The sequence below is a fragment of the Anaerolineae bacterium genome, assembly GCA_013178165.1.
Classification (GTDB): Bacteria; Chloroflexota; Anaerolineae; order Aggregatilineales; family Ch27; genus Ch27.
Genome location: JABLXG010000024.1, coordinates 1 through 57,418 on the forward strand (window position 1 = coordinate 1; position 57,418 = coordinate 57,418).

A 57,418-nucleotide genomic window follows, 5' to 3' on the forward strand; every position below is an offset into this window, starting at 1 on the left:
AACCTGCTCAAACAGGATAAATCCGTCAAAGTGGGTATCGCGGCCAAACGCAAGATGGCCGGCTGGGACAATGACTATCTATTCCGCGTGCTATGCCCAGATTAGAGAAGCACATGCGATTGCCCTACCGCAAATCGGCTTTGATTGACAGGGGAGCTATCGCCGTGCTATGCTTGCCCCGATGAAGTGTGCCCTGAGCCTGGGCCGAATGTTGCGCCGGGACGGTTGAAATCATGTTCCTGCTGCGTGAGCGGCGTCTGCTGCACACGGTCCTGCTTGTGATAATTCTGGCTACGCTCCCGTGTTACTGCGCGGGAGCGATGTTGCTTGGCCTAGCGCCTGATCGCAGCCGGACGCGCCTGACGCCAACGCAACCGCTGGCCACTGCGCCCGCCGTACTGACCGTGATCGGGCCGACAGCGACCGCCAGCCTCTTCCCGACGATCACCCCGCTGCCGCCTATCTGGGCCACCCCGACGCCGCTGATTGGGGGAACTCTGGCCACGCCCGGCCAGTATGTACCTCCCCGGCCAACCTTCACTCCATGGCCGACGGCCACGCCGTGGCCGACCTGGACGCTGCCGCCGACTGCGACGATCAGCATTCCAACAAGCACACCGGCGCCCACGGTGACCTTCACCTTCACGTGGACGCCGCCGCCTTCACCAACCGACACCCCTGTGGTGGTACCGCCGAGTGAGACGCCGGTTCTTCCACCAACGAATACAGAACCGCCGCCGCCTACTCCCACGCCGGAAGTCCTGGACAGCACCGGCTGACCTGCCAGCTGGCAGGTTCGGGTGGGCAAGCGTGGCGGCAGGGAGTGTCTGGTCTACCTGCAACCGGTAGTTTACATATGAGGAGGGGGCATTTGGATCTGAAACAACACCTTACCCGTTTGTGTCAGGCGCATGGCCCTTCAGGGTATGAAGGGCCGGTGCGCGAGATCGTCAGGTCGGAATGGGCCGGCCTGGTGGACGATCTGACAATCGATGCGCTCGGTAACCTGATCGGGGCGAAGTGGGGACGCTCCCATATGGAGCCGCGCCGCAAAATCATGCTGGCCGCCCATATGGACGAGATCGGGATGCTGGTGCGGCAGATCGATGGGCCTTTTGTACGTGTGCACGATGTGGGCGGGATGGATAGCCGGGTGATGCTGGCCCAGCCCGTGCTGGTGCATGGCAAGGAACCACTGCCGGGGGTAGTGGCTGCTGCGCCGCCGCATATGTTGCCGCCCAATAAACGCAGTCAGTACCCGGCGATGGACGAACTGATCATCGACCTGGGCCTCAGCGCGGAGGAAGTGGCCGCACTGGTGCGCGTTGGCGATCCGGTCACACTGGATGTGCCGGTTGTGGAACTGATGTCGGAGCGGCTGGCCGGGAAGGCGATGGATGATCGGGCCTGTGTGGCAGCGTTGACGGTGTGCCTGGATGAATTACGGCAGCGCACCCATAGCTGGGATGTGTATGCCGTTGCCACGGTGCAGGAGGAGGTCGGGCTGCGCGGGGCCAGAGTAGCTGCCCATCACCTGAATCCGGATGTGGCCATCGCTCTCGATGTGACCTTTGCCCAGCAGCACGGCGTAAGCGAAAACGATGGCCCGTACAAACTGGGCGGTGGGCCGGTGCTCAGTGTAGGGCCGAACTTCCATCCCAAGCTCTATGACCGGTTGCAGGAAGCGGCCAAGCGGCTGGAGATGACGGTCAATGTGGACGCAATTCCGGGCCGCAGCGGCACCGATGCCTGGGCGATCCAGGTGGCCCGTAGTGGCGTCCCGACAGCGTTGATCAGCGTGCCGTTGCGCAACATGCACTCGCCGGTCGAGATGGTCGATCTGAACGACATCAGACGCGCCGGGCGTCTGCTGGCGGAATTCATCGCCGGTTTGCAGGAAGACTTTCTGACCACGATCGCCTGGGATGATCCCCTGGCGAAGGATCGGGAACAGCAGGGGGATGCACAGGCATGATGATCAAAGAGCTTTCCGAGGCGATCGGTGTGTCGGGCCAGGAGGATGCGGTGCGGGAAGTGATCCTGAAAGCGATTAAGGATCACGTGAAGGACATCCGCATCGATCCGCTGGGTAATGTCCTGGCGGTCAAGCCGGGCGATGGTACCCGGCCAGAAGCCCCCCGCGTGATGGTAGCGGCGCATATGGATGAAGTGGGCTTTATGGTGCTGGGCATCGACGCGAACGGGGCCATCCGGGTCGGGGCGGTCGGCGGCTTTGACCCACGCATCCTGCCCGGCCTGCGGGTGGTGATTGGACAGGACAGGGTGCCTGCCGTGTTCAACTGGAAGCCGATCCACATGGGCTATGACCGCACTACGGTGACGCTGGATAACCTGCGGTTAGACATCGGCGCGACATCCAAGGAGCAGGCCAACGGCAAGGTCAATGTCGGCGACCGGGCAGCGTTTGTCACCGCCTATCGCGAGCACGGACGGATCGCCGTGGGCAAGGCGTTTGACGACCGGGTCGGTTGTGCTGTGCTGATCGAATTGATCCAGGGGGAACCGCTGCCGTTTGACGTGCATGTCGCGTTTACGGTACAGGAGGAAGTCGGCCTGCGCGGGGCGCAGGTAGCAGCGCAGGCCATCAAGCCGGATGTCGCCTTTGTTCTGGAAGGCACGACGGCGCATGACCTGCCGCCAGTGGAGGAGGACCCGGAGGCGCCGCGCACCAGTCCGGTCACCGAACTGGGTAAAGGGCCAGCGCTGACGCTGGCCGATAATTCGGTCATCGTGGATCGTCGTTTGCTTAACCACCTGCGGGAGACCGCTGAAGTAGAGGGCATCCCGTATCAGTACAAGCAGGCCGCCATCGGCGGCACGGATGCGGGCGCGATCATGGTCGCTAATGCCGGGGTGCCCAGCGCCGTGATCTCCGTTCCCTGCCGCTACATTCACAGCCCGGCGGCGATATGCAACCTGGACGACGTAGCAAACGCGGCTCGCCTGCTGCGGGCTGCCCTGGCGCGGTTCACGCCTGCGGTGTTGGCGCGGGCGGGTGAAATGGAGTGAGGGACGCGATGAAAGAGACGATCAAGAAACTGGTCGAAGCCTGGGGGCCAAGCGGATTTGAGCATCAGGTGCGCGCCCTGATTCAGGCGGAAGTCGCTGATCTGGCTGATGAGATTCGTACCGATTCCCTGGGCAATCTGATCTGCCGGATGGGCAGCGGCGGGGCGCGGGTGATGGTGGCCGCTCATATGGATGAGATCGGGCTGATCCTGACTTATCGCGATGACAAAGGCTTTTTCCGCTTCAGCCCGCTGGGCGGCCTTATCCCGGATAGCCTGACCGGTCACCGCGTCCGCTTTGAGAACGGTGCAATTGGCGTGATCCACCGCGAAGGGGCTTTCCGCCGTTCGGAGACGCCCACGCTGGATGAGTTCTTCATCGATCTGGACGATGGAAACGGCGGTTCAGCAGGGGTGCAGGTTGGCGATCCGGGGGCGCTCTTCCGCCCCTACGAGGAACGAGGCAGCCGGATCATGGCCAAGAGCATGGATGATCGCATTGGCTGCGCGGTAGCCATTGAGGCGATGCGCCGCCTGAAGGCAGGCGGGGACATCCCCAACGAGGTGTACTTCGTTTTCACCGTGCAGGAAGAAGTGGGTGTGCGCGGGGCGCGTCCGGCGGCCTTCGGCCTGGAGCCTACGCTGGGCATCGCGCTGGATGTGACGGCTACCGCTGACACCCCCCGTTCGCCGAACCGGATGGTGGTCGGGCTGGGCAAGGGCGCAGCGATCAAGGTGCATGATCTTGGTCTGGTTGTGCCGCCAGCGGTCAAGGAGATGATGATCCGGGCGGCAGAGTCGGCGGGTATTCCCTACCAGCTTGAACTGCTGGCCCTGGGGTCGACTGATGCTTCCGGGATCAGCCTGTCAGGTTCTGGCGTGCCCAGCGGCTGCATCAGCATCCCCTGCCGTTACGTGCATACGACGAGCGAGACCGTAGATCTGAAGGATGTGGAAGCCTGTGTCGGGCTTCTGACCACGATTCTACAGAAGCCGATTGAGCTGTAAACCCGGCGGTATCCCTGTAGCAGCCCTGGCGCACCCGGCCAGGGCTGTTTTCATGCCCGGCTGGGCGGCATGTTCCTGCGTTTTCCGCAGCTCGACCCTCATTATGTCTGCCCCCGGCCGGGAAATCCCACAGTGCCGTCTGCCTGGCAGGGGTGTGGTATCATTAGAAGTGGCTGGCGCTGCTCATGGCGGAGTGCGGCCAACGCTGCAAGCAGGCCTGAGGCCAGGGTGGGAGGGATGTCATGGCGGAAGTAAACGATCTGATCCGGGAAGGGGTAGCCGCTTTAAAGGCTGGTCGCCGGGCTGAGGCGCGGGAGCTGCTGACGCGTGCCACCGAGCTTGACCAAATGAACGAACAAGCCTGGCTATTTCTCAGCGGGGTGGTGGACTCAGAAGAAGACCAGGAGATCTGCCTGGAGAATGTGCTGGTGATCAACCCGAACAACGCGCGGGCACAGGAAGGGCTGCGGATACTCCATAGCCGCCGAAAGGAAAAGGCGGTTCCCCCTGCTGCGCCACTGCCGACAGCCGATGATCCTTTTGTGGTACCCGATGCTGATCTGGCTCCAGGGGTCGCTACTGAATCGGGTATCAACCAGCCGGTCGACCTGCCTTCCGCCGGGAGCTATGGCCCCGCACTGGACGAGACCGCAGCTCTTGAGCCGGACATGGCGACTGAGGTTGATCTGATCGAAGAGCCATTCGGGACCTGGGATGACGGGGAAACCGAAACTGGCCCACGGCCTCCCCAGATTGATCCGTATGCTATTCCGCAGAGCAATGTCTTTGACCTGGATGACGGCGTCACTGACGAGACTCTGGAGGAAGAACCAGTCGGGGACTATGAGGCCTACGCTGAGTTTCCCCTCTACGAAGAAGATGCTGCGCAGTATGGAGCGGCTCTGGCGGCGGACGCTGCCAGCCTCAGGGCTAACAACCGCTTGCTGGGCCATCTTGAGTTCTTGCCGCCGGAGATCAAGCCGAGTCATTTGCCGGGAAAGGGGCCGCTTTATCCGCCAGTTCTGCTGGCCGGTCTGGCCCTGACTGGCGTGGGGATTGTGGCGGCGCTGGTCGTGATGATCATCCTGCTGATCGGTTAGTCAGCGTTCCGGTGGAGGTCTGCATTCGTGCAAACGGCTCGTACATCCCCGCTGCGCCTGTTGCTCGATTCGCGCTGGATCGGGCCAAGCGTAGCGGGCTTCCTGTTGCTAACGGCGGTGATCGCCGTGACCGCGCCGGCTGAACGGACGCTTGGCGGTTCCAATGCCCGCCTGGTGTACTTTCATGGTGCACTGGTGTGGGCTTCGATTCTGACCTGGTTTCTGGCTGCTGCTTTTGGGGCGCTGGGGCTGGTGTTGCGCCTTGACGCATTGCACCGGGTCAGTCGCTCTCTGGGCAGGGTAGCGCTGTTGTGGTGGGCGCTGTACATCCCGGTGAGTATCCTGGCGGCCAACGCTACCTGGGCGAACAATTCCTGGAACCTGACCTTTCTGCTGGAACCGCGCTTTCAGATGGCCTTTCAGGCGGCTGCAATCATGCTGCTGGCTCAGGCTGTGACTTTCTTCACCGATCGATTACCGGTTGCCAGCGCCGTGAATGTCATGGTGGTTGCCGTGCTGGTGTTCCTGATGGGCGTTACAGAACGGATTCTGCATCCCCCTGCGCCGATCCGGGATACTGAGAGCCTGCGTATTCAACTGGCGTTTGCCGCGATGACCGGTCTGTTGCTGGTGACCGGCTTCCAGTTAGCCCGCCTCCGCTGGCGGCGCAGGTGAACTGTGGCTGGCGAGCAGCTTTCCCCGGCGGAAACCTTTCTGACCCGGCGGAACCTTCTGCTGGCGCTTTGCTTGGTGGTTCTGCTGACCGGCGTCTACTGGTTTACGTATAGCGGTCGCTTCCTGAGCAATGATGAGACCGCGATGTTTGACGCCGCTGAGAGCCTGGCGCGGCGGGGGAACACCCGGCAGACGTACACGTTCAACCTGCGAGTCATCCGCGACTACACGATTGCGGAGCAACCCAACACGCCGCTGGCTGATTCGGAGCCATTGCAGCTTATTCTGGCGGGGACGCTCTTTGCCCTGGCGGAACGGCTACCGGGGATCGGGATGGTGCATACCGTCTGGCTGCTCAATATCCTGGTCTGTGCGGCTGCTGGCGGGGTGTTGTTCCTCTATGCCAGGCTGCTGGGGTACAGCGAGCGGACAGCGGCGGCAGGTGCGCTGTTATTTGGACTGGGCACCGTTGCCTGGCCCTACAGCAAGGTGTTCTTCCGGGAGCCGCTGATGCTATTGCTCCTGCTCAGCGCGGCACTGTGCCTGACGGTGTGGCGCAGTTGCTGGCACACCCGGCGCGGCGGGCTGTGGCTGGCCGGTTTTGCGTGCTTCTTCCTGCTGGCGTTGCTGACTAAAGAGGCTGCCCTGTTGAGCGTCCCGATCTATCTGGTCATCGCTCTGCCGCGGGTATCGCTGCGGCGTGGCTGGGGACGGCTGGCAGCGCTGGCGGCTCTGACAGCCATCCTGGTGTTGGTGGTCGCGGCGGCCCTGAACGCTGTGCTGGGGGTGATCGAGGTGCCGCGCAGCTATGATCCTCTGGCCCGGCTGCAGGCAGTCGCTGGCAAAGAAGAATTCATCGCTTACGCCCTGCTGAGTTACCTGTTTAGCCCTGGTAGAGGGCTGTTCACTTTTTCGCCAGTATTGCTACTGGGTATTCCTGGCATAGTTATCCTGATCAGGGAACGCCGCTGGCGGGAAGCGCTGGTGCCTCTGACAACGTTGCTGGTGTTTGTGGTGGGCTATGCCGTGCTACGCCACGAACACTGGTACGGCGGGCTGGCCTGGGGGCCGCGCTACCTGGTACCGGCGACGCCGCTGCTGATGCTGGCGGTCCTGCCGGCGCTGGAGAAGGCGAAGGTAGCGCAGCTGGGCCGCATCGTGGTTGCTATCCTGGCGCTACTCAGCGTCTGGGTGCAGCTTAACGGCGTGCTGATCAGCCAGGCGGCTTATTATGAGGCCCTGAAACAATATGCCGGGGCAGTCGCCTGGCGGGAAGGGACCTGGCAACTGGCGCTGACGCCGCTGGGCGTGATTCCGGGACTGCTGTGGACGCAGCCGCTGGATTTTGCCTGGCTTCGTGTGGCGCCGGAGGGGTATGTTCTGGCGGCGCTGGCGACATTGCTGGCCGTCGGCAGTGGCGCTGCCCTGCGGTACTGGCTGCGCCGGGAGGCAGTACCGCGCCGCGGCGGATGGCTTACGGTTGTAGCTCTGCTGCTGGGGATGGCAGCCGCGCTATATGGGGGACTGCGCAGCATCTACCGCGACCCGGCTTATATGGGCGATTTCCAGCCGCTCAATGACCTGGCAGAGCAACTGCCGGATTACGTCCGGGAGGAAGACATCCTCGTGCTGGCCAGCCCGGAATACCAGTATTACATCATGAACTACTACCGGGGCAGGGCACTGGTCTACACCCTGCCCATGGCTCCTGGCGAGCGCCCCAGTCCTGAACAGCCGCCCGTAATCACCAGCAACAATCCGGATGTGTTACTGGAGCCGCGCTATACGATCTTCCTGGATACGTTGCCGGAATACACGGGGCGTGTCTGGTTGCTGGCCAACAACGGGCCGTTCACCACCTTTGCCGTGCGGCCGGTGGAATGGTATATGACCCGCCACTACTTCCCGCTGCAGACGGTACAGACCGCCGATCTGGCGCGGCTGGTAGCCTTTGATGTCAATGCCGATGCGCCGCCAGACCAGGCCATGCGCTGGCCCGATCACGCTGTCGAAGCACGTTTTGGCGGTGTGATCGCGCTGGTGGGTTATGATCTGCCCGCCCCGCGCCAGCGCATCGGGCCGTATGCCGGACCCGATCCAGAGCAGATGGGTTACCGACCCGGTGAGGTGATTCCGCTGTCGTTGTTATGGCGGGCGGCGCAGACGCCGGAGCGCGATTTCAACATTGGCGTGTTTGTCATTGGCCCGGCGGGAACGGTTGTCGAACAGCACGGGACACCGCAGGGCACCTTCCGCCCGATGACGACATGGCGTCCTGGTGAATACATCCGGGATAACCACGGCCTCGTATTGCCGGGTGACCTGCCGCCGGGACAGTACGATATCTGGGTCAAGGTCTATGACTGGCAAACAGGCATACCCCTGCCGGTCACAGGCAGCAACAGTACTCAGGACGGGCAGGCGGCGTACCTGACTACTATCGTTGTTGAGGGATAGGCATTGCGGGAGCGCTATTCTGCCCGCAGCGACAGATTCGCGGGTGGCTCCGGGCTTTCCTGACGGGGGGCGGTCGGCAACTCATCAGGGCTGGCCGGCACCGAAGGCGGCGGCTGATCAGCGGCGCGGCCCATCATTGCCCGGATGGCCTGCAGCTCTTCCGGGGTGATGGCAACACGGTTGGGGCCAAAGGCCTGGTCAAAGGCCATCTGGTGAAACAGGGTCAGGCCGGCCATGGTGGGCAGCGGTGTCGCTCCCGCTGACACGCCCTGCGGGTTTTCCTCGCGGCGCATCAGCAGGATACTGCCAGCCAGGAAGGCTACGCCGATCCACTGGGTGGCGGTCAGACGTTCCCCCAGCAGGGTAAACGCCAGCAGGAGCGCTACGCCAATTTCCATGATAGCCAGCATGGCCGTCTGCAAACTGCCGAGAGTCTTGACGCCATGGAACATGGTCAGACGCCCCAGGGCGGTGGTCAGCCCCAGCAGAACGATCGCCTCCAGAGCTTCCGGCGGTACGGACCAGCGCGTGTCATAGAAGCCATAGGCCAGGCGAGCCATGGTCACGATCACGGCCATGGTCGTCAGTGTGTACAGGGTGACTGTCCGGGCGGGCATTTCGTAAAGCACGCGCTGGCTGAGCAGCATGGTGCCGGCGAACATGATCGCGTTGCCCAGCATGAGGCCGATACCCAACCAGTTGATCTCCCTGGCCGAAAGGCTGGTGAGCAGCAACAGGGCGATCAGAGCCAGGCCAACACGCAGGCCGGTGCGGTAAGTGATCCGCTGGCCGCCCAGCCGGGCCAGCAGCACCACGAAGACGATATACATGCCGTTCAGCAACTGGCTCAGGCTGGCATCCAGCAGATCAAGGCCGGTGTAAAACATCAGCGAACCAATGCCGTTGACCGTCCCGACAACCACGCAACCCAGTAAGCCCGCTGGATAGATATAAAGATAACGCCTCCAGAAAACCGCGTAGACAGCCCATAGAATAGCCGCGGCGATGATCGTACGGACGGCAGCAACTGTGAACGGATCGGAGCCAGCCTGGTAAGCCAGCTTGCCAAACAGGGGCGCCATCCCCAGGAAGATAGGCGACGAAATCGAGATGAGGAGCGCGGTGGCTCTTGGCGGTTTCATACCGGCCATCCCCCCTGCGTCTTGTTGCTGGTCCGATCTCTGCAAGCTCAGGCCGAGCGGTTGGAACGGTTCTTCTCGCGCTGCCGGGTGCACGCCGGGCAGTAGCCGGTGTAGCAGGCATGGGCCGTTAGCAGGGTGATCCCGTGTTCCCTGGCCCAACTCAAAGCCACTTCCTGAATGATTTCCGGATCGACCGGCACCATTTTGCCACAGCCACGGCAGGTGAGGTAATGGTACTCGAGGCCGCCGGTGATGCGGTAATACTCCCGTTTGTGCTCAGGGTCCAGGTAGCGCGCCTCGACCAGCCCCAGTTCCACAAATAGTTGCAGGCTGCGGTACACCGTAGCCAGGCTGGTGTCGCCTTCGTGTTTGAGGGCCAGTTCATAAATCTGTTCGGCGTCCAGGAAGGTTTTGTGCGTGCGCAGCAGATCGAGCAACAGCAGTCGCTGAGGAGTCAGGCGATGGCCGGCATTGCGCAGCAACGCTTCCGCCTCTTCAGGCGTAGGAACTCTGGGGATACGATCGCTCATGGTTACCTCGCAGCATGCTTGTGGGGCTTCTGGAAACAGAAATCGGTATCCGCTTTTCCGGCTGTTGCTCCGGATTTGCCTGGCCATTCACTCTGCTCCTGCCTGAATTATTGACCGGGCCTGGCCGGGCAGCAATGGTTCTGATGGAGCATAGTGTACCGGGCAACTCCGCAAATGCCACGCCGCTGCGGCCATCCCCCTGAGCAAGCGGTGTCAGGTGTGGTATGCTTGCTGGCAGCTTGCGGCGCTGGCTGGAGAGCGAATCGCTATGACGGAACTGCTGTATCAGACTGATAGCTACCTGAAGACATTCGAAGCGGTGGTCACGGCTGTTGACAGCCAGGAAAATGGGGTAGTGCTCAACCGCACCGCTTTCTATCCGGGTGGCGGGGGGCAGCCCGCTGACGTGGGGACGCTGATCGTTGCTGGCGTGGGCTATCCGGTTGTCCGGGTCAGAAAAGCTGGGGACGATGTAGTTCATGTTGTGGAAGGGCCGCTGCCGCCGATCGGGACCACGGTCACCGGCCAGCTGGACTGGGAACGTCGTTACCAGTTGATGCGTACCCATACAGCTATGCACATTCTGTGCGGGGTGGTGTGGCGGGATTACGGGGCGAGCGTCACCGGCGGCAACATGGAGCCGCTCAAGGGGCGGATGGACTTTGAGTTTGAGCGCCTGCAGAAGGAACTGGTGCAGGAGATCGAACGGAAGATCAACGCTGAGGTGGCGGCTGCCCGACCGGTCAGGACGGCTATTTTGCCGCGTGAGGAAGCCTTTCAGATTCCCGATCTGATTCGCACCCGGATCAATCTGCTCCCGGAAGGGATCACGCGGGTGCGGGTGGTGGAGATTGTAGGCCTCGATTTGCAGGCGGATGGCGGTACGCACGTCGCCTCGACCGCCGAAGTCGGCCCGATCCGGATCACCGATTACACCAGTAAGGGCGGGATCAACAAGCGACTGTACGTGGCCTTGGAGCCGGAGGGCTGAGCCGCTGCACTGGAGGGCCGCTATGTTGCCGCCTGTGGAGTCGGACGAACGTCTGGCCGCGCGGGGTCTTTACCAGCAAATCCGGCGGGGAGAGCCGACTAGGTTGCAAGAAGTGTGGAGCATACATCGGCTGCCGGATGAAGCCACGATCTGGCGCACCCAGCTGCTCTATGACCAGGCGATTCCCATGTCGGCCTGTTACCTGCTGCGGGACCCGGACTTTCGGCCGGTACAGATGGTATTCTACTGGCGCTGGCAGGATGGGCGCGAGGACCTGATCGAGTATCGCTTTATGCCGGGGTACGCGACCATCTTGTACCACGATCAGGCGCAGGATATGATCTTACCCGCCGATTGCGACGTTTTTGGCTGGCATACGATCATGAGTCATCTGCTGTGGCGACGCTACGACTACCGCAAACAGGGCCGCCAAGCGCTGACGCTGGTCGGGCCGGGCCTGACTGGCGGTACATTGTGGCCCGCCTTGCTGGAGATGGAAGCGGTCCTTGATCGGCGCGAGATCATCCCTGGCCCGGCAGGGCCGCACAAGGGAAGCGCGTTTACCCTTCGGATGGTGGAGCTTGGGCCGCAGACGCTGGTGCTGGATTCCTTCGGCGTGCCATTACGCTGGGTGTTGCCGGCGGTGCAGTTGACCTTCGAACTGACAGAGTATGAGCGCATCGGGTCGCGGGCATGAAACGATTTATTGACTGGCTGGGACGGGAACGGGCCTTTGCCCTGCTGGTGATCATTGGCGGGACGGGCACGTTGAGCCTGATGCTGCAGGCGGTTGGGACGGATGTGTCCTGGGTTATCCCGGCCCAGAATGCGCTGTTGCTGATCGCGCTCATCGGTACTGTGATCGTCATGCTCAGCCGTCTGGATCCGCTGGATCGCCGTCCGATGATCGTGGCGCTCCTGCCATTGATACTGGCGGTGGGGCTGGGGCTATTCCTGCCGGCGTTCTCACTCTGGTTTCTGGGGGCGGGGATCGGCTGGCTGATCGTCTCTCTGATCATCTTGCGGCGCAACGTGCGCCGGGAATATCAGCAGGCCATCCGCTACCTGCGCAATGGTGAGTATGATGCAGCCATCCAGATCATCGACCGTCTGATTAAGGCGGAACCACAGGATACCCGTCATTTTCGTTTTCGGGCCGATCTGTACCGCCTGAAGGGCGATCCCCGGCGCGCCCTGAAGGATTACCGCCGCATCGTTGAACTGGAACCCCAGTCCAGTGTGGGTTATAACGGTCTCGCTGAAATCTGCCTGCAACAGGGGCAATATGAAGAGGCATTGCGCCACGCCCGCGAGGCGTATGAGCGCGATCCGCGCCAGTGGGCGATGCCCTACAACCTGGGCATGATCGAGGATCGACTGGGTATGGCCGCAGAGACAATCACGCATCTCCAGGAGGCGCTGAGCTGTGGTATGCCGGATAGCCGGCACCGCCTGCTGGCGCATCTGTGGCTGGGCCGGGCCTATGCGCGTCTGGGTCGTATGGCGGAGACTGCAACTGAACTGAAGGCCATACGCCGGGAAAAACGTGGTCTGGACGAATGGCGGGTTATTTTCGCCAGTGAGCAATCCCGCGCCCTGCAGGACGTGCTGGCGGGCGATCTTGCCCTGGCACAGGCCATATTTAATGGGGCTGGTGGGGAAGTGTTCGCTGCCGGAGCGGCGGGACTGGCTGCTTCTGCGGCGGCCAAGGAGGCGTAATGAGACGCCGTTTGATCATTGCCCTGGCGCAAATCCCGCTGGTGCTGGCCATTCTGGGCCTGTTGACGTTCATCGGCGGGATTGTGGGCGAGTATGTTGTCAACCGGCAGGACCCCTTTGGGGAAAGCGTGCCTTCCAATCTAACCTGGCTGGCGCTGATCGGGCTGGCGGTGGCGACCGCCATGTTCCTTGTCTGGTTTGTCAGCGTGGCGCTGTTGCTGGGCGTGCAGGCGCGGCGGCAGGGGCCGGGCTATGGCGAAGCCTACCGCCTGATCGAAGCCTTCAAGTTCGAAGACGCCATCCCACTGCTGGAGCAGTCGATTGAGGAGGGCAAGGAGACCGTTGATGTGCTGATGTTGCTGGCCAGCGCCTATGCCTATGCCGGACGGCTGGCTGAAGCCCAGAAGGTCGCCGACCGGGCGGTGGCGCTTTACCCGGAGACTTCGGCGGCTTATGTCACGCTCAGCAACGTCTACCGGATGCAGGCCATGTATGACGCGGCGGCAGAGGTGCTGCGCCACGCTACCCTGCTGGAGCCAGAATCAGCCAGTAACTGGGCTGAGCTGGGCTTTATGGAGCTGTATGCCGGGAAGGAGTCAGCGTCTCTGGCGGCCTTCGAGCGGGCTGCCCAGCAGCGGATGCCGGCGATGTATGCCGTCCGCGTGTACTACCACCTGGCCGAAGCCTATACCCGCAGCGGCGACGCCCGGCGGGCGGCGGCTGCCGCGGCCAAAATGGTCAGTTCGCGCGACGGCCTGGCCAGCTGGAAATCCGGTCTGGAGGCGCTGCGGGGCACGTCATATGGCCAGCGACTGGCCCGCGAGATCGAGGCGATCGAGCAGGCCCTGGGCGACGCTGATGCTTCCCATCTGGATTAAGGCCAGCGGAACGATGACCTGGCGGACTTACCTGGTTGAGGGATGGCGGCGGTTGCCCGGCGATCTGCGGCGGGTGATCCTGGTCGCCGGCGTTGTGGGCGTGGTGTTGACTGTTCTGGCGTTTGTGCTGCCGCCGGGGCAACAGGTCTGGGCAGTGCTGGCGCTCGTTGGGATGTTCGTCCTTGTCCAGGCGGCGGTGCTCTGGCATTTCTGGCGCTTGCGTCCGACGCTACGCCGGGCACGGCGGCTGTTCATGGACGGCCAGTTCGAGGAAGTTGTGACCCTGCTGGAGGCGGAGCGCGCCGCCGGGCAGGGGGATGCGGCAGGCTTTGCGCTGCTTGGCAATGCCTATCGCCAGCTAGGTCAGCTTGAGCGCAGCGAGGCGGTATTGCGCGAAGCATATACCACCGAGCCAGAGGCGCCGCATGTCGCCTATGGCCTGGGACGCACGTTGTTGGCCCTTGGCCACTATGACGAAGCGGCGGATCTGATCGCTCTGGCGCTGGAACATGGCGGTCAGCCAGTCATTGAGGCCGATCTGGGACATGCCCTGTATCGCGCCGGACAGCTGGAGGCCGCGGCCAGGTTACTGATACATGCGGGCAAACTGGCGCTGGAGCCGCACCGCGCCCTGATGACCCGCTATCTGCTATGGCGAATCCGTGGCGCGGGGGAAGACGCATTGCGGGCAGAGCTAGCTCCACTGGTGGAAGGGTTAGCGCTGTGGCGGGCAGAAGCCTCCCGCTGTGCGATGACGCCGTATGGGGCTGCCCTGGCGGAGGATGTAGAGCAGATGGAGCGCCTGCTGGCTGTGGAGTCGTAGAGGAGGGCTTACCGGCGGGTTCAAGCTGACGATACAGTGGAAATTGCGCCCTTTTCCCCGATATAATAGGGCATGTAACCGCTGGCATCCTCTGCACAGCGGTTCGTCATTGTGGTAGGATGGTATGAGTCATCTGCTATTGCGGCGGTCCGTAGTCTTCATTATAAGGAGGTGCTTCCCCATGGCGACGTGGCACCTGCCCGCGCAGGGTCCGATTGGTGAACCGGCAGACGCCTGAGTCGTTCCTTGCTGCTTCACCCTGTCCGGGAAACACCAACGGAGTAACGAGCATGTTCAAGCCTGTATCAGCAAAAGTCAATATCCCAGCGGTAGAGAACGAGCAGCTCGAATTCTGGCGCAAGCGGCGCATCTTTGAGCGCACTCAGATCGAGCGCAAGGGTGGGCCACGCTTTGTCTTTTACGAAGGCCCGCCTACCGCTAACGGCAAGCCGGGGACACATCATGTGCTGGCCCGCGCCTATAAGGATATGTTCCCCCGCTACAAAACCATGAACGGCTACTACGTTCTGCGCAAAGGCGGCTGGGATACGCATGGCCTGCCGGTTGAGATCGAAGTCGAAAAAGAGCTTGGCCTTCACGACAAACGCGAGATCGAGGCCTATGGCGTGGCCGCTTTCAACGAAAAGTGCCGTCAGAGCGTCTTCCGTTACATCAACGAATGGGAGAAGCTCACAGAACGGATGGCCTTCTGGGTCAGCCTGGATGATGCCTATGTCACCTTCACCAACGACTACATCCAGTCGGTCTGGTGGATTCTGCGCCAGCTCTGGGACAAAGGCCTGCTCTACCGGGGCAAGAAAGTTGTCCCCTATTGCGCGCGTTGTGGCACGCCGCTGAGCAGCCATGAGGTGGCTCAGGGCTACGAGGATGTGTCTGACCCCAGCATCTTCGTGCGTTTCCCACTGCGTGATGAGCCGGGGACGTACTTTCTGGTCTGGACGACAACGCCCTGGACGCTGCCCGGCAACGTGGCGCTGGCCGTTGGCGCAGATGTCGATTATGTGCGGGTGGAAGGCCCGGCGGATGATGGCGGAACAGAGCGCCTGATCCTGGCAGAATCGCTGCTGAACGCCGCGCTCAAAGAGCCGGGCGCTTACCGTGTTCTTGATCGGTTCAAAGGGCGCGATCTGGCCGGGAAGCATTATCAACCACTGTATACCTTCCTGCCGGTGGAGCAGGATTATGCCTACGTCGTGACCGGCGATTTTGTCAGCACGGAAGAGGGCACCGGGATTGTCCACATTGCCCCGGCGTTCGGCCAGGATGACATGGAAGCCGGCCAGGCGTATGGCCTGCCGGTGCTGGTGACGGTACGACCCGACGGCACGTTCATCGACGCGGTAACGCCCTGGCGCGGGATGTGGGTCAAAGACGCTGATGAGCACATCATCCGGGAACTGAAGAGCCGCGGCTTGATGTACCGCGTTCAGAAGTACCTGCACAGCTACCCGTTCTGCTGGCGCTGCAAGTCACCGCTGCTTTACTACGCCCGTGATACCTGGTTCATCAAGACGACCGCCTACCGGGACAAGATGATCGCGCTCAACAACACGATCAACTGGGTGCCGGATCACATCAAGAGCGGGCGCTTTGGCAACTGGCTGGAAGACCTCAAGGACTGGGCGCTGGGTCGTGAGCGCTACTGGGGCACGCCGCTGCCTGTCTGGCAGTGCGACAACCCTGATTGCGGACACATGGTCTGCGTCGGTGGGGTGGATGAACTGAGCAAACTCAGCGGGGTGGATCAGAGTAATCTGGACCTGCATCGCCCGTACGTTGACGAAGTCCACTGGGCCTGCCGCCAGTGCAATGGACGGGGCACCATGTACCGCGTGCCGGAACTGATCGACGTGTGGTTTGATTCTGGTTCGATGCCCGTGGCGCAGTGGGGATATCCCTACTACAACCAGGAGATGTTCCGCGAGCAGTACCCGGCGGACTACATCTGCGAGGCGGTTGATCAGACGCGGGGCTGGTTCTACAGCCTCCATGCGATTGCCAGCATGCTCTTTGAGCAGGTGGCCTTCAAGAATGTGATCTGCCTGGGGCATATCCTGGATGCGACCGGCCAAAAGATGTCCAAGAGCCGCCCGGAGACGTTTGTCGAGCCGTGGCAGGTCTTTGACAAATATGGGGCGGACGCCTTTCGCTGGTACATGTACACATCCAGCCCGCCCGGCGAACCGCGCCGCTTCAGCATGGACCTGGTCGGCGAAGTGGTGACCAAGTTCCTGCTGACGCTGTGGAACACCTACAGCTTCTTTGTCACCTACGCGAACCTGGATGGCTGGTCGCCGGATCAGGCTGCGCCGCCGGTAGCCGAACGCGATCCGCTGGATCGCTGGGTACTGGCGGAGTTGCACGCGCTGGTGCAGCGGGTGACCGAAGCGTACGAGAACTATGACGTGCCGGGCGCTACCAGGCCGATCCAGACATTTGTGGAGGAACTGAGCAACTGGTATGTGCGCCTATCGCGCCGGCGCTTCTGGAAGAGTGAAGACGACACTGATAAGCTCAGTGCCTACGCCACACTGTATGAGTGTCTGACGACCCTGGCTTACCTGCTTGCTCCGGCCATGCCGTTCATGGCGGAGACTATCTACCGTAACTTGGTGGCCTCGGTGCAGCCGGATGCGCCGGAAAGCGTGCATCTGGCCCGCTGGCCGGTCGCCAACGAGCAACTGATCGACCGCGATCTGATGGGGGCGATGGCGCTGGCGCAGCGATTGGTCAGCCTGGGGCGCGCTGCACGCGAGAGCGCTAACCTGCGCGTGCGCCAGCCGCTGCAGGAAGCGGCCTTTGCGGTGCGCTTCCCGGCGGAGCGTGAGATCGTTCAGACGCTGAGCGACCTGATCGCCAGCGAGTTGAACGTCAAGCAGGTGAATGTGCTGGACAGCGCCGATGAGGTAGTCACCTATACGCTTAACCCGTTGCCGGCCAAGCTCGGTCGTAAGTTTGGCAAGGATTTCCCCAGGGTGCAAAAGGCCCTGCGCGAAGGCGATCCGGCTGAGGTGGCGGCCTGGGCCAGGGCGCTGCTGAGCGGTCAGGCGATCCAGGTGACGCTAGACGGCCAGACGTATGAAGTTGCGCCGGACGAATGTGAGGTGCGCCAAGGTGCCGCTGAAGGATATGCTGTTGCCGAGGAAGCCGGATACCTGGCCGCCCTGCGCACGGCGCTGACGGAAGACCTGATCCTGGAAGGGCTGGCCCGCGAGATCGTGCGGCGGGTGCAGATGATGCGCCGCGATGCCGACTTTGAGATCAGCGATCGTATCGCGGTGACCTTCAGCGGCTCGGAGCGGGTCGCCAGGGCGCTGGCTGCGCACCATGATTACGTGGCTGGCGAAACGCTGGCCGAGTCTGTACTGGCAGCCGAGCCTCCGGCAGGCGCGTTCAGCCAGGCGTTCACGATCGATGACGAAGATCTGGTGTTGAGCGTACGGCGGGTCGGCTAGGCGGCTGGCTGCAAACGAATCGTGAGATGTTCAGCGGCCCTGTCCCTGGATGGGGCCGCTGCTGCTGTGGCGGGAGTCTGTCGTAAGACTCACAGCAGGGGCGTCATCCGCGCGGGTGACGCCCCTGATTCAGCGGTGATAATGTGAGAGGTTAACGAGCCGGGCTGGGAGCCGTCCCCAGTTTGGGGGCGGAGGGGCTTTCGTCGCCGTCGCTGGCCGCTTTGCGCCGGGCGGCGTCCTTCACCGCCAGCGGGTCAACCTCCGGGACGACCTTCTCGCCCATCAGAGCCAGGAATTCTTCCTGGTTGATGGTTTCGACTTCCAGCAGATGCTGGACGAGCAGATCAAGCTTATCGCGGTTTTCGATTAGCAGCTTCTTGACGCGCTCGTATTCCTCGCTGATGATTTTGCTGACTTCGTGATCGATTTCTTCGGCGACATGCTCGCTATAGTCCCGCTGCTCACCGATCTCGCGGCCCAGGAAGACCAGCTCTTCCTTCTGGCCGAAGATGATCGGCCCCAGCTTGTCGCTCATGCCATAACGCTTGACCATCGAGCGGGCGATCTTGGTGACCTGATCCAGGTCGCTCATCGCGCCGGTGGTCACCTCACCAAAGACGATCTCCTCGGCGGCGCGGCCACCCAACGCACCGGCGATCTGGGCGCGTAGACGGCTGGCGGTGACGTAGTTGATGTCTTCTTCCGGCATACTCCAGGTGACTCCGCCGGCCATGCCGCGCGGCACAATGGTGACTTTGCGCACGGGATCGCTGTAGGGCAGCATGTGGAAGGCCACCGCATGCCCGGCTTCGTGGTAGGCCACCAGCTGGCGCTCGCGTTCGGTAATGATCCGGCTCTTGCGCTCCGGGCCAAGCAGGACGCGCTCGATTGCCTCTTCAAAATCGCGCTGGGAAATGCTCTTCTTGTTCTTGCGGGCGGCGACGATGGCTGCCTCGTTAACAAGATTCTCGATGTCCGCGCCGACAAAGCCCGGTGTCGCTTTGGCCAGGGCATGGAGGTCGACATCACTGGCCAGTGGCTTGCCCTTGACGTGCACCTTAAGGATTTCCTCGCGCCCGCGCAGATCGGGCCGGTCAAGTACGACGCGGCGGTCAAAGCGACCCGGACGCATCAGAGCCGGGTCGAGGATATCCGGGCGGTTGGTGGCGGCGATGACGATCACGTTGGTATCGGTGTCGAAACCATCCATTTCCACCAAGATCTGGTTCAGGGTCTGCTCGCGTTCATCATGGCTGCCACCCAGCCCTGCGCCACGATGCCGCCCGACGGCGTCGATCTCATCGACGAACACGATGCATGGACTGTGGCGTTTGGCCTGGTCGAACAGGTCACGCACGCGGCTGGCGCCCACGCCAACGAACATCTCGACGAACTCCGAACCGGAGATGCTGAAGAAGGGCACACCGGCTTCCCCGGCGACAGCTTTGGCCAGGAGTGTCTTGCCAGTGCCGGGGCTGCCCACCAGCAGCACGCCTTTGGGGATGCGTGCGCCCAGCTGGATGAACTTCTCTGGTTCTTTGAGGAATTCGACGACTTCGCGCAATTCCTCTTTGGCCTCGTCAACCCCGGCGACATCGTTAAAGGTCACCGTCGGTTGATCGCTGGTGAACATCCGGGCGCGGCTCTTGCCGAAGGAGAGGGCTTGATTATTGGAACCCTGGGCCTGCCGAAGCATCAGGTAGATGAACCCACCAAGCAACAGCAGGGGCAGGATGCTGCTCAGGATGCCCAGCCAGGCGCCGATGTTGCTGGGTGCGGCGTTCTGTAGGTCGATGGCCTGGAGCTTCTGGGGGTCCACCCCCAGCGCAAGCAGTTGCTCCGGCGCGGGCAGGCTGGGGTCCTTGCGGCTGACCGCCGTGCTGCCGTCCAGGTAACGCGCCGTGATCTCGTTGTCAGCGACGACAAGACGCTGAATGCGCCCGGCGTTGATATCCTGGGCAAGCTCGCTCAGGGAGATTTCAGGGACGCTGGTGTTATTGCCCCAGAAGCTCATGGTGATGACCAGAATGGCAATACCTACCAGGACGTACACCAGAAAGTTACGATACCGAGAATTGTTCACTACCAGGTTCCTCCACCTTAAGCCAGCGGGTAACTGACATTTCCAGCGGCAGGGACGGAAAAATCGATCGGCGCTGAAGGCCGCCGGTTAGTAGACCCTCTATGTAAAATTATACCGTTAGGCCGGGCAAAACTCCACATCGGCATTGTATTCTTAATGCACCTATAACGAGATATGGAAATTGTCCGGGCGTTCTGGCCCCTGGGCGCCGTATCACCGATACGCCGCCAGGATGGTCAGGCCAAGCGGGATCAGGCCCAGGACCGCCATCATCGCCAGCAGGATCAGGATGACGGTCACCACATTATTGACCTGTTCGGTGGTTTCGATTTCCCGGAGCGTATGACGTGCCGGCCCTCTGGCGGGAACCGGAGGTTGCACCGGGGGCGTATAGGGAGGTGGCGTCCAGGAGCCAGCCGGTGAAGTTTGCGGCTGGTAGGGCGGCTGGGCTGTCTGAGTGGGCAGGCTACCACTCACCGGTGTGGCGGCGACAGTAGGCGCAGCAGGGCGGACAGTGAGCGGTGCAACGAACTGGTTGGTGGCCTGGTGGCCCTGCCGGAGGTAGGTGATCAGAATCCGGCCAAGCTGGTCAGCGGTGCGGTAGCGGGACGCCGGCTCCTTGGACATCACCTTTTGGACAATCTGATCCAGTTCCGGGGGGATGGCTGGGTTGAAGTCGCTGACATGCGGCGGCTCCTGCTGGATGTGGGCCAGCGCCAGTTCTTGCTGGTCGGCACCGATGAAGGGCAGGCGACCGGTCAACATCTCAAAGAGTACAACACCGATCGAATACACATCGGAGGCGGGGGTAGGGCGCTCCCCCTGAGCCTGTTCCGGCGAGAAGTAGTGCGGGCTGCCCCATACAACACGCTGCTTTTCCCCGATGGAGGCATCGGAGAGCGCCTGAGCGATGCCGAAATCGGTGACTTTGACGATATCGCCCTCGGCGACCAGCACGTTCTGCGGCTTAACATCCGCATGCACCAGGCCGGAACGGTGGGCATAGCCGACGCCGGCACAGATCTTGATGGCGATATCCAGCGCCCGTTCCACCCGGAAAGGCGCCTCAGTGCGGATGAGCTTCTTCAAGTCCTGCCCGTCGACGAACTCCATGACAATGTAGTGCGTCTTGCCGGACTGGCCGACATCATGCACGGTGACGATGTTAGGGTGGCTCAGACGGGCGACGCTGCGCGCCTCGTTGCGGAAGCGCTCCAGAAAAGAAGGATCGGAGATGAGGCTGGGCCGCAGAATCTTGATGGCGACCATGCGGCCAAGCTCCTGGTCGTAAGCTTTGTAGATCACCGCCATACCGCCTGATCCCTGCTGGGCGATCAGGCGGTAGCGATTGTTGAGAAACGTTTCCTGGTTGCTCATCATCCGGTAATCCAATTCACCTGACTAGCATCCTGATTGTACCTGCAAACGGGCCAAGATGCTTGCATTTGGCCGGGGCCTGTGCTACGCTTCCTGCATACCGTCACAACTGCTCTGGTCAGGGGCAGGCCTGAAGTGCAGGCCTGTACGGCGAAGCCGGTGCGAATCCGGCGCTGCCCCGCAACGGTGATCGGGTCCACCCGTCAGTCCGGACGACCACCCTGGCCGGGTTCCTGTCTTTCGCGGAGGGGAGACAGGCGCCAGCACAGGCTGAGCAGGTGACCACCATGAACGGATCGGCCCTCCGCCGAGCCGTTTTTTTGTCCGGCGGAAGGCCGGAAGGGTGCTATGGACAAACCGCAACGCCAACAACACGCCGGTGGGGATCGGTTACTCCAGGCAGAAGGGGTCTCATGCCAGCTGGGAGATGTTGAGATTCTGCGGCAGGTGACCTTTCAACTGGCAGCGGGGGAACTGGTCGGGCTGGTAGGGCCAAACGGCGCTGGCAAATCGACGTTGCTCAGGGTGCTGGGTGGTCTGCTGACCACAGGAGTACAGGGCCGTATCGCATTGCTGGGCCGTCCGCTGAGTACCTATAGCCCGCGCGAGGTTGCCCGGCTGATCGCCCATGTGCCACAGGCCACCGCCCTGGACTTTCCGTTCACTGTACGGGATATCGTGCTGATGGGACGCAGCCCTTACCTGGGACGTTTTCAGCTGGAAGGGCCGCGCGACCGGACGATCGCAGAGTGGGCGATGCGCACCGCCGATGTGCTTCCGTTCGGTGGGCGGCTGGTCAGCACGTTGAGCGGCGGCGAACGCCAGCGTGTCCTGATTGCGCGGGCGCTGGCCCAGGAACCGGCTATCCTGTTGCTGGATGAGCCGACCAGCAACCTGGACATCAAACACCAGCTGGCCCTGCTGGAGATGGTGCGCTCCCTGGCTCATCGTGATGGCCTGGGTGTAGTGGCTGCGATTCACGATCTGCCGCTGGCGGCGCGTTTTTGCGACCGGATCGTGTTGCTCACCCAGGGGCGTGTTGTGGCAGCAGGGCGGCCGGATCAGGTGTTTACACCGGCGCGGCTGGCCCAGGTCTTTGGTGTTGAGGTGAGCGTGGAACGGGAGCCAACGACGGGGTATCTCCGGTTGTATCCACTGCGGCCGGCTTCCTGAGCGGGCGATCATCTGATCTTTGTCTTCCAGATTTGAGCAAATTGCCACAATCGAGCGGCAGTATTTTGCGTGCAGCGTGGTATAATCCACTAGGTTTTTTGCTGTGTCCACGCCGGTCTGCAGAATCGGCGCATCCCTATAGCGAACCTGGCATTTGCCATTAGCGTGAATGTCGCCGTCGCTCTTTACTGCACTGCTGGGCGGAAACGTATCGGGTGTGACCGCCACATGGAAAGGAACCACCATGACGAAGAAATGGGTATATCTCTTTGAAGAAGGTAATGCCAAGATGCGGGACCTCCTGGGAGGCAAGGGGGCCGGCCTGGCTGAGATGACCAACCTGGGCCTGCCCGTGCCGCCTGGGTTTACCTGCACCACCGAGGCCTGCCTAGAGTACCTGAACAACAATAACACCCTGCCGGAAGGTCTGTGGGAGCAGGTACTGGAAGGCATGGAGAAGCTGGGCAAGAAGATGGGGCGCAAGTTCGGCGACCCCAACAATCCGCTGCTGGTGTCCGTCCGTTCTGGCGCCAAGTTCTCCATGCCTGGCATGATGGACACGATCCTCAACCTGGGCCTCAACGATGAATCGGTGCATGCGCTGGCCGCCAAAGCCGATGAGCGTTTTGCCTGGGATGCCTACCGTCGCCTGGTGCAGATGTTCAGCAAAGTCGTGCTGGATGTCGAAGGCCACCTGTTTGAGGAGATCATCTCCCGGATCAAGCAGGAAGAGGGCGTCAAGACCGATCCGGAAATCTCCGCCGCGGGCTGGCAGAAGGCTGTCGCCGAATTCAAGGCGGTGACCAAGCGCGAGACCGGCATTGACTTCCCCCAGGACCCCTGGAAGCAACTCCAGCTGGCGATTGAAGCCGTGTTCAAGTCCTGGAATGGCAAGCGCGCTGTGGACTACCGTAATGCCACCGGCATCTCCCACAAGCTCGGTACGGCGGTGAATGTCCAGGCGATGGTCTTTGGCAACGTGGGCAATGACTCCGGCTCCGGCGTTGCCTTTACCCGCAACCCCTCCACTGGTGAGAAGGACTTCTTCGGCGAGTACCTGTTCAACGCGCAGGGCGAGGATGTGGTCTCCGGCGCCCGTACGCCAACCGAAGTCCACAAACTGAAGGAAGAAGCGCCTGCCGCCTGGGAAGCGCTGATGAATGTTGCCCGGATTCTGGAGCAGCACTACCGCGAAATGCAGGACATGGAGTTCACCATCGAGAATGGCAAGCTGTACATGCTCCAGACCCGCAATGGCAAGCGTACAGCGGCTGCCGCGGTGAAGATCGCGGTGGACATGGTGAACGAGGGCCTGATCACCAAGGAAGAGGCGGTCTCCCGTATCGAGCACTTCCAGATCGATCAGCTGCTGCATCCGCGTTTTGACCCCGAGGCGCTCAAGAAGGCTGTCAAGCTGACCAAGGGTCTGAATGCTTCGCCCGGAGCAGCCGTGGGTGAGGTCTACTTCGACGCCGATACCGCTGAGAAGAAGGCCAAGGAAGAAGGCAAGGCGGTTGTTCTGGTTCGTCCGGAAACCACGCCCGATGACGTGCATGGCATGCTGGCGGCCAAGGGTATCCTGACCCAGCATGGCGGCGCGACCAGCCATGCGGCTGTGGTGGCCCGTCAGCTGGGCAAGCCCTGCGTGGCCGGCGCTGAGGAGATCAAGATCGATCTCAAGGCGCGCCAGTTCACGGTGAAGGGCGTGACGATCAAAGAGGGTGATGTGATCTCGGTCGATGGCGCGACTGGCGAAGTGTACCAGGGCGCTATCCCGACGGTCGCCCCGAACTTCGACGAGCAGACCGATCTCAAGACCATCCTGGAATGGGCCGATCAGATCCGCAAGCTCCAGGTGTGGGCCAACGCGGACGATCCGCAGCAGGCTGCCCGCGCCCGCAGCTATGGCGCTCAGGGCATCGGCCTGTGCCGTACCGAGCACATGTTCCTCGGTGAGCGTACCGAGAAGTTCCAGGAAGCCATCCTGGCCGAGACGCCGGAGGAGTTCGACCGCGTCCTCAACGAGGTGCTCCTGCCGCTCCAGCGCGAGGACTTCTACGGTATCTTCAAGGTGATGGATGGTCTACCGGTGATCATCCGTTTGCTTGACCCGCCGCTGCACGAGTTCCTGCCTTCGCAGATCGAGCTGACCGAAGAGGTCGCCCGCATGGAAGGCGCTGGCCAGACCAATACGCCGGAGTATGCCAAGAAGAAGAAGCTGCTGGCGGCTGTCAACAATATGCATGAGTTCAACCCCATGCTGGGCCTGCGTGGCTGCCGCCTGGGCATCGTCATGCCCGGCCTGAACAAGATGCAGGTGCGCGCCATCTTTGAGGCGGCCTGCGACGCGGCCAAGGAAGGTGTGGTGGTCAAGCCAGAGGTCATGATCCCGCTGACCGCTCATGTGAACGAACTGAAGCATATCCAGCCGCTGCTGGAAGAAGTGGCCGAGCAGGTCATGGCCGAGAAGGGCATCCGTGTCGAGTACAAGTTCGGCACGATGATCGAGGTCCCGCGGGCGGCCCTGACTGCCGGCGAGATCGCGACAGTGGCCCAGTTCTTCAGCTTTGGCACCAACGACCTGACGCAGATGACGTTCGGGATCAGCCGCGACGACGCTGAGCGCAAGTTCCTGCTGCGCTATGCGGATGAAGGTGACCTGAACATCCTGCCCAAGAACCCCTTCCAGACACTGGATGAGGAAGGCGTCGGGAAGCTGATCTTCATGGCTGTGGAGGAGGGCCGTAAGACCCGTCCTGAGCTGGAAGTCGGCATCTGCGGCGAGCACGGCGGCGATCCGGCGTCGATCGACCTATGCCATCGTGCCGGCCTCAACTATGTGAGCTGCTCGCCGTTCCGCGTTCCGATCGCACGCCTGTCGGCGGCTCACGCCGCGATCAAGAATCGCTAAGCTGGCCACATAGCAGCAGAGTAGACGGGCGGGAAATTCAGCAGCGGGTTTCCCGCCCGTTATGTTTGTTGTCACCGAAAAGAGTTTGTCAGGGAGGACGCTGATGCCCAACAGAAGCACTTACGGGCTGGGGAATCACGGATTTACCAATCTGGAGCGCGAATACTGGAATCTGACGACCCCCGCGCTCTACGAGCAGATTGTGCGCTTCCGCGAGGGTGTGCTGGCCCATCATGGGCCGATCGTCGTCCGCACCGGCCAGCACACCGGCCGCTCGCCCCGGGACAAGTTCATCGTTGATGAGCCGTCTACATCCCAGGATATCTGGTGGGGGGATGTCAACCGACCGATCGATGCGGCGCACTTTGCCGGGCTGAAGCAGCGCCTGCTAGCCTACTTTCAGAACCGGGCAGCCTTTGTGCAGGATATGTATGTCGGGCGCGACCCGGCGTACCGGCTGCCCGTGCGCATCATCACCGAAACAGCCTGGCATAGCTTATTTGCCCGCAATATGTTCAGCCTGCCGGCGCCCGATGCACTGATCACCCACGTGCCAGAATATACGGTTATCAACGCGCCGTCATTCCATGCGCTTCCCCAACTGGATAACGTCAACTCGTCGGCTTTCATCCTGATCAGCTTCGCGGAACGGTTGATCTTGATCGGCGGGACGAGCTACGCCGGAGAGATCAAGAAGTCCCTCTTCAGTGTGATGAACTACCTGATGCCCCTGCGCGGCGTATTGCCCATGCATTGCTCCGCCAACTATGGCGAGAACGAGGACGATGTGGCGATCTTCTTCGGCCTCTCCGGCACGGGCAAGACCACACTATCCGCCGATTCCACCCGCACGCTGATCGGCGATGACGAACATGGCTGGTCAGAGACGGGCATCTTCAATTTCGAAGGGGGGTGTTACGCCAAAGTGATCCGCCTCGACCCGGCTGGCGAGCCGGAGATCTACCAGGCCACCCGCCGCTTCGGCACCATCCTGGAAAATGTTGTCATCGACCAGGACAGCCGGCGGGTTGACCTGAATGATAGCACCCACACGGAAAATACCCGCGCCTCCTATCCCCTCAGCCATATCCCTAACGCTTCCAGCACAGGCATGGCCGGTCATCCCCGTTATGTCATCTTCCTGACCGCGGACGCTTTTGGCGTGCTGCCGCCGGTTAGCCGCCTGACGCCGGAACAAGCCCAGTATCACTTCCTTTCCGGCTATACGGCCAGAGTAGCCGGTACGGAGAAAGGCATGGGGGAAGAACCGCAGGCTACCTTCAGCGCTTGTTTTGGGGCGCCGTTCATGGTGCATCCCCCACAGCGCTATGCCCAGATGCTGGCTGAGCGATTAGCCCGGCATAAATCGCAGGTCTGGCTGGTCAATACCGGCTGGACGGGCGGCCCGTATGGGGTAGGGCAACGCATGGCACTGGGGTACACACGGGCGATGATCCGCGCCATTCTGAGCGGCGAACTGGAAGGCGTAGCGATGCGGCTAGACCCGATTTTCGGGTTGCAGGTGCCGCAGCACGTCCCCGGTGTTCCGGAAGATATCCTTGACCCGCGCCTGACCTGGGCGGACGGGGATGCTTACGATCGCCAGGCGGTGCATCTGGCGGGGCTGTTCCACAAGAACTTCGCTCGCTTTGCGGCGGATGTACCGGCGGAGGTCAGGGCTGCCGGGCCAGTGATAGCCTCCGGGGAGTAAGGGGATATTATCAGGCGAGGCTGTCCGCCCGGCGACTGTGCGGGCCGGGCAGCCTCGCCCTGCAGCAGGCAATTAGCGCCGCAGGAAGGCTTCCACTTCGGCGCGGGTGGGCATGGATTCGGTGGCTCCTGGCCGGGTGACGCTGATCGCGCCGGTGGCACTGGCAAAGCGGATCGCCTCCGCCAGCGGTCTCCCCTCCGCCAGCGCGACGGCCAGCCCGCCATTGAAGGCGTCCCCGGCCCCGGTGGTATCCACAACCTTATCTACCCTGAATGCCGGGAAGTGCTGTGGCCCGCTGTCGTTGTAGAGCAACACGCCTTCGCTGCCAAGCGTCATGACCACGGTGTTGGCCCCATGGGCGCGGAGCGCGGCGCAAGCTTCCGTGGCGTTGACGCTGGAAACACCGGTGATGATGGCTGCCTCGGTCTGATTGGGGGTGATGATGTCTACCAGGGCCAGCAGGTCAGGCGTGAGCGGTTGGCCCGGGGCGGGGTTCAGGATAGTGGTGACCCCGTGCTGGCGGGCGATCTGCAGGCCGCGGCGGACGGCATCCGGCGGCGTCTCCAGCTGGGTCAAGAAGACCCGCGAGGCGGCGATGGCCGATTCAGCACGCTCGACATCGGCGGGGGAGACGCGCCAGTTGGCTCCTGAGGCTACGACAATGATGTTCTCGCCATGATCATCAACAATGATCGTGGCGACGCCGGTGGGGGCCTCGCCGTCCTGGATCACGTAGTCGGTTGCGATCCCGGCTTCCTGCCAGACTTTGAGCGCCATCTCACCAAACATATCACGCCCGATGCGCCCGACAAAAGTCACCGCTGCGCCGACCCGTGCCGCGGCCACAGCCTGGTTGGACCCTTTGCCGCCGGGGCCGGTTTTGAATCCGCTGCCCAGGATGGTTTCGCCAGGCTGGGGGATGCGCGGGCTGAAAGTCACCAGATCAGTGTTGTAGCTGCCCAGGACAACGATACGCGGTTTGTCCATGGAAGTCTCCTTCACAGAAGCGGGTAGGCTGACCTGCGTGCGAATGTACCCACCCCAACCCAAAAACGCAACGAGGGCGGCGCCATCAGCCGCCCTTGCCTGTATTCGGGTGTTTGGGGTGCTTATGACCCGGCGAGTTCGGGGTACAGGATGGCAAACAGGTCTTCCACCCCATCCACAATGTAGTGGCTGACGGCGCTGAGGTGCGCATCATTGCCGACGCTGACCCGCCCCTCGCGGACGGCGGTCAACCCCTGCACAGCAGGATCGGCCTGCCATGCCGTGATGTCCACCCAACTGGACAGGACGATAACCTCCGGGTCGAGCGTGAGCAGGGTTTCTGCGTCCACCTGTTTCCAGCCGTCAAGCCCGGCGGCGCAGGCGGCATTGACACCCCCGGCACGGCTGATCATGTCATCCAGCGTTGTCTGGCAACCGGCAATCCAGTTGTCCGTGGCGAGGTAGATCAGGCTTTTGCGCTGTTCCAGGATAGCGGTTTGTCCAGCGATAGCCTCCAGGCGATCGGTGAGATCGCCGACTAGGCGCTGGGCAGTGGCCCGAACGCCCAGAACCTGTCCCAGCCAGGTGATGTTGTCCAGCATGGCCGGGACGCTGGTGAAATCGCCGACGGCGATCACCGGGATGCCCGCAGCGGTAAGCTGCTGGCGCACCGCTTCATCAGTGAACGTAGCGGCCAGGACGAGGTCGGGTTCCAGGGCGATGATCTGTTCCGGATCGGCCTCCACGCGGGTCGGGGTGAAAGCGGTGAGCAGCGCTGTCGCGGCCAGGTTGCTGATGCCAGAGGCATCTGCCAGATGGCTCAGGGCGGCTACGCGCCCCGGTTCATCAGCGAGCAGGGCGGCCAGCAGTTCATCAGTGCCAAGGGTGAGGCTGACGATGGCCTCCGGGCGGGCGGGCAGCGTGACCTGCTGCCCCAGAGCGTCGGTGACGGTCAGCGGATAGGCCGGGTAGCGATCAGGGTAGAGGAAGGCCGCGACATCGGCGACGCCTTCAGCGATGAAGTGGCTGGTGGTGGAGAGGTGAGCGTCATTGACTACATAGACCCGGTTGGTGCGGACGGCCTGTAAATCTGCGTAGGCAGGGTTCTGACGGAAAGTCTCGGCGAATCCAGGGTCCCAGGGTGTCCAGCCGGTCAGGAGAATGACGTCAGGGTCCTGTTCCAGGATGAATTCATCGCCGAGCGGGTCGTACTGGGAGGCGCCGGCCTCTGCCGCAATGTCGATTCCGCCGGCTGCGGCAATAACTTCGGCGATGGTAGAAGGCGTCCCGCTGGTGTAGTTGCCCGGCGTCAGGAAGAGCACTTGCACCGGTTCGACTCCGGCGACTGCTTCGCTGACAGCGGCGATTTGCGCCTGCATCGCCGTGACCAGCGCCTCAGCTTCCGCCTCTTCGCCGACCAGTTCACCCAACATTCGCACGGCCTCCGCAATCGGTTCCAGGCCAACAGGAGCGGGCATCAGAAAAACGGTCAGCCCGGCATCGCGCAACTGCTGCACAACGGCGGGGTCTGTCCAGCTGGCGACAATGATGAGGTCTGGCTCCAGGCTGATCAGCAACTCAGGATCGGCGGTGAGCCGGTGCGGTACCAGCGCAGCTCTGGAGGCTACGTTGCTGATCCCAGGATCGTCGGCCAGGGTTGTGACGCCGATCAGGCGCTCCGGTTCCAGTAGCGAGAGCAGGATTTCATCGGAAGCGATAGTGACGCTGGCGATCCGGGTTGGCGGGGCGTCCAGCGTGACCGGCTGGCCTGCCGCGTCGATGATCGTGCGCGGCCACTGGCCGCTCTGGGCCTGGGCTGGCTGCGGCAGGCTGATTGCCGCGATCAGAGTAACGAAGGACAGCAGAATGACGATGCGTAAGGCTTTCATGGCTTTCTCCCTCAACCAGTAGCTAGGACGATGGACGCTGGCCTACAGCGAAACGAACTGGCGGCGGTTGCGCCAGAGCAAAAACAGGAAGAAAGGTGCGCCCAGCAGGGCGGTGATCAGGCCGACCTGCAGTTCGGCGGGTTGCAGGGCCAGGCGAGCGATTGTGTCACAGACAACCAGCAACGTTGCGCCGCCAAGCGCGCTGGCTGGCAACAGCACACGGTGGTCAGGACCGATGATCAGGCGCAGGGCATGAGGCACGATCAGGCCCACAAAACCGACCCCGCCTGCCACGCTGACCGCGGCACCTGTCAACAATGAGGCCAGGGCCAGCAGGATTACCCGTGTGCGGGCGACGTTGACTCCCAGGCCCTGCGCTGTTTCCTCCCCCAGCAACAGCAGGTTCAGGTCACGGCTGAAGGCCGTCAGCAACAAGATGCCGGTCAGGACTGGCAAGATCAGTACATTGAGGTGCTCGCTGCCGCGCCCGCGCAGGCCACCCACCAGCCAGGTGAGGATGGCCTGTACCTCTCCGAATTCAGCGCCAAGCAGCAGGATGGCAGAGGTGACGGCCCCCATAAACGAGTTAACGGCCACCCCAGCCAGCAACAGGGTGGGAATCTGGGTGCGGCCATTGACCAGCGAAAGGGTGTAGACGATAGTGACGGCAACCATGCCACCGATGAAAGCGGCCAGAGGCAGCGCCCACAGGCTACCCGCTGCCAGACCGCTGGTCAGGGCGATCACCGCGCCCAGCCCACCGCCGGCGCTGACGCCAATGATGCCGGGATCGGCCAGCGGGTTGCGGAAGATACCCTGCATGGTTGCCCCGGCAATGGCCAGCGCAGCGCCGACAAAGATACCCACCAGGGCGCGGGGCAGCCGGACCATGACCACGATACGCACCTGAGCTTCGGGAAATTCGCCCAGACCGGGGATGCCGAGTCGGGCCAGCAGGATGCGGGCAACATCGCCGGCAGGGATGGCTGATGAGCCACTGCTGACGGAGAAGATCACTGCCAGCACCAGCAGGATCAACAGCGCTCCACTGACGATGATCAGTCGCTGCCTGACGGGACGGTCAGCCAGCCAGAAGGCGGGAGAGGTTTCTGCATGATGAGAAAACAATGCCCGCTCCATTTCTTACACCGGGAGCGGGGCATCATGTACGCCACAGTCGTACACGGGGGTCTCGTTGCCGATCGCCGGGCAACGGTCCCCAGCGATACAGCAGCAGTTCCCGGCCCCACTCCACGAAGGCCAGAACTCGGTTCAAGGCGGGCGTCCGGGCTTGCGTTTCCTGCTGCTGAGGAACCGCTTACCGTTGCGGGGCAGCGTCGGACTTGCACCGACTTCGCCATTGTGTCCTGCCATCCGGGGCGAGCGGACACCTTGACCGGAGCAACTGTCAGCTTGTGAACTGGAAATTACTGTAGCATCAGGCTAGGGGGCTGTCAAGAAACGCCTGGCATGCGGCATGGTGCAGAGACCAGGAGACTGGGAGGCTGGAGGTCCGGAGTGGCTCTGTAGCCGGCAGCGTGCACCTATTAGTCCTTGTTAACCTGGACAGGCGCCCTTGCTGGTTGCCGGTGGTTGGTTGCAGGCCCGGATTCGCTTCTGTACAATACCGCTCTGTGCCCGGTGATCAAGCCGGGCGCTGCGCAGGCTGTGGAACTCCAGCCGAGATTCGGGTTTTGCCGCTTTTTTGCTTGCACAACAGGGTGGGGTATGGGTGATGATGCCTGGGTGATCCGTGAGGCGCAGGTCAGTCTGGAACGTCTGCTGCCACGCCTGCAGCCGGAAGTTCCAGATCGTGCTGACTGGCAGGCCTTTGAGCGGCGGCTGCGCCTGCAGTTCCCGCGACTGTTCCGGTTGTTGCTGCATCTTTACGGGTGGCGGTACGACTTCTTCTACCATCTGGAGCAAATCCTGCTGGGCGCGGCGCGGATGTATCGTGAACGCCCGGCAGAACTGAAAGCCCTGGATATTCAGCGAGAAGCTGATCCGCTGTGGTTCCAGCGCGAATCGATGATGGGCGGCGTATGCTATGTGGATCGGTTCGCCGGTACGTTACAGGGCGTCCGTGAACGTATCCCTTACTTTCAGGAACTCGGATTGACGTATCTGCACCTGATGCCTCTCTTCCTGGCTCCGGCGGAAAACAACGATGGCGGCTATGCGGTCAGCAGTTATCGGGAAGTCAACCCATCGCTGGGCAGCATGCACGATCTGCGCGCGCTGGCGACCGACCTTCGCCGTCATTGGATCAGCCTGGTGCTCGATTTTGTCTTCAACCATACCTCTAATGAGCACGAATGGGCACAGCGGGCGCTGGCCGGGGAGGAACGCTACCAGGCCTACTACCTGATGTTCGATGACCGCACGTTGCCGGATCAGTATGAGCGCCATCTGCGTGAAATCTTCCCGGAGCAGGACCCCGGCAGTTTCACCTACCTGCCGCAGATCAACAAGTGGGTGTGGACGACCTTCCGGCACTTTCAGTGGGACCTGAATTACGCCAACCCAGAAGTCTTCGGGGCGATGCTGCAGGAGATGTTGTTCCTGGCCAACCAGGGGGTGGAAGTCCTGAGGCTGGACGCTGTGGCCTTTGTGTGGAAGCAGATGGGCACCACCTGCGAGAATCTGCCGGAAGCGCATATGATCATCCAGGCGTTCAACGCCCTGGCTCAGGTGGTTGCGCCGGCGATGGTTTTCAAGTCGGAAGCGATTGTGCATCCCGACTTTGTGGCTCAGTATATTGGCTGGGAGGAGTGCCCACTTTCCTACAATCCTACGCTGATGAATCTGCTCTGGGAAGCGCTGGCCACCCGTGAGGTGCGCCTGCTGCGGCATTCGATGATCAAACGCCTGCCGATCCCGGCTGATTGCGCCTGGGTGAACTATGTGCGCTGCCATGATGATATTGGCTGGAGTTTTGCCGATGAGGATGCCGCCGAACTGGACATCAACGGCTTCGACCACCGGCAGTTTCTCAACGATTTCTACACAGGCCGGTTTCCGGGCAGTTTCGCCAGCGGACTGCCGTTCAACTACAATCCGCGCACGCGGGACATGCGGATATCGGGCATGGCGGCATCGCTGGCTGGTCTGGAGCAGGCCCTGCAACGCGCTGATCCCCTGCTGATCGAGCACGCCGTGCGGCGTATCCTGCTGATTCACAGCATTATCCTCAGCATTGGCGGCATCCCCCTGCTTTACCTGGGGGATGAACTGGGCACGATCAACGACTATCGCTACCGGCAGAATCCGGCCATTGCCGATGATAGCCGCTGGGTACACCGGCCAGTCTTTGACTGGCAGCGGGCCGCCGAACGCACCGATCCGGCGACATTGACCGGACGCATCTTTCAGACACTCACACGCCTGATTGCGGTGCGCAAAGTATGCCCGGCCCTTGCTAATGGCCAGACCGAGTGCTTCGATACTGGTAATCCCCATGTTTTCGGGTATGTGCGGCAGGGCAGGGTGCTGGCGCTGGCGAACTTCTCTGAGCATTCCCAGCCAGTAGCGCCAACAGTGCTGGCGCAACACTGGTCGATTCCCCGGCGCGTGGTGAACCTGGTCACTGGTCAGCTTCAGCCCATCGGCGAGATTCTGGAGCTGGAGGCGTACCAGTTTCTGTGGCTGGCTGAGGCGGATGCAACGGGTCAGCAGGTGCCATAAATCGCTGACTTATGGTATCATGCCCTCAGAACGGAGCAGTGGCCTCTACAAGGGGCCTCTACGAGGATCGCAGGGCATGTCCGAACAACCGGCCCTTCCATGGATGATTGAGTTTCGCATCCCTGGGGCATCAAGTGTTGCCAAGCTCAGGGTGGAGGGGGAAGCGGTTATTGGCCGGGTTGATCGCGATAACGGTGTGTTGCCCGATCTAGACCTGACTCCCTGGGGAGCGATGGAAAAAGGGGTGGCGCCCCGCCATGTCAGGCTCGCCGTTGTTGACGAGCAACTCATGGTGGCCGATCTGGGTTCTGGCAAACCGACTTTGCTCAACGGTGCCCTCCTGACGGCTACGCCACACGTGTTGAATCATGGCGATGACCTGCAGCTTGGTGTACTGCACCTGCAGGTTAATGTCATTGCTTCGCCTAACCGGGGCGGCATCGTCCAGCATCAGCAGAATGTCGAACTGGTCGACGATCCGGCGCCGGGGCGCGGGCAGTCAATCCTGATTGTGGAGGATGAAGCGGAGACGGCGGAGATCTTCCGGCTGATCATGGAACGGGCCGGGTTCAAGCCACATATCTGCCGGGAAGTGGTGAGCGCCATCCGGGTTCTCAACAGTGAAGCGCCAAGCGCCATCATCCTCGATCTCATGTTGCCGGACATTCACGGGCTGGAGCTGTGCCGGTATGTGCGGCGGGATGTGGAACGGCGGGAAATCCCGATTGTGGTGGTCAGCGCCGCAGCCAAGCAGGCGACGATCAACCAGGTCATGGAAGTCGGGGCCGATGTATTCCTGGGCAAACCGTTCAGTATGCACGAGCTGGTGCGGGTGGTAGCTTCACTGGTCAAGTGGTACGAGTCCAAGAAGCCACTTTCTCAAACCAAGCAACTGGTTGGCACGGCGCGGCTGAAAGGCATGCCTGCTGATGTCCGGCGGGATGCGGTAGTGCTGTTCGTTGCAGGTTATCAGGAACCCATTGCGGTGGTGGTCCCCTCCCGCATTACCATTGGGCGGCGCAGCGGCAGTACATCGCGGCGCCCCCACGTAGACCTGGAACGGTACGGCGCGTTTGACGCCGGCGTTTCCCGCATTCATGCTGCGATTCACCGCGAACCGGATGGGTTCTCCATCGAGGACCTGGGCAGCAGCAATGGCACGTTCGTCAATAACGTGCGGATTGCGCCCAATCAGCGTGTCCCCCTGAAAAACGCTACCGAGGTCATCCTAGGTAGCCTGCCGGTGCGCGTGTTCTTCTTCACCGAGGACGATCTCGAAATCATCCAGGGAGCAGCCCCATTGGGATAAAGAGGGTGTTCCCGGCGGTTCTCTTGGCTTGCCGCCGGGGAACTGGTGAAAGCCGGAGCGGGATGAGTCCCGGTTGGGGCGTTTTGCGCCAGCGCGGGCTTGAATGTCGTTCCTGGCAAAGGTAGTATCGTGTCTGTTTTGGTCGCGGGGTATGCCGTGCAGGCACCAGTGGAGTCGCCATCTTATGTGGACGTACCAGGAAGCACTGGACTATCTCTATAGCTTCACCAACTACGAAGTGCGCCGGGAGGTGCGTTATGCGCCGGAAGTCATGAACCTGGATCGTCCCAACCAGCTTCTGGCCGCTGTGGGCAATCCACACCGCGCTTACCCCATCATTCATATCGCCGGAACCAAAGGGAAGGGTTCGGTAGGGGCGTATTGCCAGGCGGCGCTGCAGGCTGCCGGCTTGCGCGTTGGTTTGTACTCGTCGCCGCATCTGCAAGAGTTTCGCGAGCGTTTCCGGGTGAATGATGACATGATCGGCGAGCTGGAACTGGCGGCGTTACTGGCCGAACTCAAACCCGCCGCGAACACTATCCCGGGGCTGACCTGGTTCGAGGTGACAACCGTCCTGGGGTTTCTCTACTTTAAGCGGCAGGCCGTTGACGCGCTGGTGCTGGAAGTTGGGCTGGGGGGACGGCTGGACGCCACCAATGTGGTGACGCCGCTGGTCTCCGTGATCACCAGCCTGAGCTATGACCATATGCATCTGCTGGGTAATACGCTGGCAGAGATCGCCAGGGAAAAAGCCGGCATCATCAAGCCTGGCGTGCCGGTGGTTAGCGCGCCGCAGGAGGCCGAGGCTGCTGCTGTGCTGGAAGAGGTTGCTGCTGAGCGTGGAGCGCCGCTACTGGTGATCGGTCGGGATTGGCAGGTGGTGCCGGGTCACAGTACACGCCAGGGACAACGCTTCCTGGCAGGGCCGGCGAGGCAACTGCGCGAATACTGGACGCCGCTGGCGGGGCATCACCAGGCCATCAATGGCGCGGTAGCGCTGGCCGCGCTGACGCTGGTTCGCCAGCAAGGGGTGGCGTTGCCGCCCGAACTGGTAAGTGGAGGCAAGTTACAGGCGAACTGGCCGGGCCGCTTTGAAATTGTTGACATGGAGCCAGTCATTGTCCTGGACGCGGCGCACAATGCGGCCTCGGCGCAGTGCCTGCGGGACACGGTGTTGGAAGTCTTTCCGGAAAAAGTCACCCGGGTGCTGGTATTTGGTGCTTCAGCGGATAAAGATGTGGCTGGGATGTTCCGGGCGCTGTTGCCGGAGATAGATCATCTGGTCCTGACCCATGCGGATCATCCGCGGGCGTTGGATGTTGACACCCTGGCAGCGGAGGCGTTGGCGGCAGGTTTCAGCGGCCAGATGGTTCAGGCGCCGACGGTGGCGCAGGCGCTGGAAGAAGCCCGTTCCCTGGCTGGCCCGGCGGGGATAGTGGTGCTGACAGGATCGCTGTTTGTGGTGGGCGAAGCGCGCAATGCGCTTGGTCTGGCGGTGGGGCGGGCGACGTATCTGGATGCTATGGCTGGTCAGGCCGCGCAGGCGGCCGCCAGTGATGAGCCGTTGGGGATGTAATCAGCGGGAATTCGGGCTGCTATGTTCATCATGGGTTATGGGGAAAACGACTTCTATGATATACGCAACGCGGAACTGGACGCCGATGGGCTGATTGAGGCGCCGCTTATCCCGCTGCGCGATCTGGTCGTTTATCCCAACATGGTTACCCCGCTCTTTGTTGGGCGGGAGTCTTCTCTGCTGGCGATTCAGGCCGCCCAGGCTGAGGGGCGCACCGTGATCGGGGTGGCCCAGCGGGATGTGAATGTGCCGAATCCGATGCCCGACGACCTGTATCGAATGGGTACGGAGATGGCCATGGGGCGGGTGATGCGCATGCCGGACGGCACGGTGAGCGTGCTGGGGCAGGGTCGCCGCCGGGTGGAGATCGTCGAATTCCTGACGACTCAACCCTATATCCGGGTCCGGGCGCGGCCAATCGTGGAGGAGCGATCCGCTCCAATCCCCCGGCAGACCCAGGCCCATATGCGCGCTGTGCTGGCTCTGTTTGAGCGCTGTGTCAACCTCAACCACAACATCCCGGAAGAGGCGTACATTTATGCGCTCAACATTGAAGACCCCGGCTGGCTGGCCGACGCCATCGCTTCGACGCTCAATCTGTCGCTGGCGGAGCGACAGACGATCCTGGAGTTGCTTGATCCTGCCGAACGGCTGCGCAAGGTAGGGATGTACCTGGGGCGGGAACTGGACGTGTTGCAACTAGAGGACGAAATCCAGTCCCAGGTGCAGCAGGAGATGGATCGCGGGCAACGCGAGGTCTTCCTGCGGGAGCAGATGCGCGTCATCCAGAGCGAACTGGGCGAGATGGATGTGTTCCAGCAGGAACTGAACGAATTGCAGGAACAGATCGCCGCCGCCCAGATGCCGGATGAGATTGCGGACAAAGCGTACAAGGAACTTAGCCGGCTGAGCATGCTATCGCCCATGGCGCCGGAAGTTGGTGTGATCCGGACGTACCTGGACTGGCTGATCAGCCTGCCCTGGCAAGCGACCAGCGAAGATAATCTCGATCTGGCCCATGCTGCGCGGGTACTGGATAGCGCGCACTACGGCCTGCCCAAGGCTAAAGAGCGTGTGCTGGAGCACATCGCGGTACGCAAGATTGCACCGTCGACGGTGAAAAGCCCGATCCTGTGCTTTGTCGGGCCGCCCGGCACGGGCAAGACTTCCCTGGGGCAGAGCATCGCTGAGGCGCTGGGGCGCGAATTTGTGCGGGTTAGTCTGGGTGGTGTGCGCGACGAGGCGGAAATCCGCGGCCATCGCCGTACTTACATCGGGGCGATGCCCGGACGGATCATCCAGACCATGCGCCGGGTACGGACGATCAACCCGGTGTTCATGCTCGATGAGATCGACAAGCTAGGACAGGACTTCCGTGGCGACCCCGCTGCAGCCCTGCTGGAAGTACTCGACCCGGAGCAGAACAACGCTTACAGCGACCACTATCTGGAAGTGCCGTACGATCTATCGCGGGTGATGTTTATCACCACGGCCAACTATCTGGACCCGCTGCCTCCGGCATTGCTCGACCGGCTGGAGGTCATCGAGTTCTCCGGCTACACCGAGGAAGACAAGCTGGCGATTGCCCGCCAGTTCCTGATTCCCAAGCAACTGGAGGCGCACGGCTTGCGGGACCTCGGTATTCAGATCGACGACGCTACGCTCAGGGCGATCATCCGCGACTACACATTTGAAGCGGGGGTACGCAACCTGAACCGCGAGATCGCCAACATCTGCCGCAAGATTGCCCGGCGGGTGGCGGAGGGTAAACGTTACCCGCGTCGGGTGCGTCCGTCCATGCTACAGCGCTACCTGGGGCCGGTACGTTTTATGCACATCCTGGCTGAAGAGCAGGATGAGATCGGGGTGGCTACCGGTGTCGCCTGGACGGAGGCTGGCGGCGATATCATGGTCGTCGAGGCGGCCCTGATGCCCGGCAAGGGTGACCTGCAGCTCACCGGCCAGCTCGGCGAGGTGATGCGCGAGTCTGCCCAGGCTGCGTTGACCTACGCCCGATCGCGGGCAGCGTCACTGGGAATTGACGTCGAACGTTTCGAAGAGACCGATATTCACATCCATGTCCCGGAGGGAGCTATACCCAAAGATGGGCCATCCGCCGGTGTGACCATGACTGTTGCCCTGATCTCGGCGCTAACACGGCGGCCAGTGCGCCGGGAAGTGGCCATGACCGGCGAGATTACCCTGCGTGGCAGGGTGCTGCCGGTGGGTGGGATCAAGGAGAAGCTCCTGGCCGCTCACCGGGTGGGCATCAAGCAATTCTTCCTCCCAGCCAAGAACAAGCCTGATCTGGAAGAATTGCCAAAGCGTGTATTGAAAGACATGCAGGTCGTGCCGGTTGATCACATTGACACCATACTTGAGCAGGTGTTGCTCCCTGCGGTAGACTCGGGAGAGCAGACCAGGGGCGAGGCCGAGGACGAAGAGACTGAGGCTACAGAGACGTAGCGGCTTATGGATACGGGGGAGCTACAGAGCCTGATCGATGGCGGTCGCCGGGCAGAGGTCGACTGGCTGCCAGGGGATGCGCCGGTGCAGGATATCGCGCCGATTCTGGCAGCGCTGGCCAATAGCCAGGGCGGCACGTTGCTGCTGGGCCTTGATCCGGCTACCGGTGCGCTGACAGGCGTTGCTGATGCCGAAGCGACGATCGAACGCGTGTTGCAGGCGACGCTCGACATCACGCCGCCCCTGATCATCCCCTTGGCGGAAAAGGTAATTGCTGGCGAGCGTACCCTGGTCGCGGTGAACGTTCCGCGTGGCCTGCCCCATGTTTATGCATATGATGGCCGTTTTCTGGCCCGCCGGGAGGCCCGCAATGTCCCGCTGGATGCACGCGCCCTGCGGCAGATGCTCATTGAACGCGGCGATGTCAGCTTCGAGGAGATGGTGCCGCCGGGCGTGACGCAGGACGATCTGGACTGGGAGCAGGTGCGGGCGTATGTGGAAGGGCTGAAGAGCCTCAGCGGATTGTCTCCGGAGGAAGTTCTGCTCAAGCGGGGCTGTCTGGCCAGGGGTGAAGATGGCCGGTATCGCCCGACGAATGCCGGGATTCTGCTCTTTGGTCGGGCGCCTCAGGAGATCATCCGGGGATCGGAGATCACGGCGGCGCGTTTCGCCGGCGTTGAGATGAGCGATACTTTTATCCGGCAGGATATTGGCGGCACGTTGCCGGCCCAGCTTCGCCGTGCCCAGACTTTCCTGGCGGATCATCTACGCAAGCAGGTGCAGATGGGCGCGACAATGGCCCGTGACGAGCAGTATGAATACCCGCTGGAAGCGGCTCGTGAGGTGATTGTGAACGCGGTGGCCCACCGCGACTATAGCATCCGGGGGGATGGCGTGCGGCTGTACCTCTTTGCTGACCGCATGGAAGTCACCAGCCCCGGTGGCTTGCCCGGCCCGGTGACGGTAGAGAACATCGCCGAAGAGCGATTCTCCCGCAATCCCGTGCTGGTACAGGTGCTGGCGGATATGGGGTTTATCGAGCGTCTGGGGTACGGCATTGACCGGGTCATTGCCCTGATGAAGGCCCAGAATCTGCCGGCGCCGCTGTTTGAGGAAACCGCGGGTGGGGTGCGGGTGACCCTGCGCAACAGGGCAGTTGAGAAAGCGCCACCTGCTGCGCCGCGCCCCGGCTTCGGCGGGCAGTTCCGCGGCGAAGAAATCAACCCGCGCCAGGAATACGCCCTTGATTTTCTGATCAATCAGGGCCATCCCCGTATCACCAACAAGGATCTGCAGGAACTCTGTCCGGATGTTCATGCTGAGACGCTGCGCCGCGATTTCGCCGATCTGGTGAGCAAAGGCATTCTGGTTAAGATGGGCGAAAAACGCGGCTCCTACTACGTTCTGAAGAAATGAATACCTTTCGGTGATGTTTCACCCGATTCAAGCGAAAAGGTAAGGGCCATTGGAGTCACGACGACATACCCTGTCTGCTGAGTTTTGCCTGCGCCTGGCGCTGATCAGCCTGGCGGCGCTGTTTCTGGCGGCGTGTGCAGCGCCGACGCCCACGCCCACCCCAACGCCAACCGTAACGCCGACGCCGACGGTCACACCAAGCAACACGCCCACGGCGACGCTCACTCCTACCCCAACGCTGACGCTCACTACCACGCGCACACCGACGATCACACCCACGCCGAGCGATACACCATTGCCGACGGCCACGCCCTGGCCGACGCTGGCCTTCGCCGGGGATCACTGGACGATGAACGAAGTGCCGCAGCCGCTGGGCCAGGCGCTGACCGAACCGTGGGTGGCGTTTGTGAACATCAACGATCGGGATGGCGTCGGCGATCCGCGTACCCCGCAGCCGGAGACGAATGTCCAGACGCTTTACCTGGTGAATCCGCGCACTGGCCAGCGGGTGCCTGTCCTGAATCTGCCCTCCAGTACCGATGAGCGGGTCTACTGGGCGCCAACGGGCGAGCGAGTTGCCTATCTGCTGAGCACAACAGAAACCCCTGAACGCAATGGTCTGTACGTCTTCGATCTGACCATTGGCGTCAGTTCGCGGGTGTTGCAGTTAACTGACTTCAATCAGCGCGGGTTCTTTAATCCGCCGCGCTGGTCGCCGGATGGGACGCAGATCGCTCTGGCAGCCGCCAACGAATATGATGTGGACATCTACCTGATGAACGCCGATGGGACTGATCTACAGGTTGTCGCTCCCAGCGGCGGGTACGATCTGTGGCCGGCGTGGTCTCCGGATGGGCGCTACCTGGCGTTTGTCTCCGACCGGGCAGAGTGCCCCAGCTGGCAGCCCGGCGACGGCTGTTTTGAAGAGCGGCCAGGCGGCCCCACCGGCGGTCATCTGTATGTCGTTGAACTGGCTTCCGGGCAGGTGCGCCAGCTGGGGAATCAACTGGTCAGCGAGCCGCCGTACTGGATCAACACCGGGACAATTGGCTTTGTCACCGGTAATCCCGTGCGAGGTGACGACTTTCGCCTGCTATGGCAGGCCGATCTGGTCAGCGGCGAAGTCCGACAGATCAGCCTGCCGGGACGGGAAGGCGCCGGTTACTACCTGGCGGAAAGCTGGCGGGCGGATGGCGAGCGGGTGATCTTCCAGCGGGCGGCAGATGTGACCGACATCGCCGTCATGGATGCCAGCGGCCAGTTAATCGCCAGCACCGATCGGTACAACTTTGCTCGCTTTGCTCTGACTGCCAGCTGGTCGCCGAACGGTACACGGGTAGCCTTTGCTGGCCGGCGCGGCCAGTGCCCTTATGGCCTGGTTGTCATGACCGAGAACCTGGAGCCGATTTCCAGCACCAATCCCCCGCCGACCGTTTGTGATCCGGTCTTCTCGCCGGACGGCAACTGGATTGCTTACTCAGGCATCAACCCGCGTATTGACGGGCGGCTTGACCTGTATATCGCCAACGCTAACGGCTTCAGTTCGGTCAATCACTCCGCTGATCTGCGCGGGCAGATTCGTATTCTGGGCTGGGTTGGCGGGTCCGCAGCGCCCTAGCAGCCGGGGCGCCCCCTGGCGATTTGCTGCTGGCGGCGCCTGTGCGTTACACTCCCGGCGTTTTGCTGAAGGAGTCTGTGCTATGCGAATTCCGCGTCTGTTGACGGTGATTGTAGCCCTGGTGGCGCTGGCGATAACGCTCGTCCTGGGTGCGCTGGTGCTCAGGCCGCCGCTGCCCCTGATTGTTGCTGCAGGGTTTGATGACGTTCGCATCTCACCGAATGCTGATGGCGACAAAGACCTGACCACTTTTCGTTATACACTTGCCCGACCGGCCACCATCACGCTCGATTTCACGGATACGGCGGGTAACTGTTTTGTCTTCCGGGAACGCCAGGCGCGTATTGCTGGCGAGTACAGCGTGCTGTTTGGCGGCCTTGTGGATGGCTATGTGCTGCCGGGGGAGATGGTTCGGAGTGAGATTGAGACCCGGCTGATGCCTGATGGGCAGTATACCTGGACGTTGACCGCGACAGCGGAGAACGGCGAGGAGATGTCTGCCAGCGGAACCCTGACCATCGAGGGCGCTGATTCGCGCCTGCCGGATATTTCCGGGTTCTCGCTGTCGCCAGCGCGTTTTACCCCCAATCAGGATGGTCTGGACGACCGGGTGACGATCTACGTGTATGTGGAGAAAGACGCTACCCTGACCATGTATCTGGTGAATGCGGAAGGACAGCGCCAGTACATCACCGAGCGCAGCGAAGGACTGACTTTTGGCAAAGCCGGGATGCATGAATTCGACTATGATGGGGGCATCGACGCCGGGGAGGAACCGCCGCCGGATGGCGAGTATATCGTTGTTGTGGAGGCGGAGGACGCCGTCGGGCAACGTGTGCGGCGCACCGGCAGCCTGACGATCGCAGATAGCGGTACGCCGATCGGGGCAATCTACCCGCAACCAACCGGCACCACCGTATTCTATGACACGATGCCATACCGCGATGCTTATTACACCGATGCCGATGCGCCCGGCGAACTGATCCCGGTGCCGCAGGGCGTCGAATCGATCATCACGGAGAGCGAGGTGGTGCTGCAGGGGGATATGCTGGTGTTTCGTCTGACGGTAACCAATGATGGTTCGGTTGGTCTGCGGACCAGCGGACCGCCGCCAGGGACCGTCTACCAGCAGGATCAACGGGCCAGTGGTATTGGCTGGTATGACCAGTCTGGCGTCTGGCGGATCGGGTTGGAGTGCGACACAGTCAAGAGCAGCTACCCCTGGCGCTGGGCGATTGGTTCGCCAGAAGATCTGCAGGTGGTGGAAGAAGGCGGGGAGACCTACTACTACCTGCCGCCTGGCAAACAGGCTGTAGTCTGGGGCGGCGTGCGGCTGACCGAGATTCTGCCGCAGCGCAACCCACAGCCCTGCTGGATCGGGCTGATTCATGAGGATGTGGCGGTGGTTCAGTCGAATGTAGATCGTCGCTGGGTAGAGATTCAACCGGGGCCACAGCGTTAGGCCAGGCAGCCGGGTGGCTCTTCGGAGCGCCACGCCGGTTTGCCGGGTGCGGGGTTTGGCTGTACCATAACCTCCAGCGTATCGGTACTCACTGAAGGATCGAGTCCATGAAACGCCGCGCACCATCTTTGTGGGCAGGAATGCTGGTCGTTGCAGTGGTGGGTCTGTTGAGCGCCGCCTGTGGGGGTGGCACACCTACGCCTACGCCCCTCCCAACAGCGACAGCAACGCCGCGATCCACGCCGCTGCCAGAAGTGCCTACAGCGGTGCCGCTTGCTTCTGAGGAACGACCGCTTACTGTGCTGATGGTACCGCAGGGAGCGCGTCGGGAGGCGGTTCCGGCGGCAGATTCCCTGGAAGCCCTGATTGCGGAACTGACCGGTCTGCGGGTGGAAATTCAGCTTGCAGATAGTTACGGCCAGATTGTAGCTCAGCTCTGCAGCGCGACACCTGTTGCTGGCTGGCTGGACGGCTTTGCGCTGGTGGCGGCGGAAGCGGCGGGATGCGCGGACCCGGCGCTGCAGGTGGTGCGCAGCCGGCGTGCCGGTTTTCAGGTGGAAATGTTGCTGTCGGCTGAATTCGCTGGGGATGAGGTCAGCGCTGACGATCTGGCGCGTCTGGCCGGGAGACGGGTTTGCCGGGCCACAGACGAAGATGCCGCCTGGCTGGCAGCGGAGATGATTCTCCGTGCTGCGGGTATCAATCCGGTGAGCGACCTGGAAGCCATTGTCGATGTCGAGAACTATGACACTGTCGTGACCAGTCTCTACAATGGTGACTGCCAGGGCGGGGTGGTGCCTTCCGGTTACCTGCGCAGCGGGGCAGGCGAAGCTGTACGGGCGCTAGAAGGCCTGGCGGATCGCGTGGTGTCGGTGAGCGAGTCTCCGCTCATCCCGTACAATGTTCTGGTTTATCCGCCCACTGTGCCGTTGCACATCCGTATCCCGCTAAGCGACGTCTTTCTGCAAATCGCGGCGGATGCCAGCCGGGCGGATGCCCTGGCCGGTATCCTGCAGCAGGATAGTCTGGAGCGCGTGACGGCGGAAAGTTTCGCCGCCTTCCGGCGATTTACCCAGGCGTCAGGTCTGGATTTTGTGGCCCTGGGAGAGTGAGCGTGACGGTCGCTATCATCATTGTGACCTGGAACGTGCGCGATCTGGCTTTGGAAGCAGTGCGCACAGCCAGGGAAGACCTGGCGCGGAACGGCCCGGAAGGGCAGATCTGGGTGGTAGACAACGCCTCCACGGATGGCACCGTGGAGGCGATTCGTGCACGCTTCCCGGATGTGCAGGTGATTGCCAGCACAGAAAACCTGGGTTTTGCCGCCGGGAATAATCTGGCGCTGCGGATGCTGGGCTTCGGACAGACGGCTACTGCGGATCTGCCGGAGGCGGTATTCCTGTTGAATCCGGACACGCTGGTGCAAGATCGCGCCATTCGCACGCTCTATGAGGCGTTGTTTGCCGCGCCAACTCACGGTCTGGTTGGCGCGCGCCTGACTTATGGCGATGGCAGCTTCCAGCACAGTGCTTTCGCCTTCCCCGGCGTGCTGCAGACAGCCTTTGACCTGCTGCCATTGCCGCCGCGGTTATATAACACCCGGCTAAACGGTCGCTATCCGCGCCAACTGTACGAACGAGGGGAGCCGTTCCGGGTGGATTTTGTTCTGGGCGCGACGATGATGTTACGCTGTGAGGTGATTCAGCAGGTGGGGATGTTTGACGAGCAGTTCTTTATGTACTGTGAGGAAATCGACTGGGCCATGCGCATCCAGCGGGCGGGCTGGCAGGTGCTCTGTGTACCCGGGGCGCAGGTCATTCATCTGGAGGGGCGCAGCACCTCTCAGGTGCGACCGCAAAGCTACCTGAATCTGTGGCGCAGCCGCTTTCAACTGTACCGCAAGCACTATTCCCCCCTGAAGGTTGCGGCGATCCGGGCTGTGGTGCGGCTGGGGATGAGCCGCAGGCTACGCCAGCTGGCGCAGGACCGGGCGCTGGATGCAGCACAGCGTGTAGCGTTGGCTGAAGCGTACCGGGCAATAGCAGCACTATGACCACCCTGGCGGCGATCATCCTCTGCCACAATGAGCTGGATCATCTCCAGCCGTGCATCGAAACGGTGCGCTTTGCCGATGACGTGCTGGTGTTCGTGGACGCCAACAGTCCCGTCGCTGACGAGGTTGTTCGGGTGGCTGAGAACGCCGGGGCGCGGGCGATCCGCCGCCCGTTTGACGACTATGCCCGTCACCGCAATGCAGCGCTGGAGGCAGTGGAGAGCAACTGGGTACTCTTTGTTGATGTTGATGAGCGTGTTCCCCCGGAACTGGCCGCCGAGATCAGGGCGACTATTGAGACTGGCCAGGCCGATGGTTATGGCATCCCACGATTCAACTATATCTTTGGACGCCTGACCCGGCATACAGGCTGGTATCCGGATTACCAGACGCGCCTGTTGCGCCGCGGTCGAGCACGCTACGACCCGGCCCGACCGGTGCATGAGGTTGTCCTGCTGGATGGCCCGCGCGGCACGTTACAGCAGCCGCTGATTCATTACAATTACCGCGATCTGGCGCATTTCATCGCCAAACAGCGCCGCTACGCGGAGATAGACGCCGGCATCCTGTTTGAGGAAGGCCTGCGGCCTCGCCCACATAACTTCATCCTGCAGCCTCTGCGGCAGTTTCGCTGGCGCTTCTTTACGCTCCAGGGCTATCGCGATGGCCTGCATGGCCTGTGGTTGAGCCTGTTGATGGCCTGGTATGAGTGGTTGAAGTACCGCAAACTGGCCGCCCGCTGGCGCCAGATACGCTGAATGCGCTTGTTTTATCCTGCTCGCTCGATGATCTCCGCCAGGGCGTACAGGCTGCCGGCGACCACGCCATGACCTCCCAGCAGGACAGGGATGGGTGCTTCCCTGGCGGCGGCGGTAAAATCGCGCAACCAGCCATCTTTGATGCTATCGACCAGGAACAGATCGGAGGCAAAGCGGTCTGCGTCATCCGGCCAGTGGCTACAGGCCGCCATCAGGGGACGGCTGTCGATGATCGCTGCCTGGGTCATGCTGGCCAGCGTCTTGAAAAAGGTCTGCGGGCCTTGCAGGCGGATCAGTTCACCGATCAAGGAGCGGACTTCTCCACGAGCCAGTCTCCCGCTGGCAACCATGCCCCGTTCTTCCGCAAACACGCGGACCCAGCACTGGGTGGCCCGGTTGAGCGCCTGCCAGGCCTGCGGTGAAACACGCCCGATCAGGGTCAGGTGGCTCTCCGGCGTGGCGGCGATCCGGGCGATCTGCTGCACCGGCAGGGAGTCCAGCAGGGGGTGGCGCACCGCGGCTGCCAGATGGGGCTGGATGCCTGGATGCCGGGCGATGATAGCCAGATCGGCAGGCGTGTCCAGGTCCATCCCGGCAGCCGGTCGTTTCCTGGCGAGAACATGCACATCGTAAGTGCCGCTGTGGTTGAGCAGCCAGGCCAGGCTGTTGTCGCGCTCGGCCCGGCGGATGATTGGCAGCGCATCTTGAGCGCCGGTGAGCGCCAGCCAATCGCTGGAATGCAGGTTGTTGGTCAGGACGATTCGATCTGGCGTGTTCGCTGTGGCGGCGGGCGGGCGATCCAGCATCGCTATGATCTGACTCAGCACAGGCCCATCGAGCAGCGGGGTGCTCCCACCCCCGAAGTAGAGTACCCGGGACAGGGCGTGGCGCTGGATAACCTCGGCCAGGCGGCGCCCAAAGACGAAACCGCCGGGTGGATCGCGATCGACCGTGATAGTCAGCCCGGCGGGCAACCAGTCTGCGCATGGCGTGGCCAGGATGATGCGGTCGATGCCCTGACGCTGCAAAGCGCCGATCAGGTCGAGGGTGCAGGCGCGCTGGGCAGCAGCGACAAGCATCTCCTGGGGGGTGTGGCCGCCCCTTCCGATCATGATGACAGCGCCAATGATTTCCCCGGCCATAGTTCGTCTCCTCTGTGGCGCAGTAAACCGGGGACTGCCGCCGGCAATCCCCGGTTTGTTCAGGTCAAGGTTTTACTGCCGGGCAGGCATGAAGCTGCCGGTACGTTTTTTTCTCACGCCGGATATTCAGGGGATCCGGGGTTGCAGGATGCCATAGTTACCGTCTTCCCGCAGGTAGGCGACATTGATCTCATCTGTCTCCTGGTTGAGGAAGACAAAGAAATCGTGGCCCAGCAACTCCATCTGTTCGACCGCTTCCTCCTCCGTCATCGGGGTGACGTTGATCACCTTGTGGCGGACGATCACAGCTTTTTCGTCCTCGTCATAGTCGGCGCTGGTTTCGCCTGGCACTGGCTCGGCGGCGGCCAGTTCGGGTTCAAGCTCTGCGAAGCGTTCCCCGCTCCGGCGGCGGCGCTTGCCCTTGTATGTGCGGATGCGCCGGTACATCTTGTCAAGCGCCACGTCAACAGCCGCGAACAGGTCGGCCTGACTCTTGTCTTCTACGCGCAGGATAGTGCCACGCCGGTCGCGCACGGTAAGCTGGGCAACGGCCCGTTCCCCTCCTTTTTTCTGGCGTTCGGCAGTCAGATCAACCCGCGCATCAATGATGTTGGGCAAATAGCGATCCAACTTGCTGACTTTTTTCTCGACGTGCTCGCGCAGACGTGGGCTGATCTCCACATTCCTCGCTGTGATCTGGACCTCCATGGTTTGCTCCTTTCGCGGAAACGTCGAAGAACCTCACTGAACATCTGGCGCGATTTCAGCCGCCGGCAAAGCCGGCTCGCCCAACAACGACGGCGCGAACAGCACTTGCCCCCTGTTCGGCCAGGCATACTGCGCATTCATGCAGGGTAGCGCCGGTAGTATACACATCATCTACCAGCAGGAAGCTGGCTCCCTGAACCCGATCGGGATGTTCCACTGAAAAAGCGTCCCGGACATTGACCTGCCGGTCATGGTAGCCAAGGCCCACCTGGCTGGCCGTCTGCCGCACGCGGCGGAGCAGGTGTTCGTCGTAAGGCCAGTTCAGTTCACAGGCGATGGCCCGGCCCAACAGCGCCGCCTGGTTAAAGCCGCGCTGTTGCAGTCGGCTGGGGTGAAGCGGGACAGGCACGATGATGGCCTGCGGCCAGCCGTCCCAGCGAATAAGCTCCGCCAGTAGCTCGCCCAGAAGATCTGCCAGAGCCGTGATATGGTCGTACTTCAGCGCGTGGACCGCCGCCTGAACGACTCCATCAAAAGCGCCCAGCGCGCCTACCGCCAGTAAAGGGGGCAGCGGGTCCTGCTGGATAATCGGCTCGCGGGTCAGGGTTGCCTGGCATTCGGGGCACATCTGGGTTCCCACCCGACCGCAACCCACACACGCTGGCGGGAAGACCAGGTCGAGCGCCGGAAGGAGGATATGCTGTTTGAGGAGCATCCACCCGTTGGTGAAGGCGGATACTCCCTGGTGGGTCTGTGCTGCACCAGGCTGTTGCACAGCGCAGTCCAGTCTATGGAGAGCTAGAACGGGATATTGGTTTCCAGCAGGATAATCAGCGATGGCCCAAGCAGGACGATCCAGATCGAAGGGAAGATCAACAGAACCAGCGGGAACATCATCTTCACCGGCGCCTGCTGCGCCTTTTCCTGAGCGCGCTGGCGGCGCTTGACACGCATCTGGTCGGATTGCACACGCAGAATGCGGGCCATGCTCACACCCAGTTGCTCAGCCTGGACAATGGCGGCTACAAAACTGGTCACGTCGGGGACATCCATACTGTTAGCCATGTCGCGCAGGGCTTCGCGCCGGAGCTTACCCAGGCCAATTTCCTGCAGCACGCGCCCGAAGGCTCTTGCCAGCGGGTCATCCCACTTTTCGTAAACCTTCGCCATTGCCGAGTCAAAGCCCAGGCCGGCTTCCACACAGATGGTCAGGAGGTCCAGGGCGTCCGGGAGTTTTCTGGTGATCATCTCCTGGCGGCGGCTGATCTGGCCTTTGAGCCAGAGCGCAGGCAGGAAGTACCCAACCAGTGCGCCACCGATCACATACAGCAGCTGGTTAGGCTGTGGCGCGGCAATGACAAAGACCACGACCGCAAGTGCCGTAAAGAGAATGGTCGCTACCAGGCGCAGGCCCAGGTAGGAAGCGGCATCCAGATTGTTGGGGTAACCGGCAAGCTCTAGCTGGCGCCGCGCGTCGTTGATCTGGCGGTCTGGCGTGAACCGTACGATGAGGTCTGCAAGTTTCCGGAATACGGGCCGCAGGATGCGATCCTGAAAAGGCAGCGAAAGCTCAATTTCCTCCAGGGATTGTGGCAACGTGCGATCGCCGATTTCAGCCAGCCGATCCTGCAACGGATCGGAATCATCTTCGCGCATGCCGTAGTAGATCAGACCGCCGACGATGAACAGGCCCAGCAGGATCAGCGCCCCGATGCCAATTAGCTGCTCCATAAGCCTTGCTCCCCTGTCTGTGTCCCGCTGTTGCTCACAGGTTTTCCACGAAACCGCTACGGAATGGCGGGGCAAGGAGCCTGGAGGGGCCCCTTGCCTGTGTGCAAGCATACTCAGTACTGAATGTCCACAATGCGCTGGATGGCGGCGGTGCCCATCCCGATCAGGCCGAGACCAATGCCGATCAGCGGCCAACCGCACATCCGGTTCTCAAAGAGACCACCCATGTAATTCGGATTGATCACCATCAGGAAGAGCGACAGTACGATCGGCAGGCCGCTGATGAACCAGCCCGTATAGCGCCCCTGGGACGTCAGGACGCGAATCTCGCCTTTGAGCTTGATGCGCTCGCGGATGGTGTGACCGATGACATCCAGGATTTCCGCCAGGTTGCCACCTACTTCACGCTGAATATTGACCGCCGTGACAATCAGGTCAAGGTCTTCGCTGTCCAACCGCTTGAGCATGTGATCCAGCGCATCCTCCATCGAGATGCCCAGCTGGACTTCCTGTACCACACGCCGGAATTCGGTCGCGGTTGGCTCTGGCGATTCCTTGGCAATGGCTTCCATGGCCTGGAGGACGCTGTAGCCGGAACGCAGACCGTTTACCCACAGGCCGATGGTATCTGGCAGTTGTTCCTCAAAGCGGATCAGGCGTGAGCGTTGCTTGCGGGCAACGTAAATGCGCGGAGCGAAGAAGCCAACCACACCGCCGACAATCCCAAGCACCAGCCCCCACAACAGGGTCGCTACAGCAAAGAAGGCGATGGTGGAGATAATGTGGATGGCCAGGTACTCGGCGACCGTGATCTTGAGATCCGCCTTGGAAAGGGCGATTCGCCAGTTCTTGCCAAACTCACGCTGAGTCAGCAGGCGGTCGATGGCGCGGGTGAGCTGGCTGGGTTCTTCAACGGCCGGTTTAGCTTCCGCAGCAGCCGCAGTTTCTTCCAGACCTTCGGTGAAGCGCTTCATGCGCGCGTCAAGCTCAGCCTGGCGCTGGGCGCGGATGCTGAAAACCGCTGCGATCAGGATGACGATTGCCAGTCCACCGGCAATGGCCGCAATGAGCAAAGGATTGTCAAACATGGCTTTGCTTTCCTAGTCACCTGTTTGCTGGCAGGCCACTACCCAACAGGCCACGATGTCAGTTTGACTCATTATAGCACAGGCCTGGGCAGGTTCTGGAGTGCCCTGGCGAGACAGGCCTGGCTCCTAGTAACGCTGGCCGACGCCAAACACCGAAGGCGGCAGGTGAATCCCGACGGCTTCGATGCGGTCGATGAACTTCGGGCGCAGACCGGTCGGGCGAATACGACCGATGATCTTGCCAGCTTCGATGCCGGTCTGCTCAAACTCAAAGATGTCCGACATCACGATCACGTCGCCTTCCATCCCCTGGATTTCGGTGATCTTGACGATCTTGCGGCTACCGTCGCGCACGCGTTCCTCATGGCAGATCAGGTTGACCGCAGAGGCGATCTGCTCGCGGATAGCGCGCACCGGCAAATCCATGCCAGCCATCAGGCACATCACCTCCAGACGGGCCAGCGTATCACGCGGGCTATTGGAGTGCAGGGTAGTCAGCGAACCGTCATGGCCGGTGTTCATGGCCTGCAGCATGTCCAGGGCTTCGCCAGAACGGCACTCCCCGACGATGATCCGGTCAGGCCGCATACGCAGGCTATTCACCACCAGGTCCCGGATGGTGATCTCGCCCTTGCCTTCGATATTGGGCGGGCGGCTTTCCAGCGTGACGACGTGGTCCTGGCGCAACTGTAGTTCAGCGGCATTCTCTATCGTGATGATCCGTTCGTCGTTGGGAATGAAGCCGGAGAGCACATTGAGCAGGGTGGTCTTGCCGGAGCCAGTACCCCCGCTGACGATGATGTTCAGACGAGCGATGACACAGGCACGCAGGAAGTCGATAATCTGCTGGGTGACCGTCCCAAAGCGGATCAGGTCATCAACCGTCAGCGGCTGCTTGGCAAACTTTCGGATGGTGATGGTCGGGCCGATGAGCGAGATGGGACGGATCACGGCGTTGACGCGGGAGCCATCCATCAGACGGGCGTCAACGTACGGCTGGCTTTCATCAATACGACGGCCAAGCGGCGCGACAATCCGTTCCAGGATGCGCAGGACATGCTCTTCGCTCTCAAAGGTCGCGTTGGTGTGGTAGATCTTGCCTTCGCGTTCGATGTAGATGTTCTTGGGGCCGTTGACCATGATCTCGGTGATGGTCTCGTCTGCCAGCAATGGCTCCAGTGGCCCAAGCCCCAGGATTTCGGCTTTGATCTGGTCAAAGAGCCGCTGGCGTTCAGCCCGGCTGAGAACGATATTTTCCTCCGCCAGGATGGTCTGGAACAATTCCTCCATGGTGGCGTGGATTTCCCCCTGGCGAGTCATGTCCATGGACGGGTCGAGTTCCGCGAGCAGCTTGTTTTGGACCCTGGTCTTGATGTCCATGTAACTCTCGCGGACCGCCGCAGCACCGGTTGGGGCCGGGCGCTGGCGGACGCGGAGTTGAGCAGCCAGCCGCGACTGTTCGTCTGTGGTTCCTCCGCCCTCACTTCCGGCGCCTTTGCCGCCGGTTCCGCCACTCTGACTACTCTTTTCAATTCGACGTAACAGAGACACCTTGCCCTCCCATTGTGCCTAACTACCCAAATTGTACCGGGTTGACTTTGGCGTTAATGACGGCGAAAGAGGCTGAAGCCGCTTGACTGCTTAGCTTGCACTGTATCCTGTTCGACTTCGTTCTTGCCAAGCAGATTCAGGCGCACCGCTTCGGCCAGTTCCAGCAACTCCTTGATTGGCGAGCGATCGCGCTCCTTGCTGATAGCAATCACCGGGACGCCGCGGTTGATGGCGTGCAAGACAATCCGTTCCTCCTGGGGGATTTCCGCCAGGGCTTTCATCTTCAGGTTTTTCTCGATCAGTTCAGTGTCGATGGTAACGCGGCTGCTACGCCCACGATCCCGCTGCACCTGGTTGACTACCAGCAGCAGTTTTTCCGGCGGGAAGTTGAGTTCATCAAACAGGCGCAGGATAGCGCGTACGCTGCGAACACCGGTCAGGGTAGGGGGGCAGACGAGCAGGATGCGAGCCGCCAGGTCAAACAGTTCGGCATTGATCTCGTCGACTGCGGAACCGGTGTCGACAATGATAAAGTCGTAGGAATCAGCGATCTTGGCGATGACCTGCCTGACGGCTTCTCCCTGGGGGGGATGCGCCAGCGCACCCGGGTCAGGTTCCGGAGCAAGCAGTACGCGCAGACCGCTGTCATGGGTGACCAGCACATGCTCGACCAGTTCCATATCCATATCCTCCACGCTGTCGCACAGATCAGCGATAGTCGTGGGGGATTTCAGATTCAGGAAGACGCCGACATCGCCAAAATGTGCTTTGGCGTCCACGATCAGAACCTTGGTGTCTTCCCGCATCAACCCTGCCGCCAGATTGGTGGCGATCATCGTGCAACCGGCGCCGCCTTTGGGGCTGTAGACGACCACGATATAGCCAAGACGCTTATCGCCAACCCGCAGGCCCTTGCCCGCCGTAGCGACGCGTTCACCCCCTACGGCGGGCATGACCGGCAGCGTGGCAATCATCGTCTTCTTGCGCTGGTAGACACTGCGCAGTGTGCTGTAAAGCTCATCTCCCGAAACGGGCTTGGTCAGGAAGTACTGGGCTCCGGCCAGCATGGCCTTACGAAGGTAGTCCGACTCGCTTTGGACGGAGAGCATCACCACAGCGGCGGTAGGCACCGCTGTGGCGATCTTCTCTGTGGCTGAGATACCGTCCATATCGGGCATGTTGATGTCCATCAGGATGATGTTGGGCTGAGTTTCCTGGGCCAGTTCCAGCGCCTCAAGCCCTGTGCCGGCGGTGCCAACCACCTCGATGTCCGGCTCGAACATCAACAGCTTCTTGATTTGCTCGCGGGTCTCAGCGTTATCGTCCACGATGAGCACGCGGATTTTCGCTTCAGGGCCACTGCCAGTCATAGCTTATATCCTGTACATCCCGTCCGGTTACGAACTGCTCAGGCCATGGTTGTTACTCGGTTGTCGATGTGGTTGTGGTGGTATCCTCCCGCAGACGGATTTCCTGGAAAGCGATCAGCTGGCGGATGCTGCGCAGGGCCGGCTCCAGGGCGTAGGGCAGGCGGTTAGGCGCGCTGATGTTGTAGTTGCTCATGATGTACTCCAGCGAAACCGCCTGGGTGGGCACCTGGGAGATATCGGTTGCCGACCGGAGAGCCAGGGTGATCGGGATACGGGAATCGATCGCCCACACCAGCACAACGGCATCCTGTGGCGAAACGGCCAGGGTGATGATATCCGGCGGCGGCTTGGGGGTGGGGACTGAAGGCGGACGTTCAGCGGCCTGCGCTTCAGCGCCTTCCGCCGGCACGGCGGTCGGGGTGGGCAGCGGGGTGGGGGTAGCGCCGATGTAGTTGCCTTCGATGGGGAAGTCCCCGACACGTAGCACCCAGGCGCTCTGGATCGTGCGCTGGGTGACCAGGCGCGGACGCTGCTGTTCGGACGGGCTGACAATAACCGGCGCACCGCCGATGCCGACATCAAGGCGGCCAGGCACGCCCTGCCCGATAGCGATATTGCCCGCTTCATCGAAGGTTACCAGGAAGTTGTTGTTGGGGAACAACGACTGGAACTCTTCGTCGACATCCACGAACAGCATTGACAGAATGACGTCCACATAATCGCCTTCGCGGATGGCATAGGCCACGCCGGTCAGGCGGTCCATCGGGACGGAGACGGCGACCAGACCCGGCGGCATGATGGCGGCGGCGTCAGACCCCACCCGGCCACGCTCCGCCAGTTCGCGCAGGTTATCCACCAGCATGGTCGAGAGCACAGGCGATTCGCGTGGAATATCGGTGCGGGCGATCTTGCCGATCACGTCATCCAGACTCTGCAGGGCGTTGAACGGGGCGGCTTCCGCCGGCCAGCGCCGGAGTTCCACAGCGTTTTCTGCCGGGATACGGATACCGCGCGGGAGTTCCTGGACGGCAATGACAATTTCGACGAAGGGGATTGGCGTGGCTGTCGGGATAACTTCTACCTGGCGCTCAGCCTCGCCTGCGCTCGGCGTGGTAGGAACCCCGGAAAAGCGAGGGAGCAACAGCACGACGGCGACCACGCCCAGGAGGATGATCAGAACTAACAGAAGTAATAAGCGGCCACGTCCGCGCATAGGACCCTCCACTCCTGATAGGTACTGCACTTAGTGTATTCGTTCAGAAGTAAATGTCAAACGGGCTGATAGTCCTACTGATCCCCGGCAATGCCGGCAATCAGCCCTGTTTTCGAACACGTAATGGAGTGGATTCCCGGTGTGGCCAACCAACCCAGATTATGAGGCCGGGAGCACCGGATTACCGGCGGGAATGCGGACGGTGATCTTGCTGCCGCGGCCTTCTTCGCTTTCAAGGCGCATGGCCCCCCCGATCAACTCTACCCGCTCCCGCAGGGTCTTCAGGCTGGCTGCCTTGCTTTCTGGCACAGTAGTGTCTTCGCCGCTCAGGACGGTATCCGGGTTGAAGCCCTGGCCGTTATCCTCGACGATGGCGGAAACAAAGTCCATGCCCATATCCAGCGTGATAGTCACCTGGGTGGCATGGGAATGCTCGCGGGCATTGGACAAAAGCTCCTGGATGGAGCGGAACAGGATGACTTCGCGGTGTTGCTCTAGGCGGCGTTCATCGCCCAGAATATGCAAGGTGGTGCGGATGCCGCTCTTTTCGTTGTAGTTGTCGACATAGCGGCGGAGGGTCGGGATCAGGCCCAGGTCATCCAGCATCATCGGGCGCAGATCGAAGATAAACTCGCGGACCTTCTGAAAGGTACTGCTGGCGACTGCCTTGAGGTTATTCAATTCTTCCGCCGCCCGGTCAGGATCGCGGTCAAAAAGGCGCTGGCAGATTTCGGCCTGCAGGATGAAATTGGTCAGGGATTGTGCCGGGCCATCGTGCATTTGTCGGGCCAGACGCTTGCGCTCGTTTTCCTGCGCCTCAATGATGCGGATGATGTTCACCGCAGCCGGTGACATTTCAACGGCGGCGGTGTTGCTCTGAAAGGCTGAAGGGGCCAGACCTTCGACTTCCGCCAGTACCCTGGAGACGATGTCCGCCATCTGGCGGTACTGGTTCTGGTCGCTCTGCAGCTTTTCCAGGTTGCCCCGCATGGTCAACAGACGACTGCGTGTATCGATCGCTTCGGTGTAGGCGACGCGGATATCCGGGCGCGGCACGCTATCGAAATTGGCTTCGATCTGGTGCAGCCGGTTGGTGACCATGGCATTCTTTTGCTGCAAACGCTCGACTTCGTTGTGTGTTTGCTGAATGAGCGCGTCCAGCTCTTTGAGCTGGTTGTTGATGCGGTTGAATTCATCATGCAGCGTTGACAGCAGTTGTTCACGGGGAGATTCAGAAGTCAGTTCAGACATGGCCCTCTTCCGCCCACAGCGCCTGCAGAGCAGACTCGCTCAATCGTCAGTTTCGGACAAGGTGTCCTGCATACGCACCCAGCCGCGGCGCAGCGCATACACTGCTGCCTGAGTACGATCTTCAACGTCCAGCTTCTTGAGGATGGCGGTCATGTGGTTCTTGACCGTCTGATGGCTGATACCCAGCGCCAGCGCGATCTGCTTGTTGCTCATGCCCCGCGTGACAAACTGCAGAATCTCCATTTCGCGCGGGCTGAGCGGCACAAAATGCTCGCCGGGGTCAACTATGTACGGGCCGGTCGCGGCTTCAACGCCGGCGTCCAGCCAGGCGCGCAGGTTGGGTTCATCGAAGAGCTGGTCGCCGATGACGTAGAATCCCTGGACGACCTGCCGGACAACTTCCACCAGGCGGGCAGGCTCCACATCTTTTGAGTAGTAAGCTGACGCCCCGGCACGCATCGCGTGGAGCACCTGCTCCTGATCGTGGTACGCGGTCAGCATGATGACGGCGCAATTGATCCGCTCGGCCTTGAGCTGGCGGGTGACCTGCAGACCATTCATAGAAGGGATGTTGATGTCAATGACCAGCACGTTAGGCTTCAGCTGGCGCACCAACTGGAGCGCCTTTTCGCCGTCTGCTTTTTCGCCAATAACCTCAATATCATCTTCCAGCGAAAATACTTTGGACAGCCCTTCACGGAAAAGGGGGTGGTCGTCAACAATCAGTACCGTGATTCTGTCCAGGTCGTCTTCCGGATTCTGCATCGCCATCGGATCTTCCTCAAGGAGGCTGCGCGGGTGTCGGGCACCCTTACCTGGTGCAGTATACCACAGACCGCCGTGGTGCCGGGCTTTATATCCTGTTGTGGTAGCAGGGACTGCCAGTTCAATCATACATCACCTTCGCAGCCCCTTACAAACATTTAGCGGGGGGTGTCAGGGCAATCGCATCAAAAGTGCTGATAGGGAATAATAGGATGCCTCTAACCAGGAGGCACTATGTCAGACGAAAACCCGATCAGCTTACTCATCAGTTTTCGGGACCTGCCCGATCCACGGGTGG

General features: G+C 61.6%; 43 protein-coding genes and 2 riboswitches. Of the genes, 26 read left to right on the forward strand and 17 right to left on the reverse strand.

Translation table 11 applies throughout. The annotated features are described in order from the left end of the window. The first annotated feature begins 233 nt into the window (after positions 1-233). The 7 genes from HPY64_13615 (at position 234) to HPY64_13645 (ending at position 8,269) form a co-directional block, all read left to right on the forward strand. Complete coding sequence (locus tag HPY64_13615; protein NPV68172.1) at positions 234-779, forward strand: hypothetical protein; 546 nt, start codon at positions 234-236, stop codon at positions 777-779. A gap of 92 nt (positions 780-871) precedes the next feature. Beyond that, positions 872-1,975 carry a M42 family metallopeptidase gene (locus HPY64_13620; protein ID NPV68173.1) on the forward strand — a complete coding sequence of 368 codons (1,104 nt, stop codon included), beginning with the start codon at positions 872-874 and terminating at the stop codon, positions 1,973-1,975. After that, positions 1,972-3,030 (forward strand): M42 family metallopeptidase, encoded by a 1,059-nt coding sequence (locus HPY64_13625; GenBank protein NPV68174.1) that lies wholly within the window; start codon positions 1,972-1,974, stop codon positions 3,028-3,030. Before HPY64_13620 ends, HPY64_13625 begins: the two co-directional genes overlap by 4 nt. An 8-nt stretch (positions 3,031-3,038) precedes the next feature. After that, positions 3,039-4,037 (forward strand): M20/M25/M40 family metallo-hydrolase, encoded by a 999-nt coding sequence (locus HPY64_13630; protein ID NPV68175.1) that lies wholly within the window; start codon positions 3,039-3,041, stop codon positions 4,035-4,037. 242 nt (positions 4,038-4,279) lie between these two features. After that, positions 4,280-5,137, forward strand: coding sequence for a hypothetical protein (locus HPY64_13635; GenBank protein NPV68176.1), 858 nt, complete (start codon positions 4,280-4,282; stop codon positions 5,135-5,137). A 27-nt stretch (positions 5,138-5,164) separates the two neighbouring features. Continuing rightward, positions 5,165-5,812 carry a hypothetical protein gene (locus HPY64_13640; GenBank protein ID NPV68177.1) on the forward strand — a complete coding sequence of 216 codons (648 nt, stop codon included), beginning with the start codon at positions 5,165-5,167 and terminating at the stop codon, positions 5,810-5,812. Positions 5,813-5,815: 3 nt separating this feature from the next. Beyond that, the gene (locus HPY64_13645) at positions 5,816-8,269 is read left to right on the forward strand and encodes a hypothetical protein (protein NPV68178.1); all 2,454 of its coding nucleotides are present in this window, start codon (positions 5,816-5,818) and stop codon (positions 8,267-8,269) included. 14 nt (positions 8,270-8,283) lie between these two features. Here HPY64_13645 and HPY64_13650 read toward each other — a convergent pair whose 3' ends face one another. Further along, the gene (locus HPY64_13650; GenBank protein ID NPV68179.1) at positions 8,284-9,411 is read right to left on the reverse strand and encodes a DMT family transporter; all 1,128 of its coding nucleotides are present in this window, start codon (positions 9,409-9,411) and stop codon (positions 8,284-8,286) included. 47 nt (positions 9,412-9,458) lie between these two features. Continuing rightward, positions 9,459-9,941, reverse strand: coding sequence for a transcriptional repressor (locus HPY64_13655; GenBank protein ID NPV68180.1), 483 nt, complete (start codon positions 9,939-9,941; stop codon positions 9,459-9,461). Positions 9,942-10,209: 268 nt separating this feature from the next. Here HPY64_13655 and HPY64_13660 point away from each other — a divergent pair, with 268 nt between their 5' ends. The 6 genes from HPY64_13660 (at position 10,210) to HPY64_13685 (ending at position 17,828) form a co-directional block, all read left to right on the forward strand. Further along, positions 10,210-10,932 (forward strand): alanyl-tRNA editing protein, encoded by a 723-nt coding sequence (locus tag HPY64_13660; GenBank protein ID NPV68181.1) that lies wholly within the window; start codon positions 10,210-10,212, stop codon positions 10,930-10,932. Positions 10,933-10,954: 22 nt separating this feature from the next. Continuing rightward, complete coding sequence (locus HPY64_13665) at positions 10,955-11,629, forward strand: hypothetical protein (protein NPV68182.1); 675 nt, start codon at positions 10,955-10,957, stop codon at positions 11,627-11,629. After that, on the forward strand, positions 11,626-12,651 hold the full coding sequence (locus HPY64_13670; protein ID NPV68183.1) for a tetratricopeptide repeat protein: 1,026 nt from the start codon (positions 11,626-11,628) through the stop codon (positions 12,649-12,651). Before HPY64_13665 ends, HPY64_13670 begins: the two co-directional genes overlap by 4 nt. Next, positions 12,651-13,529, forward strand: a complete 879-nt coding sequence (locus HPY64_13675) for a hypothetical protein (protein ID NPV68184.1) — start codon at positions 12,651-12,653, stop codon at positions 13,527-13,529. The genes HPY64_13670 and HPY64_13675 overlap by 1 nt, the downstream gene beginning before the upstream one ends. Next, the gene (locus HPY64_13680; GenBank protein NPV68185.1) at positions 13,510-14,352 is read left to right on the forward strand and encodes a tetratricopeptide repeat protein; all 843 of its coding nucleotides are present in this window, start codon (positions 13,510-13,512) and stop codon (positions 14,350-14,352) included. Before HPY64_13675 ends, HPY64_13680 begins: the two co-directional genes overlap by 20 nt. A 290-nt stretch (positions 14,353-14,642) precedes the next feature. Continuing rightward, positions 14,643-17,828 carry an isoleucine--tRNA ligase gene (locus tag HPY64_13685; GenBank protein ID NPV68186.1) on the forward strand — a complete coding sequence of 1,062 codons (3,186 nt, stop codon included), beginning with the start codon at positions 14,643-14,645 and terminating at the stop codon, positions 17,826-17,828. A 151-nt stretch (positions 17,829-17,979) separates the two neighbouring features. On the opposite strand, the gene HPY64_13690 is transcribed toward HPY64_13685, so the two are convergent. Both HPY64_13690 and HPY64_13695 read right to left on the reverse strand, forming a co-directional pair. Beyond that, complete coding sequence (locus HPY64_13690; GenBank protein ID NPV68187.1) at positions 17,980-19,911, reverse strand: ATP-dependent metallopeptidase FtsH/Yme1/Tma family protein; 1,932 nt, start codon at positions 19,909-19,911, stop codon at positions 17,980-17,982. Positions 19,912-20,124: 213 nt separating this feature from the next. Next, the gene (locus HPY64_13695; GenBank protein NPV68188.1) at positions 20,125-21,288 is read right to left on the reverse strand and encodes a serine/threonine protein kinase; all 1,164 of its coding nucleotides are present in this window, start codon (positions 21,286-21,288) and stop codon (positions 20,125-20,127) included. Between the two features lie 104 nt (positions 21,289-21,392). Further along, positions 21,393-21,527, forward strand: a riboswitch (cobalamin riboswitch). 109 nt (positions 21,528-21,636) lie between these two features. Between HPY64_13695 and HPY64_13700 the strand changes: the two genes are divergently transcribed. The 3 genes from HPY64_13700 to pckA all read left to right on the forward strand — a co-directional run bounded on the left by HPY64_13700 (position 21,637) and on the right by pckA (position 27,083). After that, on the forward strand, positions 21,637-22,461 hold the full coding sequence (locus HPY64_13700) for a heme ABC transporter ATP-binding protein (protein ID NPV68189.1): 825 nt from the start codon (positions 21,637-21,639) through the stop codon (positions 22,459-22,461). 244 nt (positions 22,462-22,705) lie between these two features. Further along, positions 22,706-25,372 (forward strand): pyruvate, phosphate dikinase, encoded by a 2,667-nt coding sequence (locus HPY64_13705; protein ID NPV68190.1) that lies wholly within the window; start codon positions 22,706-22,708, stop codon positions 25,370-25,372. A 103-nt stretch (positions 25,373-25,475) separates the two neighbouring features. Then, positions 25,476-27,083, forward strand: a complete 1,608-nt coding sequence (gene pckA, locus HPY64_13710) for a phosphoenolpyruvate carboxykinase (ATP) (GenBank protein NPV68191.1) — start codon at positions 25,476-25,478, stop codon at positions 27,081-27,083. Between the two features lie 72 nt (positions 27,084-27,155). Here the strand turns inward: pckA and rbsK are convergent, their stop codons facing one another. From rbsK to HPY64_13725, 3 genes are all read right to left on the reverse strand, one after another. Beyond that, positions 27,156-28,070 (reverse strand): ribokinase, encoded by a 915-nt coding sequence (gene rbsK / locus HPY64_13715; GenBank protein ID NPV68192.1) that lies wholly within the window; start codon positions 28,068-28,070, stop codon positions 27,156-27,158. Between the two features lie 122 nt (positions 28,071-28,192). Further along, positions 28,193-29,959, reverse strand: coding sequence for an ABC transporter substrate-binding protein (locus HPY64_13720; GenBank protein ID NPV68193.1), 1,767 nt, complete (start codon positions 29,957-29,959; stop codon positions 28,193-28,195). A gap of 42 nt (positions 29,960-30,001) precedes the next feature. Continuing rightward, on the reverse strand, positions 30,002-31,087 hold the full coding sequence (locus tag HPY64_13725) for an iron ABC transporter permease (protein NPV68194.1): 1,086 nt from the start codon (positions 31,085-31,087) through the stop codon (positions 30,002-30,004). Between the two features lie 130 nt (positions 31,088-31,217). Continuing rightward, positions 31,218-31,369: riboswitch (cobalamin riboswitch) on the reverse strand. Between the two features lie 318 nt (positions 31,370-31,687). Between HPY64_13725 and HPY64_13730 the strand changes: the two genes are divergently transcribed. From HPY64_13730 to HPY64_13775, 10 genes are all read left to right on the forward strand, one after another. Next, entirely contained in the window at positions 31,688-33,643 is a 1,956-nt protein-coding gene (locus tag HPY64_13730; GenBank protein NPV68195.1) for an amylosucrase, read from the forward strand. 76 nt (positions 33,644-33,719) lie between these two features. Beyond that, entirely contained in the window at positions 33,720-34,952 is a 1,233-nt protein-coding gene (locus HPY64_13735; GenBank protein NPV68196.1) for an FHA domain-containing protein, read from the forward strand. A gap of 184 nt (positions 34,953-35,136) precedes the next feature. Next, on the forward strand, positions 35,137-36,528 hold the full coding sequence (locus HPY64_13740; protein ID NPV68197.1) for a bifunctional folylpolyglutamate synthase/dihydrofolate synthase: 1,392 nt from the start codon (positions 35,137-35,139) through the stop codon (positions 36,526-36,528). Positions 36,529-36,558: 30 nt separating this feature from the next. Continuing rightward, positions 36,559-38,994 carry an endopeptidase La gene (gene lon, locus HPY64_13745; protein ID NPV68198.1) on the forward strand — a complete coding sequence of 812 codons (2,436 nt, stop codon included), beginning with the start codon at positions 36,559-36,561 and terminating at the stop codon, positions 38,992-38,994. A 6-nt stretch (positions 38,995-39,000) separates the two neighbouring features. Then, positions 39,001-40,410, forward strand: a complete 1,410-nt coding sequence (locus HPY64_13750) for a transcriptional regulator (protein ID NPV68199.1) — start codon at positions 39,001-39,003, stop codon at positions 40,408-40,410. Between the two features lie 49 nt (positions 40,411-40,459). Beyond that, positions 40,460-42,028: a hypothetical protein gene (locus HPY64_13755; GenBank protein ID NPV68200.1), complete on the forward strand. Its 1,569-nt coding sequence runs from the start codon at positions 40,460-40,462 to the stop codon at positions 42,026-42,028. A gap of 82 nt (positions 42,029-42,110) precedes the next feature. Further along, positions 42,111-43,490, forward strand: a complete 1,380-nt coding sequence (locus HPY64_13760) for a hypothetical protein (GenBank protein NPV68201.1) — start codon at positions 42,111-42,113, stop codon at positions 43,488-43,490. A gap of 107 nt (positions 43,491-43,597) precedes the next feature. Then, on the forward strand, positions 43,598-44,602 hold the full coding sequence (locus HPY64_13765) for a PhnD/SsuA/transferrin family substrate-binding protein (GenBank protein ID NPV68202.1): 1,005 nt from the start codon (positions 43,598-43,600) through the stop codon (positions 44,600-44,602). A 2-nt stretch (positions 44,603-44,604) separates the two neighbouring features. Then, positions 44,605-45,543, forward strand: coding sequence for a glycosyltransferase family 2 protein (locus HPY64_13770; GenBank protein NPV68203.1), 939 nt, complete (start codon positions 44,605-44,607; stop codon positions 45,541-45,543). Further along, a complete protein-coding gene (locus tag HPY64_13775) occupies positions 45,540-46,301 on the forward strand; it encodes a glycosyltransferase family 2 protein (GenBank protein ID NPV68204.1) in 762 nt (253 codons plus the stop codon). Before HPY64_13770 ends, HPY64_13775 begins: the two co-directional genes overlap by 4 nt. A gap of 11 nt (positions 46,302-46,312) precedes the next feature. Here HPY64_13775 and HPY64_13780 read toward each other — a convergent pair whose 3' ends face one another. The 10 genes from HPY64_13780 to HPY64_13825 all read right to left on the reverse strand — a co-directional run bounded on the left by HPY64_13780 (position 46,313) and on the right by HPY64_13825 (position 57,126). After that, on the reverse strand, positions 46,313-47,443 hold the full coding sequence (locus HPY64_13780) for a hypothetical protein (protein NPV68205.1): 1,131 nt from the start codon (positions 47,441-47,443) through the stop codon (positions 46,313-46,315). A 126-nt stretch (positions 47,444-47,569) separates the two neighbouring features. Continuing rightward, positions 47,570-48,151 carry a ribosome-associated translation inhibitor RaiA gene (gene raiA / locus HPY64_13785; protein NPV68206.1) on the reverse strand — a complete coding sequence of 194 codons (582 nt, stop codon included), beginning with the start codon at positions 48,149-48,151 and terminating at the stop codon, positions 47,570-47,572. A gap of 55 nt (positions 48,152-48,206) precedes the next feature. Continuing rightward, positions 48,207-48,926, reverse strand: a complete 720-nt coding sequence (locus HPY64_13790) for a ComF family protein (protein ID NPV68207.1) — start codon at positions 48,924-48,926, stop codon at positions 48,207-48,209. 23 nt (positions 48,927-48,949) lie between these two features. After that, on the reverse strand, positions 48,950-49,882 hold the full coding sequence (locus HPY64_13795) for a type II secretion system F family protein (protein NPV68208.1): 933 nt from the start codon (positions 49,880-49,882) through the stop codon (positions 48,950-48,952). Between the two features lie 113 nt (positions 49,883-49,995). Next, complete coding sequence (locus HPY64_13800; protein ID NPV68209.1) at positions 49,996-50,970, reverse strand: secretion system protein; 975 nt, start codon at positions 50,968-50,970, stop codon at positions 49,996-49,998. Positions 50,971-51,096: 126 nt separating this feature from the next. Continuing rightward, the gene (locus tag HPY64_13805) at positions 51,097-52,350 is read right to left on the reverse strand and encodes a CpaF family protein (GenBank protein ID NPV68210.1); all 1,254 of its coding nucleotides are present in this window, start codon (positions 52,348-52,350) and stop codon (positions 51,097-51,099) included. A gap of 224 nt (positions 52,351-52,574) precedes the next feature. Beyond that, positions 52,575-53,891 carry a response regulator gene (locus HPY64_13810; GenBank protein ID NPV68211.1) on the reverse strand — a complete coding sequence of 439 codons (1,317 nt, stop codon included), beginning with the start codon at positions 53,889-53,891 and terminating at the stop codon, positions 52,575-52,577. A 52-nt stretch (positions 53,892-53,943) separates the two neighbouring features. Continuing rightward, the gene (gene cpaB / locus HPY64_13815) at positions 53,944-55,104 is read right to left on the reverse strand and encodes a Flp pilus assembly protein CpaB (protein NPV68212.1); all 1,161 of its coding nucleotides are present in this window, start codon (positions 55,102-55,104) and stop codon (positions 53,944-53,946) included. A gap of 159 nt (positions 55,105-55,263) precedes the next feature. Further along, positions 55,264-56,355, reverse strand: coding sequence for a sensor histidine kinase (locus tag HPY64_13820; GenBank protein NPV68213.1), 1,092 nt, complete (start codon positions 56,353-56,355; stop codon positions 55,264-55,266). A 39-nt stretch (positions 56,356-56,394) separates the two neighbouring features. Then, on the reverse strand, positions 56,395-57,126 hold the full coding sequence (locus tag HPY64_13825; protein NPV68214.1) for a response regulator transcription factor: 732 nt from the start codon (positions 57,124-57,126) through the stop codon (positions 56,395-56,397). Positions 57,127-57,418: the final 292 nt, after the last annotated feature.

What these genes read in the sequence shown, in the direction of transcription:
- HPY64_13615 (NPV68172.1), top strand. Translation starts at nt 234, where the DNA reads ATGTTCCTGCTGCGTGAGCGGCGTCTGCTGCACACGGTCCTGCTTGTG.
- HPY64_13625 (NPV68174.1), top strand. Translation starts at nt 1,972, where the DNA reads ATGATGATCAAAGAGCTTTCCGAGGCGATCGGTGTGTCGGGCCAGGAG.
- HPY64_13630 (NPV68175.1), top strand. Translation starts at nt 3,039, where the DNA reads ATGAAAGAGACGATCAAGAAACTGGTCGAAGCCTGGGGGCCAAGCGGA.
- HPY64_13635 (NPV68176.1), top strand. Translation starts at nt 4,280, where the DNA reads ATGGCGGAAGTAAACGATCTGATCCGGGAAGGGGTAGCCGCTTTAAAG.
- HPY64_13650 (NPV68179.1), bottom strand. Translation starts at nt 9,411, where the DNA reads ATGAAACCGCCAAGAGCCACCGCGCTCCTCATCTCGATTTCGTCGCCT.
- HPY64_13655 (NPV68180.1), bottom strand. Translation starts at nt 9,941, where the DNA reads ATGAGCGATCGTATCCCCAGAGTTCCTACGCCTGAAGAGGCGGAAGCG.
- HPY64_13660 (NPV68181.1), top strand. Translation starts at nt 10,210, where the DNA reads ATGACGGAACTGCTGTATCAGACTGATAGCTACCTGAAGACATTCGAA.
- HPY64_13665 (NPV68182.1), top strand. Translation starts at nt 10,955, where the DNA reads ATGTTGCCGCCTGTGGAGTCGGACGAACGTCTGGCCGCGCGGGGTCTT.
- HPY64_13670 (NPV68183.1), top strand. Translation starts at nt 11,626, where the DNA reads ATGAAACGATTTATTGACTGGCTGGGACGGGAACGGGCCTTTGCCCTG.
- HPY64_13675 (NPV68184.1), top strand. Translation starts at nt 12,651, where the DNA reads ATGAGACGCCGTTTGATCATTGCCCTGGCGCAAATCCCGCTGGTGCTG.
- HPY64_13680 (NPV68185.1), top strand. Translation starts at nt 13,510, where the DNA reads ATGCTTCCCATCTGGATTAAGGCCAGCGGAACGATGACCTGGCGGACT.
- HPY64_13685 (NPV68186.1), top strand. Translation starts at nt 14,643, where the DNA reads ATGTTCAAGCCTGTATCAGCAAAAGTCAATATCCCAGCGGTAGAGAAC.
- HPY64_13695 (NPV68188.1), bottom strand. Translation starts at nt 21,288, where the DNA reads ATGAGCAACCAGGAAACGTTTCTCAACAATCGCTACCGCCTGATCGCC.
- HPY64_13700 (NPV68189.1), top strand. Translation starts at nt 21,637, where the DNA reads ATGGACAAACCGCAACGCCAACAACACGCCGGTGGGGATCGGTTACTC.
- HPY64_13705 (NPV68190.1), top strand. Translation starts at nt 22,706, where the DNA reads ATGACGAAGAAATGGGTATATCTCTTTGAAGAAGGTAATGCCAAGATG.
- pckA (NPV68191.1), top strand. Translation starts at nt 25,476, where the DNA reads ATGCCCAACAGAAGCACTTACGGGCTGGGGAATCACGGATTTACCAAT.
- rbsK (NPV68192.1), bottom strand. Translation starts at nt 28,070, where the DNA reads ATGGACAAACCGCGTATCGTTGTCCTGGGCAGCTACAACACTGATCTG.
- HPY64_13720 (NPV68193.1), bottom strand. Translation starts at nt 29,959, where the DNA reads ATGAAAGCCTTACGCATCGTCATTCTGCTGTCCTTCGTTACTCTGATC.
- HPY64_13730 (NPV68195.1), top strand. Translation starts at nt 31,688, where the DNA reads ATGGGTGATGATGCCTGGGTGATCCGTGAGGCGCAGGTCAGTCTGGAA.
- HPY64_13735 (NPV68196.1), top strand. Translation starts at nt 33,720, where the DNA reads ATGTCCGAACAACCGGCCCTTCCATGGATGATTGAGTTTCGCATCCCT.
- HPY64_13740 (NPV68197.1), top strand. Translation starts at nt 35,137, where the DNA reads ATGTGGACGTACCAGGAAGCACTGGACTATCTCTATAGCTTCACCAAC.
- lon (NPV68198.1), top strand. Translation starts at nt 36,559, where the DNA reads ATGGGTTATGGGGAAAACGACTTCTATGATATACGCAACGCGGAACTG.
- HPY64_13750 (NPV68199.1), top strand. Translation starts at nt 39,001, where the DNA reads ATGGATACGGGGGAGCTACAGAGCCTGATCGATGGCGGTCGCCGGGCA.
- HPY64_13760 (NPV68201.1), top strand. Translation starts at nt 42,111, where the DNA reads ATGCGAATTCCGCGTCTGTTGACGGTGATTGTAGCCCTGGTGGCGCTG.
- HPY64_13765 (NPV68202.1), top strand. Translation starts at nt 43,598, where the DNA reads ATGAAACGCCGCGCACCATCTTTGTGGGCAGGAATGCTGGTCGTTGCA.
- HPY64_13775 (NPV68204.1), top strand. Translation starts at nt 45,540, where the DNA reads ATGACCACCCTGGCGGCGATCATCCTCTGCCACAATGAGCTGGATCAT.
- HPY64_13780 (NPV68205.1), bottom strand. Translation starts at nt 47,443, where the DNA reads ATGGCCGGGGAAATCATTGGCGCTGTCATCATGATCGGAAGGGGCGGC.
- raiA (NPV68206.1), bottom strand. Translation starts at nt 48,151, where the DNA reads ATGGAGGTCCAGATCACAGCGAGGAATGTGGAGATCAGCCCACGTCTG.
- HPY64_13795 (NPV68208.1), bottom strand. Translation starts at nt 49,882, where the DNA reads ATGGAGCAGCTAATTGGCATCGGGGCGCTGATCCTGCTGGGCCTGTTC.
- HPY64_13800 (NPV68209.1), bottom strand. Translation starts at nt 50,970, where the DNA reads ATGTTTGACAATCCTTTGCTCATTGCGGCCATTGCCGGTGGACTGGCA.
- HPY64_13805 (NPV68210.1), bottom strand. Translation starts at nt 52,350, where the DNA reads ATGGACATCAAGACCAGGGTCCAAAACAAGCTGCTCGCGGAACTCGAC.
- HPY64_13810 (NPV68211.1), bottom strand. Translation starts at nt 53,891, where the DNA reads ATGACTGGCAGTGGCCCTGAAGCGAAAATCCGCGTGCTCATCGTGGAC.
- cpaB (NPV68212.1), bottom strand. Translation starts at nt 55,104, where the DNA reads ATGCGCGGACGTGGCCGCTTATTACTTCTGTTAGTTCTGATCATCCTC.
- HPY64_13820 (NPV68213.1), bottom strand. Translation starts at nt 56,355, where the DNA reads ATGTCTGAACTGACTTCTGAATCTCCCCGTGAACAACTGCTGTCAACG.
- HPY64_13825 (NPV68214.1), bottom strand. Translation starts at nt 57,126, where the DNA reads ATGGCGATGCAGAATCCGGAAGACGACCTGGACAGAATCACGGTACTG.